Raw genomic sequence first — 56,299 nt, 5'->3', positions numbered from 1 at the left:
TGACGGATCGTGTCCGCGCCGATATCGTGCAGCACGCCGTTCACCTGATCGATCTGATCGAGGCGCACGGCGCTCGACGCGTCCACCACGTGCAGAAGCAGATCGGCCTGCACCGTTTCCTGCAGCGTCGCGCGAAACGCGGCGACGAGCTGGTGAGGCAGTTCGCGGATGAACCCGACCGTATCGGACAGCACGATCTGCCCCACTGCGTCGCCGAGCCAGACGCGCCGCGAAGTCGTGTCGAGCGTCGCGAACAGCTGGTCGGCGGCGTAGGCCTGCGCCTTCGTGAGCGCATTGAAGAGCGTGGACTTGCCCGCGTTCGTATAGCCTACGAGCGACACCGACATCGTGCGGTTGCGCTCGCGCTGACGCCGCTGCGTGCCGTGCTGGCGACGCAGCTTCGCAAGCTTGCCTTGCAGCATCTTGATGCGTTCGCCGATGAGCCGGCGGTCGGTTTCGAGCTGCGTTTCACCCGGACCGCGCAGGCCGATACCGCCCTTCTGGCGCTCGAGGTGAGTCCAGGCGCGCACGAGGCGCGTGGCGAGGTATTGCAGCTGCGCGAGTTCGACCTGCAGCTTGCCTTCGTGGCTGCGGGCGCGCTGGGCGAAGATATCTAGAATGAGGCTCGTGCGATCGACCACGCGGCGATTGAGCGCGCGCTCCAGATTACGTTGCTGGGCGGGCGACAGCGCGTGATTGAAGATGACGATTTCGATGTCGTTCGCCTCACAGGCGAGACGCAGTTCCTCGGCCTTGCCGCTGCCGATGAACATGGCGGCGTCGGGGCTGGAGCGTCGCCCGGTGAGCGTGACAGCGGGAGTGGCGCCCGCGCTTTTGGCGAGCAGGCTGAGTTCTTCGAGACTGGCTTCGAACTCGGTCTTGCCGAAGTCGATGCCGACGAGTGCGGCGTTGATCAAATTAGAGGATGTCAAAATGAAAGCGGCCGGACCAGAGCAGCCTGCGAGGCGCCCCGGGCCGGCCGCGTCATGGGTCAGGACGCTTCCGTATCCGGGTGGAAGTTCACCGGACGGGCCGGAACCACCGTGGAGATGGCGTGCTTGTAAACCATTTGCGTAACCGTATTACGGAGCAACACGACGTACTGGTCGAACGATTCGATGTTCCCTTGAAGCTTGATGCCGTTGACCAGATAGATCGAAACAGGCACGTGCTCCTTGCGCAGCGCGTTCAGAAACGGGTCTTGTAACAATTGCCCTTTGTTGCTCATAGCAAACTCCGTATTTTTTTGCAGGTTTAACTTATATTGGGATGAAGAAAAAGAAATCCACCACCAATCGCTACACTATAGCCGATTCTCGTTCCCCCGCGCGGTTCCTGGCGGTTCGGCCAGGAGGCCTTTGCGGGGTAGCGAACGCTATTCAGCAACAGCCTAGTTTTTCTCTGTATAGGGATTCGTCGAGGAGCGAAACTCTATGCGCAATGGAGTGCCGGTGAGCGAGAAAGTTTCCCGGAAGCGGTTCTCCAGATAGCGCTTGTAGGTCTCCGTCACGGCGTCGAGTGCGTTGCCGTGAATGACGATGATGGGCGGGTTCTGTCCCCCTTGGTGCGCGTAGCGCAGCTTCGGACGCACCGGGCCGCGGCGGCGCGGCTGCTGGAACTCCACAGCTTCGATGAGTGCGCGCGTGAGCTTCGGCGTCGGCAGTTTCGCCATGGCGGCGCCGTACGCGTCGTCTACCGAGCGCATCAGCGGGCCGATGCCGAACTTTTCAGTCGCCGAGATGAAGCGCATTTCCGCGAAGTCGAGGAACTTCAGCTTGCGCTGAAGGTGGTGCTTGGTGCGCTCGCGCGCGTGGTCGTCCATGCCGTCCCACTTGTTCACGCCCACCACGAGCGCGCGGCCCTGTTCCACCACGAAGCCCGCGATATGCGCGTCCTGGTCCGAGATTTCCTGCTGCGCATCGAGCAGCAGAATCACCACGTTGGCATCGGCGATCGACTGCAGCGTCTTCACCACCGAGAACTTTTCGATCGCTTCGAACACCTTGCCGCGGCGGCGTAGACCCGCCGTGTCGATCAGCGTGTACTTCTTGCCGTTGCGCTCGAAGTCCACATAGATCGAATCGCGCGTCGTGCCCGGCATGTCGAACGCGATTACGCGGTCTTCGCCGATCAGCGTGTTGACGAGCGTCGACTTGCCCACGTTCGGGCGGCCGACAATCGCGATTTTGACGCCGTGCTTCGCGGCGTCCTCTTCGCTCTCCTCGGGCTGGTCGGCGTACGCTTTTTCGAGCGCCTCATTGATCATTTCCGTCACGCCGTCGCCGTGCGCCGCGGAAATCGCGCGCGGGTCGCCGAGACCGAGTTCGTAGAAGTCGGCGGCCACAGCGCTGTACTTCATGCCTTCGGCCTTGTTGACGACGAGGAAGATCGGCCGGCCGGTCTTGCGCAGGTAGTCGGCGATGTGCTTGTCCTGCGGCGCGAGGCCATTGCGGCCGTCGCAGATGAACACGACGATATCGGCCTCTTCCACGGCCTGGCGCGTCTGGCGCGCCATCTCGTGCAGGATGCCGTCCTTCGCGACAGGCTCGAAGCCGCCGGTATCGACCACGAGATACGGGCGATCGCCCGTGCGCCCTTCACCGTAGTGACGGTCGCGCGTGAGGCCGGGCAGGTCGGCCACCAGCGCATCGCGCGAGCGCGTGAGCCGGTTGAACAGCGTGGATTTCCCCACATTGGGGCGCCCAACGAGGGCGATTACGGGTTTCATCTGATCTTTTCTACAGTAAGGCGCAGCGCCGGAGAGTCCGGCGCGCTGCGCGGCAAGTCCCGCGCCTGCGGGGCTGCATCAGTTGCAAATTATCACGAAATTCACGAGCTGGGCCGCGGCCCAGCGCCGAAAGCGCGGTGCGGCCGGGGCGGGACGCCGCGCGAACGCCGGGTGGCGCAACGGTGAACGGCGGGGTCGTGGACGCCGCTGTCCCAAAATGCGCATGGCCGGCTTGAGCCGGCCAGCGGGCGAGGCATCGGAACCCGGCGGCTCCAGCGCCTCTTGCGTCTGCTCGGTGCGCCGCTCGTGAGGCGCACCGCCGCAGACGACGCTTAATGCGGACGCAGACCGTACAGGTCGCCGTCCTTCGTCTGGACAACCAGCGTATTGCCAGCGAGCACCGGCGCGGCCATGATCGGGCTGCCGTCGGTCTTCACGCGCGAGACGAAGCTGCCGTCGTCGAGCGAGAGGAAATGCACGTAGCCCTGATAGTCGCCGAGCACGACCGCATGGCCCAGCAATGCGGGCACGCTCACATCGCGGCTCTTGAGCTTTTCGTTCGTCCAGGTCGGCTCGCCCGTCGACACGCTGAAGGCCCTCACGACCGACCAGTCGTCGCCGCCCACCACCGTGCTTTCATCCTGAGCGATGCCGGTCGTGCTCGAGAACGGCTTTTGCCACATCGGACGACCCGAATTGGCGTCGAAGCAACCCAGCTGACCCTGGAACGTGACTGCGCAGGTCGTCGCGCCGACCAGCGTGGGCGGACCGCTCACGTCATTGATGCGCTCGACTTCCGTCACGCCCTTCGGATACGAAACCGGCGTTTCCCAGAAAGCGTCGCCGCTTTGCAGGTTGATCGCCGCGAACGAGCCGCCCGGGAAACCGGCCAGCACGGCCTGTTCGCCCGCGAACGTCATGCCCGCCGAAACGCGCAGGTTCAGCGGCACGGCGCGGTTGCGGTAGATCCACTTCTGCTCGCCCGTCTGGCCGTTGAAGGCGACGATCTGGCCGTCGATCGTGCGCACGACCACGAGGCCGTTGCCGACGAGCGGCGGCGAGATGATTTCGCCCGGCGCCTTGGCTTGCCACGAGAGCTTGCCGTTCGCGTCGAGCACGTAGACGTCGCCCTTCAGGCCGCCGACGGCCGTGAGATTGCCGTCGCTGCCCACGCCCGCCGAGAGGTCGTCCTTGAGCTTGGTGCGCCAGACGTCCTTGCCCGATGCGGCGTCGATTTTCGCGACCGAGCCGTTTTCGCCCGCCGCATAGACGGCGTCGCCCACGGCGACCGGCGCGAACAGATAGCGCCCCGCCTTGCCGACACTCGACTTCCACACCTGCTGGACGTCCAGCGCCGGCTTGAATTCGGTCAGCGGCACCGGCACGCGGCGCACGTCTTTCGTCGATGAGCAGGCTGCGAGAGCCAGGACGGTCATCGCCAGAGCGACGGGCACAACGGTTCGTTTCAGCAGATTCATCGGTGAACGACGCATGAATGAAGTTGGTTTGAATGGTTTCGCAACGCTGCGCGCACGCCCGGCACGCTTCGCAATTTAGCCAGCGACTCAGCCGCCGAGCGCATCCAGCTTGAACTGGATCAGCTGACGCTCGGAAGCGTCGCTCTTCGGCAGGCTGTCGAGGGCCAGCTTGTAGGCCGCGCGCGCGTCGTCACGCTTGCCGGCCGCAGCCAGCAGATCGCCGCGGCCGTCGGCCACGATGCCCTTGAACGGACCCGAATCGGGTTGCGGAATCAGCGCGAGGCCCTGATCGTAGGCCTTTTCGTCGAGCAGGAGCGATGCGAGACGCAGCTTCGCGATCTGGCGGAATTCGTCGTCCTTCGCGTGGTCGGCGGCCCATTGCAGCTGCGCCTTCGCGCCAGCCGTGTCGCCCGCCATATAGAGCGCCTTGGCCACGCCGAGCGCCGTCATCTGCGCGTACGCCGTGCCGCCGAAGCGATCTTCCATGTCCGACGCCACGCGCGTGAGCATGGCCTTGTCGCTGCTGTTCGCGGCCTGCTGCACCTGGTCGTACAGCACGGCGGCCTCGGCCGCCTGGCGGCGCTGCCAGAAGTTCCAGCCGTTCCACGCTGCGAGCGCGAGCAGAACGATCAGCACGACCCACGTAGCGGCGTTACCCCACTGCCCCCACCATGCCTTGAAGCTCTCGATCGATTCCTGTTCGTCGTGGTAACTCATCGCGTAGCGATTCCTCGTTTATTCTGAAGCCTGTTTTCGAATGCGCAGCGACCTGGGCAGCCCCACCGGGGCGGCCCTGTTAATCGTCGCCGTCTTCGGCGGATGCAACCATCGCATTGATCAGATATTCGGTCAAGTCCTCAAGCGCTACCGTTTGTTGCTCGCTGCGGGCCTCCGCGGCCGTGCCGCGCAGCGCCTTCACACCGGCCTCGCCTCTCGCCACTTCGTCCTCGCCGAGTACCACGGCAAAGGCCGCGCCGCTGGCATCCGCGCGCTTCATCTGCGACTTGAAGCTCGCGCTCTGACCGTCGGCGCTGCAATGCAAGATAACGTCGAGGCCCGTATCGCGCAGACGCTCCGCCACGATGAACGCCTTCTCACGCGCGGCTTCGCCCTGGTGAACGACGTAGACATCGCAACCATCTTCTTCCGGCACGAGGTCTTCTTCCTTGAGCAGTTCGAGAATGCGCTCGATGCCCATCGCCCAGCCGCAAGCCGCCGTCGGCTTGCCGCCCAGCTGCTCGATCAGCGGATCGTAACGGCCGCCCGCCGCGACGGTGCCCTGCGCGCCGAGCTTGTCGGTCACCCACTCGAACACGGTCAGATTGTAGTAATCGAGACCACGAACGAGACGCGGGTTGATCTTGAACGGAATGTTGTTCGACTTGAGAATGCGCTGCAGCCCTTCGAAGTGCGCGAGCGAGTCTTCGCCGAGGAAGTCGATCAACTTCGGCGCCTTGTCCGCGATCTCCTGCAGCGCGGGATTCTTCGTGTCGAGCACGCGCAGCGGGTTCGTGTAAAGGCGGCGCTTGCCGTCTTCGTCGAGCAGATCGACGTGCTGCTCGAGATACTTGATGAGCTCGGCGCGATGCGCCGCACGCTCTTCGGCCACGCCGAGCGAGTTGATCTCGAGCTTGATGCCGGTGAGGCCGAGATCGTCCCAGAGGCGTTGGCACATCAGGATGATTTCAGCGTCCGCATCGGGGCCCGCGAAACCGAGCGCCTCGACCCCCACCTGATGGAACTGGCGATAGCGGCCGCGCTGCGGACGCTCGTGACGGAACATCGGGCCGATGTACCACAGGCGCTTCGGACCGTCGTAGAGCATGTTGTGCTCGATCGACGCGCGCACGGCAGCCGCCGTGCCTTCCGGACGCAGCGTGAGGTTCTCGCCGTTGAGCGCGTCGGTGAAGCTGTACATCTCCTTCTCGACGATGTCGGTCACTTCGCCGATGCCGCGCGTGAAGAGTTGCGTATGTTCGACGATCGGCGTGCGGATATTTTGATAGCCGTACGAACGAAGCAGCGACTTCACCGTGGTTTCGAAGAATTCCCACAGGCCTGCCTCCTGCGGCAGGATGTCGTTCATGCCCTTCACGCCCGAGAGCTTTTCGGGCTTGCGTTTTTGTTCAGTCATTGCGTTGCGAATTGGCTTTATGCGGTTGTGCGTATCGAGCGACGAGCGGGCTACATGCGAACTACATGCGAACTACAAGCGGATCGACCGGCTTGCTCAGTTCGTCGCCTCGGCCTTGCCGTACTTGCGCGCGACGTAGTCGCTCACGATCTGCTGGAATTCTTCGGCGATGTGCTCGCCGCGCAGCGTCTTCACCTTCTCGCCGTCGATGAAAACCGGCGCCGCGGGGTTCTCGCCCGAGCCCGGCAGGCTGATGCCGATGTTCGCGTGCTTCGACTCGCCCGGACCGTTCACGATGCAGCCCATCACGGCGACGTTCATCGTCTCGACGCCAGGATACTCGTCGCGCCACAACGGCATCTGCGCACGCAGATAGCCCTGGATCTGCGAAGCCAGCTCCTGGAACAGCGTGCTGGTCGTGCGGCCGCAGCCGGGGCATGCGATGACCATCGGCGTGAACGAGCGCAGGCCCATGGTCTGCAGGATTTCCTGGCCGACCACGACTTCGCCCGTACGCGCACCGCCCGGTTCCGGCGTGAGCGAGATGCGGATGGTGTCGCCGATGCCCTGCTGGAGCAGCACGGAAAGCGCCGCCGTCGAAGCGACGATGCCCTTCGAGCCCATGCCCGCTTCCGTGAGGCCCAGGTGCAGCGCGAAATCGCAACGCTTCGCGAGTTCCTGGTAGACGGCGATCAGGTCCTGCACGCCGCTCACCTTGCACGACAGGATGATCTTGTCGCGACCGAGGCCGAGTTCGACCGCGCGTTCCGCCGAGCCGATGGCCGACTGGATGAGCGCTTCGTACATCACGCTTTGCGCTTCCCACGGCTCCTTGCGCGCGCCGTTCTCGTCCATCATGCGCGCGAGCAGATCCTGGTCGAGGCTGCCCCAGTTCACGCCGATACGCACCGGCTTGTCGTACTTGATGGCCGCTTCGATCATCTGCGCGTACTGCGTGTCGCGCTTCGCGCCCTGGCCCACGTTGCCCGGGTTGATGCGGTACTTCGACAGCGACTCTGCGCAGGCGGGATAGTCGCGCAGCAGCAGATGGCCGTTGTAATGGAAGTCGCCGACGAGCGGCACCATCACGCCCATGCGGTCGAGCTGTTCGCGGATATGCGGGACGGCCGCCGCCGCTTCCGGCGTGTTGACCGTGATACGCACGAGCTCCGAACCCGCCTGCGCGAGTTCCTTGATCTGGATCGCGGTGCCGATGGGATCCGCGGTGTCGGTGTTGGTCATCGACTGCACGCGCACCGGCGCGTCGCCGCCGATCGTCACCAGCTGGCCGCCCCAGCGCACATGCACGGCATGCGACTTGCGGCGCGGCGCGTGGCCGCCGAGAACCGGCTCGTTCGAGCAGATCTGACTGTTGCTGGTCGGGGATTGCGTTTCGCTTTGCATCGAAAAACCCATTTACGCCTCACGCGCACTAGCGCCGGCTAGCCGGCGGCGGCACTGCGTGAATTGAAAAAGCGTCGCGGCCGGCAATGAGACTTGCCAGGCCGCGACGCATGCCATGTCCTGATCAGGGCAGCACGAAGCGCGCGACATTGCCACGCGCCGACGCGTATTTCGACGTGTCGACCGGCTGGCCGTCGATGGTCATCGACTCGATGCCGGCCTTGTTGCCCACGGTGACCTTGAGCGGCTCGGTGCCGCTGATCTCACGCGCGTCGCTGCCGTGGATCATGCCTGAGAACACTTCCTTCCCATCCTTCTGGCGCACGCTGACCCAAGTGTCCTGCGTCACGCGGATCGCGAACGTCGAGGTGTCAGCGCCGTTGTCGACTGCCGCGCTCTGCGCTGCCGCTGCGGCCGGCGCGCTCGCCGCCTGAGCGCGCGCAGCGCTGGCCGCGTTGGCGACGGCCGCCGCCGGCGCAGCGCTTGCAGCCGCGGGCTTCGCGGCCTGCGGTGCCGGTGGCGTCGCTTGCGGCGCGGGTTGCGCAGCTTGAGGCGCCGGTTGCGCAGCTTGCGGTGCGCTCGCCGCAGCGCCTTGATCGGGCGCCGCGTTGGCGTTGTCGCCTGCATCGTTTGCGTCAGCCGTCTGCGGCGCTGCGGACTGATCCGCGCCCTGCGCGTCCGATGCATCCGCGCTGCCGGTTGCAACACCCTGCTGGACCGTCGGCGACGATGCGCCCGTCTGCACGCTCGCGCCGTTGGCCATCGCCTTCAGGCGCGCAAACCACGCCGACGATTCGCCGCTGTTCGTGTGCCACATGGAGATGGCAAGCACCGCGATCACGATGATCGCCACGCCCCACAACCACGAGGCGCGGCGGCGCGGAGCCCGTGCGCCGCTGCCGCCGAGCGAAAGCGAAACGCGGCCGCGCGGCAGATCGGAGCCCGCCGAAGCCGGCATCGACAGATCCGGCTGCGCCATGCCGCGCTCGCGGCGCAGCGCCTGCGTGAACGGCGCGGAATCCGTACCGAGCAGCTTCGCGTAGGCGCGCACCACGCCGAGCGCGAACGTCGTGTCCGGCAGATGGCTGATATCGCCCGCTTCGAGTTCGCGCAGCTTCGACACCGACACCTTCAGGCGCGCCGAGACGTCTTCGATCGCCCAACCCTTGGCCTCGCGCAGTTGCGCAAGACGCGCGCCGGCTGCGGCCAGCGTGTCGGGCACTGCCTGCACCGGCGAAGGTGTGGCGCCCGGCGCCGAACGACCTGCGTTGCTGTCAGTTCCGTCTGTCCCGAAAGGGTGCTGCGGCTCGCTCATCCCAAAGTCCTTGCGTCGATTCTTTTCAATACTGCAACCGGTTGGCGCGTCCCGCCCCGCCTCTACCCGATTCGCAGACCGTTTATAACAAAATGCGCGGCCAGTGTGCCGCTTCCGATCGCTTCTGCAACGTTTCTTTTACTACTGCCTACGGCCGCGCGTTTCCCCCGCACGCCGCCGTCTGCCCTCCTGATGCCGGTTCAGTGCTGAACCGGCCGTACTTCGATGACCTTGCCCGCGGCCCGGCCCGTGCGCTCAGCAAGGCGCGTGCGGTCCTTCACCTCGCCGGCAAGCTGCCCGCAGGCCGCGTCGATGTCGTCGCCGCGCGTCTTGCGCACGGTCGTGACGACGCCCGCATCCATCAGAATCTGCGCGAAGCGCTTGATCTGGTCCGATTTCGAGCGCAGCAAGCCCGACTCGGGGAACGGATTGAACGGGATCAGATTGAACTTGCACGGCACGTCACGCGTCACGGCGAGCAACTGGCGTGCGTGCTCTTCCGTGTCGTTGACGCCGTCGAGCATGCAGTACTCGAACGTGATGAAATCGCGCGGCGCGACCTCCAGATAACGCTGGCAGGCCGCCATCAACTCACGAAGCGGGTACTTGCGGTTGAGCGGCACCAGTTCGTCTCGCAGCGCGTCGTTCGGTGCATGCAAGGAAACGGCGAGCGCCACGGGCAGTTCGGCCCCGAGACGATCCATCATCGGCACGACGCCCGACGTGGAAAGCGTGACGCGCCGGCGCGACAGGCCGTAGGCGTTGTCGTCGAGCATCAGGCGCATGGCGGGCACGACCGCGTCGTAGTTCAGGAGCGGCTCGCCCATACCCATCATCACGACGTTCGTGATGACGCGCTCGCCCTTGCCGTCACCGCCGGTCGCCCGGCCTCCAGCCTCGCCCAGAAGCGAGGCGCGCAGGGCGAATTCCGCCATGCGCAACTGGCCGATGATCTCGGCGGTGGTGAGATTGCGTGAAAAACCTTGCTTGCCGGTGGAGCAAAACCGGCAATTGACCGCGCATCCCGCCTGCGAGGACACGCACAGCGTGCCGCGGTTGTCTTCGGGGATGAACACGGTTTCGACCGCGTTGCCGTTGCCGACGTCCACGAGCCACTTGCGCGTGCCGTCGGAGGAAACGTTGTCGCTGATGATGCCGGGCATGCCGATGATGGCGCGCCCTTTGAGCTTCTCGCGCAGCGATTTGGCCAGATCCGTCATGCCGTCGAAGTCGGCGGCGTTGTACTGATGGATCCAGCGCTGAAGCTGTTTGGCGCGAAACGGCTTCTCGCCCAGGCTCTCGCAATAGGCGACGAGCCCTTGGGCGTCGAGATCGAGAAGGTTGACGGTGGAACTGCTCGTCATGTCGAATCCTGCCATTTCAGTGCGAGAGCGCGCTCACCGCCCGCGCTGCCCGGCTGCCTGCGCATTTGCGCGGCATCGGGAACTGGACGGTGAGCGTCATCGCCGTTCGCGACCCTATGCTACTACTGCAGTCAGCTCGCGCCGTGCTTAGCGCGAGTAGACGTTGACTTGCGGGAAGAAGAACGCGATTTCCACGGCTGCCGTTTCAGCGGCGTCCGAGCCGTGCACGGCGTTCGCGTCGATGCTGTCGGCGAAGTCGGCGCGGATCGTGCCCTTCTCAGCCTTCTTCGGATCGGTTGCGCCCATCAGATCGCGGTGCTTCAGGATAGCGTTCTCGCCTTCCAGAACCTGGATCACGACCGGACCCGAGATCATGAAATCGACGAGGTCCTTGAAGAACGGGCGCGCTGCGTGAACAGCATAGAACTTCTCAGCGTCGGCGCGCGAGAGGTGAACCATGCGGGAGGCAATGATCTTCAGGCCAGCGTTTTCGAAGCGGCTGTAGATCTGGCCGATCACGTTCTTCGCCACTGCGTCCGGCTTGATAATCGACAGGGTGCGTTCGATCGCCATAAAAACTCCAGAAAATTAAGAGGTTACAGATTCAAATGAATCCGCAATTGTAGCATGTTCCCATGTATGATTGCGATTGAACCCTCATACCCCGGCAAACCGGGGCAAATGAGCGCAAGCCGGTCACATTCACTGCGCTGCCGTACCATTCAGAACGGCTTAAGATTGGCGGCATACGCTGTGCAAAGATAACGGAAACTGTGTGGCAACCCGTTGAAACTCTGGGTCGGCGCACTTATCTTATGGGGGAGCGGACCGCGCATCTGCGCGCCCTCACCCACGCGTCTCACGCAAGGAGAAAGCATGAACGAGTATCCCTATAACTTCGGCCGCGGCGGCAGCGTCACCTCGGCGGAGACCCGCAACCGCGTACTGCGCAATACCTACTGGCTGCTCGCGCTGTCGATGGTGCCGACGGTGCTCGGGGCGTGGGTGGGCGTCGCGACCGGCTTCTCGCTTTTTGCGGCTACCAGCCCGGCCATGAGCCTGCTCGCGTTCTTCGCGATCGCCTTCGGCTTCATGTTCGCCATCGAGCGCACCAAGAACAGCTCGGTGGGCGTGTTCGTGCTGCTCGGCTTCACGTTCTTCATGGGCCTGATGCTCTCGCGCCTGCTGTCGTTCGTCCTCGGCTTTTCGAACGGCCCGCAGCTCATCATGCTCGCGTTCGGCGGCACCGGCATCATTTTCACCGCCATGGCCACCATCGCCACGGTGAGCAAGCGCGACTTCTCGGGCCTCGGCAAGTGGCTCTTCATGGGCGTGATCGTGATCCTGCTGGCCGGCGTCGCGAACATGTTCCTGCAGCTGCCCGCGCTGATGCTCACGGTTTCGGTGCTCGCCATCGCGATCTTCTCCGCCTATATGCTGTTCGACGTACAGCGCGTCGTGAACGGCGGCGAGACGAACTACATCTCGGCCACGCTCGCGATCTATCTGGACCTCTACAACGTGTTCACGAACCTGCTCGCCATCCTCGGCATCTTCGGCGGCAACCGTAACTAAAGCGCAACTAGCTCTGACGCGGCCGGATCGAAAGATTCCGGCCGCAGAAAGCAAAAGCCCATGAGTTTCGTCATGGGCTTTTTTTCGTCTATGCGTTTTGGCTGCCTCTCGGGCGCGGGATTCAGAGCGCGATCCAGTCGAAACCCTCGGCTTGCGAAGCGACCCCGATTTGAGTCGCGGCATTTCCCAGAACCGCGGCCATCGCCGCACGCGCAAGCTCCGGTGTGTTGTTTTGCTGGCTCAGGTGCGCAGCGATCAAGTGGCGCAGCTTCGCGCGGTCGAGCCCCGCGAGGATGCCGCCGGCCGCCTCGTTGTTCAGGTGACCATGCGACCCGCCGATACGCGCCTTGAGCGAAGCCGGATAGCGGCTCGTCGCGAGCATTTCGAGGTCGTGGTTGCATTCGAGCACCAGTGCGTCACAACCGCTCAGCACATTGCCGATATGCGAGGTCGACTCGCCGACGTCGGTCAGCACGCCAAGCCGGCTCGCGCCGTCGCTGAACACGAACTGGAGCGGCTCGCGCGCGTCGTGCGGCACCGTGTAGGGCAACACGCCGAGTTCGCCGATCTCGACCGTCTCGTCGCCCCACAACACGTTGAGTTCGATGCCTGCGGCGTCGTCGGCGCCCACGGCCTGCGCCGTGCCCCAACTCATGTAGAGCGGAATCGACCAGCGGCGCGCCAGCGTGAGCGCGCTGCCGATGTGATCGCTGTGTTCGTGGGTGATGAGAATCGCGGTAAGCGAGTCGGCGGCGAGGCCCGCGCGGGCGAGGCGCCGTTCGACTTCTTTCGCTGAGAATCCGCAGTCGAGCAGCACGCGCGTGGGCGTCGTGCCGCTGCCTGCTTCTACGACCAGTGCGTTGCCCTCGCTGCCGCTGCCGAGGCTCGCAAATCGCATCTCAGCGCACGTCAGTTCAGCTGCGCGTGGAGCGCGGAGACGATACGCTGGGCGTCCGACGAGGTGTCGATACGGCCGGTCTGATCGACCACGGCGACCTGGGTCGAATTACCCGACGAGCGTACGGCCACGCGGTATTCCGGCCCCTGATCCTTCGTGGCCTTCTTCGGGTTGTAGAAAAGCTTGCCGAGGAGGCCATCGCCCTTGAGCTCCTGCATCGAATCGGCGTAGCGCACGTAGTAGAGGCCCTTCTCGCGGTCGCGGTTGTCGACTGTAAAGTTCGTGCGGTCGAGCGCGAGGCCCACGCGCAGCCATGCGGTGTCGAACGCTTCGGGCAGATCGAGCGTCGTGCCGTCAGGACCGGCGGCGATCTTGACGCCAGCCGTCGACGGGCGCGCGTCGGTCAGCAGTTGCTTGGACTGCGCGTCGGTCAGGCCGAACTTCTGCATGATCTTGGCGAGGAAAGCGGCTTCGAGCGCCGGGTCGCGCGGACGCTCGACCCATTTCGACCCCGTCTTGTCCTGCCCCGTCAGCACTTCTTCCATGGCGTTATGGGTGACGGAAATGTCCGTTTGACCGTCCGGGCCACGCGAAACCAGCACGCGGAAGCGGTCGCGCGTGCCCGACGAGTACGCGAAGTCGATCACGCGGCCGATCGTACGGCGGAACCAGTCGTCCGGAATGTTGGCGCGGTTCTCGGCCCAGTCGGTCGTCATGATGCCCGTGGACGGCGAATCGGTCGTCAGCGTGAAGCCATTTTCCGTCCAGAATTCCTGCAGCTGCGGCCAGACGTCGTCAGGCGAGCGGCCGTCCACCACGAGCCAGCGGCGGTCGCCGTCGCGCTCCACGTGCATACCGAACGGGTCCTGCGCATCCGGCACGCCGAGCGTGGCGTTGCCGGCCGGCATGACCGTGCGCTGAGCTGAGCCGCCCAGCGTGATCGTGGGCGGCGGCGCGACGTACTTCTGGTCGTTTGGCGCCGACGACAGATCCTGCGGCACATTCAGCGGCGGCGCGGTCGGCGTGTCCTTGTAGTTGACGCGATCGGACGCGAACATGTCGTTCAGCGACTCGCAGCCTGCGAGCGAGCCGAGGGCAAGCGCCAGCACCGCCATGCGGGTTGCGTGGAGGGAAAAAGCGGAACGTTTCATGTGGGCCTTCGTGATACGGGAACGCTAAGCCTTGCTCTGCGAGACGGTGGGCCGAGGTCGGTCCGAAGTCTTTCAGTGATTGGGCGGCTGGGCCGTGGCGGCGTCGGTTGATAAATCGGCGGCTGGCTGATCGGATCAGCCAGCCAGACCGGCTTCGCGCAGCGCGGCACGCACCACGTCGTGGTAGCGCGCGTCGAGCGGCGTGAGCGGCAGTCGGATGCCGCCTTCGATGCGGCCGAGTTCCTGCAGCGCCCACTTCACCGGAATCGGATTCGATTCGATGAACAGGTTCTTGTGAAGCGACAACAACTTCATATGGATCTCACGCGCCGCTTTCGCGTCGCCGGCGAGCGCAGCCTTGCACAGGTCGCTCATCTGGCGCGGCGCGACGTTCGCGGTCACCGAAATATTGCCGTGGCCGCCAAGCAGCATCAGCGAGATCGCCGTGGGATCGTCGCCGCTGAAGATCTTGAAGCCTTTCGGCGCATGCTTGATGAGGTGCGCGGCGCGGTCGATGTTACCCGTCGCTTCCTTCACCGCGATGATGCCCGGCACTTCGGCCAGACGCAGGATGGTTTCGCTCGCCATGTCCGCGACCGTACGGCCCGGCACGTTGTAGAGGATGACCGGCAGGTCCACGTCCTCCGCGATTTTCGCGAAGTGGCGGTACATGCCTTCCTGGGTCGGCTTGTTGTAATAGGGCACGACCTGGAGCGACGCCTGTGCGCCCACTTCCTTCGCGTGCCTCGTGAGTTCGACGGCCTCGGCGGTGGAATTGCCGCCGGCGCCCGCGATGATCGGCATCCGGCCGGCGGCGTGCTCGACCGCCGTCTTGATCATCAGGATGTGTTCTTCGACGTCCAGCGTGGCGGACTCCCCGCTCGTACCGACGACCACGAGGGCATCCGTCCCCTCTTCCACATGCCAGTCGATCAGTTTGCGGAATGCCGGCAGATCGAGACTGCCATCCTCGTGCATGGGGGTGACGATCGCGGGAATGCTGCCTTGCAGCGTAATGCCGTCCTGAGTGCCGTTAGCCATGAAACGCCAGAAAAATGAGTCGGTTAAACCGCGATTGTAGCGGATTAGCCGGTCAGATCGTAACGCGTTACGGGTAGGCCCTGGTTCTCAGGTACATTACCAGCGCTTTCGGGGGACACTGAGGTCGTTTTTTCCCGTACCGCGCAGATGCGTTGAATGTACGCCTCACGCGGCTGCGAAAGAAATCCGTCCTGATAGGCGACTACCCGCAGCGCAGGCGTACAGACGGCCAATAACTCGCCGGGAGCGAGCAGGAAAGCGGGGTTCGATGGCTTTCCCACCGTCTCGTTGCCCTGAGCGAAGGTTTCGTAGATCAGGATGCCGCCCGGCGCCAGTGCCTCGATGAGACGGGGCATGAGCGGGCGATGCAGGTAGTTCGTGACGACCACGGCGGCAAAGCGGGCGTCCGGCGCGAGCGGCCATGGCGCGCCTTCGAGGTCGCACTCTAGCGTCGCGACGCCGGCTACGTCCTGCAACGTGGCAAGCGCGGCGGCGTCGCGATCGAGCGCCGTCACCGGGTGGCCCTGACCAGCCAGCCAGCGCGTGTGCCGCCCGGCGCCGGAGGCGACGTCGAGCACCGTGCCACCGGGCGCGATGAGATGCGCCCAGCGGCGCACCCACCGCGAGGGCTCGGAGAGCCCGTGGGCCGGCGCACCGGCGGCAGGCATCGACGTCATCGGCTCGATCAGCTGTACGAGAGGCCCATGGCCTCACGCACGTCGCGCATCGTCTCGTTGGCAAACTTGCGCGCCTTGTCGCAGCCGTCCGCGACGATTGCACGCAGCAGCGACGGATCGTCCATGTACTTCTGCGCGCGCTCGAGCATGGGCTGCTGCTCGCGCAGGATGCCCTCGATCACGGGCTGCTTGCACTCCAGACAACCGATGCCGGCCGAACGGCAGCCCTTCTGCACCCAGTCGTGCGTCTGCTCGTCCGTGTAGACCTGGTGGAGCTGCCACACCGGGCACTTGTCCGGATCGCCCGGATCGGTGCGGCGCACGCGCGCGGGGTCGGTCGGCATGGTGCGGACCTTCTTCGTGATCGACTCGGCGTCTTCGCGCAGGCCAATGGTGTTGCCGTACGACTTCGACATCTTCTGGCCGTCGAGACCCGGCATGCGCGAGGCTTCCGTGAGCAGCACCTGCGGCTCCGGCAGGATGATCTTGCGCGAGCCTTCGAGGTAGCCAAAGAGACGCTCGCGATCGCTCATCGAGAGGCTTTGCGACTCCGAGAGCATCGCGCGGGCCTGTTCGAGCGCCTCTTCATTGCCTTCCTGCTGATAGGCGTTGCGCAGCTCGTGGTAGAGCTTCGAGCGCTTGCCGCCCAGCTTCTTCGCCGCATCGTTGGCCTTCTCTTCGAAGCCCGGTTCGCGGCCGTACATGTAGTTGAAGCGGCGCGCCATTTCTCGCGCCATCTCGACGTGCGGCACCTGGTCCTCGCCCACCGGCACGAGCGACGCGCGGTACAGCAGGATGTCGGCCGCCATCAGCACCGGGTAGCCGAGGAAGCCATAAGTACCGAGGTCTTTGTCGCGCAGCTTCTCGATCTGTTCCTTGTAGGTCGGCACGCGTTCGAGCCACGACAGCGGCGTGCTCATGCCGAGCAGCAGCGAGAGCTCGGCGTGCTCGGGCACACGGCTCTGGATGAAAAGCGTGGCCTGGTTCGGGTCGATGCCCGAAGCGAGCCAGTCGATCAGCACGTCCCAGACGTTCTTCTCGATGACATCCGGCGTTTCATAGTGCGTGGTGAGCGCATGCCAGTCGACCACGCAGAAGAAGCACGGATACTCGGACTGCAGGCGCACCCAGTTTTTCAGCACGCCGTGATAGTGGCCGAGGTGCAGCGACCCGGTGGGCCGCATGCCGGAGAAGATACGGTCTGGGAACATGATGTTATGAAAAGAGCGACACAAGAGGGGTAAGGATGGCTGTGACCGCGTCGTAACCTAGACTTACGAGCGGGCGCAGCCAGAATCGCGTGAAGATGCCACTCACGAGCAACCCCATCACGATGATGAAACCATAGGGCTCGATACGGGCGAGCGCAATGCTCGCGCGAGTGGGCAGGAGTGCCCCGAGCACGCGGCCGCCGTCGAGCGGCGGCAGCGGAAAGAGGTTCAGCACGCCGAGCACGAGATTCACGCCCACGCCGGCGGCGGCCATGCGCGTGAAGAACGGCTCGTTCACGCCGAGCACCGCGAGTCCCACGCCGAACACGCCCCATACGATGGCCTGCACGAAGTTGCACAGCGGCCCGGCCGCCGCGACCCACAGCGTGCCCCAGCGCGGATTGCGCAGATTGCTGAACGCGATCGGGACCGGCTTCGCGTAACCGAATACGAACGCGCCGTTGGTCAGGAAATAGAGCACGAGCGGCATCGCGATCGTACCGATCGGATCGATGTGGCGCATCGGGTTGAACGAAACGCGGCCGAGCACATACGCGGTGTTGTCGCCGAGCATGCGCGCGACGTAACCGTGCGCGGCCTCGTGCAGCGTGATCGCGAAGATCACGGGCAAGGCGTAGACGACGATCGTCTGAATCAGATTGGCTTCCATGGCGGGCTATTGTATCAATGCGTCAATGCGCTCAGGCCACGGTCATGCCGCGTTCATCCGCGCCTGTCTCATCACGCCTCTTCTTCTTCGATGCCGAACGGCGCCAGCGAACCCCGCCCCGGCCGCACGAGCACAGGCTCCTCGCCAGTGAGATCGATCACGGTGGACGGCTCGCACGGGCACGCCCCGCCGTCGATCACGAGATCGAGCTGTTTCTCGAGACGCTCCCGAATCTCCTCGGGGTCGTTGAGCGGTTCGGTGTCGGGCGGCAGGATCAGCGTGGTGGCAAGCAGCGGCTCGCCCATTTCTTCGAGGATCGCGAGCGGAATCGGATGACCGGGCACGCGCAGGCCGATCGTCTTGCGCGACGGATGCGAAAGGCGCCGGGGCACTTCCTTCGTCGCCACCAGCACGAACACATACGGCCCCGGCGTCACCGACTTGATGAGCCGGTATTGGCGGTTGTCCACCATGGCGAAGTTCGCGAGTTCGGACAGGTCCCGCACCATCAGCGAGAGCAGCGCCTTTTCGTCGAGCCCGCGGATGCGGCGCAGGCGCTCGGCGGCGTGCTTGTCGTCGATGCGGGCGGCGAGCGCGTAGCTCGAATCGGTCGGCAATGCGATCACACCGCCGTCACGGATGATCTCCACCGCCTGCTTGACGAGACGCGGCTGCGGGTTTTCCGGGTGAAGCCGAAAGAACTGGGACATGGCAGTAATCAGCTGACGAATGCAATGAAAACAGCGGGCGATGAAAACAGCGGGACGGTGCGCGAAAACGGCGGACGACTGCACGTAGTACCACAAAGCGACGACAAGGCGGGATTGGCCGGCGCGAAACGCCTTGCAGCAAATGGGCGGAGTCAGTGGGCCGCGCGCAGTGCGCGGCCTACAGCCATCGCTCCCAGACAGGCTTGAGACCGGAAGGCAAAGGCGGCAGCATGCCCGGCTTGATCGCGTCGGGCCCGGGCGCATGGAAGTCCGAGCCGCGCGACGCCTCGAAGCCAAAGCGCCTCGCAACGGCCGCGTACTCGGCGTACTGGTCGGGCGTATGGCTGCCGGTAACGACTTCGATGGCCTTGCCGCCCAGATCGATGAATTCGCCGAAGAGCGTGTCGAATTCGAGTTGCGTGTAAGCGTAGCGGCCCGGATGCGCGATGATCGCCTCGCCGCCCGCCGCCTTGATCCACGCTACGGCGTCGGCGAGCCTGGCCCAGCGGTGCGCGATGTAACCGGGCTTGCCTTCGCCGAGCCAGCGCGAAAACGCGTCCTGGGTGTTCTGCGCACGGCCGCTTTCGACGAGAAAGCGCGCGAAGTGAGTCCGCGAGACCAGGTCGGGATTCGAGACGTACTGGAACGCGCCTTCGTACGCGTCGGGAATGCCGAGTTCGCCGAGCCGCTCGCCAATGGCTTCGGCGCGTGCCGCGCGGCCGTCACGCGTGCGCGCGAGGCCGTCGACGAGCGCAGCGCACTCCGGATCCACATGCAAGCCGACGATGTGCACCGTGCGCGACGCCCAGGTGACCGAAATCTCGACGCCGCTCAAATAGCGCATACCGAGCGCCTCGGCCGCTTCGCGCGCTTCGCGCTGGCCGCCGAGCACGTCGTGATCGGTGAGCGCCCACAAGCCCACGCCACCCGCTTTCGCCAGCTGCGCGACGGCGGCTGGGGCCAGTTGCCCGTCGGAGACAGTGGAGTGACAGTGGAGATCGGCGTTCATTGGATGCGGGAAAAGGATGAACGTCCATTTTACTGCAACGCGGTGAAGTCGACGGGCGGCGCCTCGCGCCTGGCGGGCCGCCCGAATAAGCGCGCGATGCGCTTTACGCTCCCGCGCAGAACGCCTCGATCAGGCGCGCGACCTCTTCCGGCTGGTCGTGATGCACCATGTGCCCCGCCCCGTCGACGATACGCTCGCGCCAGTCGGGAAATGCCTCGAAGCGCTTCTTGAATTCGCCGATGGGCACCGCCCCCGCGAGCCGCACAAGCGTTTCGGAACTGGCCGCTTCGACGTGCAGCACCCTTGCGCTCACCTGCGACCAGATCGCCATCACCTCGTCGAGCTGGTACAGCAGCGGACCGCGCATCTTGTGCGCCGGATCGCCGAGCAGCACATAACCGCCCTCGCCGTCCGGCTTCGACCAGTGTTCCGCGAGAAAGCGCGCACGCGGTGCGATCAGACGCGGATTGGTCTTCACGAGCCGCGCGGCCACCTCGTCGAGCGACCCGTACGTGCGCAGTTGCGGCGGCGTGCGCACTTCGTCGAGCCACTCGCGCATGCGGCCCGGCGCCTGTCTCGGTGACGGCGCCGGCATGCCGAAGCCCTCCAGGTCGACCACGCGGCGCACACGCTCGGGCCGCACGCCCGCATAGAGGCACACGATGTTCGCGCCGAGACTGTGGCCCACGAGATCCACCTGCCCGTCGGGCGCGTAATGGGCGAGCAGCGCGTCGAGATCGGCGAGGTAGTCGGGGAACCAGTAGTGACTGCCCTGTCCTTGCGCAACGGGCCAGTCGGAGAGGCCGAAGCCGCGCAGGTCGGGAGCGATGACCTGCCAGTCACCGCCGCGTTCGTCGAGCGCATCGACGACGAACTGGAACGACGCCGCCACGTCCATCCAGCCGTGCAGCATGAACAGCACGGGCGCGCTCTCGGCGCCCCAGCGGCGCACGTGCAGCCGGATGCCATTGACGTTGACGAATTCGGACCGGGATTGATTCATCTGCGTTGCCGCAAAAAAGAATGGTCGTTCGATTATATAGCCGCCGGGCGTTCGCGGTACGTCATTCGCTCGAGTGACGCCCCGCTGACTGCTTCGAGGCGGACTGTGCCGCGGCGTCCTGGGCCGCCAGCGTGTCCAGTTCGGCGTCGTCGAAACCCGCCGAGCGGCGCGCCTCGAAGTTGAACGGACCGCGCATGCGCGGCGCGTGGTACTGCTGCGCGAGCGCGAGCCATGCCGCGTGCGGGTCGAGCGCGCGTGCCTCGCAAAGGTGGCGGAACCAATGGTTGCCGATGCGCACGTGTCCCACTTCGTCGCGCAGGATGATGTCGAGGATCGCGGCCGATTCGTCGTCGCCAGCCTGCTTCAGGCGCGCGCGGATGGGCGGCGAGGCGTCGAGCCCGCGCGCCTCCAGCACACGCGGCACGAGCGCCATGCGCGCGAGCACGTCGGCGCTGGTGCGCTCGCACATCTCCCACAGGCCGTTGTGCGCGGGGAAGTCGCCGTATGCGTGGCCATAGTCGGCGAGCCGCGCACGCAGCAGCGAGAAGTGATACGCCTCTTCCGCCGCGACCCTGAGCCAGTCGGCGTAGAACGCGTCGGGCATGGCGGGGAAGCGCCAGACGGCGTCGAGCGCGAGATTGATCGCGTTGAATTCGATGTGGGCCAGCGCGTGCAGCAGCACGACGCGGCCCTGTGGCGTGCTCATGCTGCGGCGCTGCAGTTCGCGCGGCTCGACGAGCGGCGGCTCGGCCGGGCGGCCAGGCAAGCCGTCCGGCGTCGGGATGACGCGCTGCGGCTCCCAGCGAGGCGCAGCGGCCTGCGCCTGACTCTGCGCGTGCAGTGCGCGCACCGCATCGGCCTTGGCGACCGGGACGCATTCGCGCAGCGCGGCGAGCGCGGCGAGGCGCCAGCAGTCGGGCTCGGCATCGGTTGGTCTTGAGAGATCAGCACTTGCGCTGACGGCGGAAAAAGCGGAATTCATCGGCAGAAGAAACAGGGACCGAAAAGCGGAAATACAAGACGCGGGCGCGGGCGCCCGAAAAGCGCCCCGAGCGGACCGCGCACGCAACCGTTTACAATACGCGATTCACCTGCCTGGCGTCGTCCGCACCCGTTGCGCGTCGCCCGCAGACCGGCAGCAGCCCTGAAAGACATAGGAGACTCAACACCGTGGCCATCTACAAGCTTGGCGAAGCTGCACCGACCATTCACGAAAGCGTGTTCGTCGCGGACAACGCGACCGTCATCGGCAAGGTCGAACTGGCCGAAGACGCGAGCGTCTGGTTCGGCGCGACGCTGCGCGGCGACAACGAGCCGATCACCGTCGGCGCGCGCAGCAACGTTCAGGAAGGCGCGGTGCTCCACACGGACCCCGGCTACCCGCTCACGCTCGAAGCGAACGTGACCGTGGGCCATCAGGCCATGCTGCACGGCTGCACCGTGAAGGAAGGCGCACTGATCGGCATTCAGGCCGTGGTCTTGAATGGCGCGGTGATCGGCCGCAACTGTCTGGTTGGCGCGGGTGCGGTGGTCACCGAAGGCAAGGTGTTCCCCGACAACTCGCTGATTCTCGGCGCGCCGGCCAAAGTCGTGCGTGAGCTGACCGAGGCCGACATCGCCGGCCTCAAGCGCAACGCGGATGTCTACGCGCAGCGCCGCGAATATTTCAAGGCGCAGCTCGTGCGCATCGGCTGAGAGCGACGCGCTCTTGCCGTGTGCGGCGCGGGCCGCGCCGCCCCGATTGAAACGAAGGAAAAGATTGTGAACGACCAGTTGCAAAAATTCATGTTCAGCGCCGCGCCGGTACGCGGCGAGATCGTCTCGCTGAACAACACGTGGCAGGAAGTGCTCAAGCGCCGCCAGTATCCGACGCCCGTGCGCACCGTGCTCGGCGAGATGATGGCAGCGTGCGCGCTGCTCTCGGCGAATCTCAAGTTCGACGGCACGCTGATCATGCAGATCTTCGGCGACGGCCCCGTGAAGATGCTGGTCGTACAGTGCGGCTCGGATCTGACGATGCGCGCGACCGCGCGCCTCGGCGAAGACTTCACGGGCGAAAATGCCCTGCCGCTCGGCGAAGAACTCACGTTCGCCGACCTCGTGAATCCGGACGGCCAGGGCCGCTGCGTGATCACGCTCGACCCCGCGAAAAAGCAGCCGGGCCAGCAGCCCTACCAGGGCATCGTGCCGCTGAATGGCGAAGACGGCCCGCTCAAGTCGATTGCCGCCGTGCTCGAGCATTACATGCATCACTCGGAACAGCTCGACTCGCGCCTTTGGCTCGCCGCCAACGACGACCGTGCAGTCGGCATGCTGCTCCAGAAGCTGCCGGGCGACGGCGGGATCGTGCCGCACCAGGGCGAGCACGACCTCGATACGTGGGAGCGCGTCTGCACGCTCGGCGGCACGCTCACGCGAGACGAAATGCTCAAGGAAGACGGCGAGACATTGTTCCGCCGCCTCTTCTGGCAGGAGAACGTGCGTCACTTCGAGCCGCTGGCGCCGCGCTTCCAGTGTTCGTGCTCGCGCGAGAAAGTGGGCGCGATGCTCAAGATGCTGGGCCGCGAGGAAGTCGACGGCGTGATCGAGGAACGCGGTCATGTCGAGATTCATTGCGACTACTGCAATCAGCGCTATGAGTTCGACCCTGTGGATGTCGCGCAACTTTTTGCCGTGACTGGGCTCTCAGAAAGCGTGAGCCCCGCTGCGGAGCGTCGCCACTAAGGCAAACGAGTGCAAACTGCGGCGCAACGCGTGTTGCGTCGCCGCCCTGCGTAGCGGCACATGACAGGCGCGGGGAGCGGATCGAAATGCGGACCTGCCCTCATCTCAAGTTACTTAGGCGTCCGACAGATGGAGAGAAGCATGATCAAGAACAAACGCTTCGTACGTCCCATCGTATTTCCGTTACGCGAGCGCATGCCGCGCGTGAGCGCGTTGCTCGTACTCACGACGCTCGGTGCGACCGTTGCGTCGACGAGTGGCTGCATGATGGACCCGCCGGGCCCGTCGCCGATCTACAGCCGGCTGCCCCCGGCGCAGTCGGGCATCCCGGCCGCCGCGCCCGTGCTCACGCCCGACGAGAAAGCGCGCTACGACGCGATCGACCGTCAGGCGCTCGCCGAACAGGACAACGCCATGGCCGCGGAAGCTGCCGCACAAGCCTGGTCGCGGGCGTATGCGCCGCCGGTCACCGTCTACGGCAGCTATTACGGCGGCGGTTGGGGGCACGGCTGGGGTACGGGGATTGGCTACGGCTATCCGGGCTGGGGCTGGTAATCGCGGGCTTCGCGACGTGAACGCTCAGAACGAAAAAAGGCACGGCTCAATGCCGCGCCTTTTGCTTGTCTTATCTGCTCATCGCAAGCGAACCGCTCAACCCGCCTTCTTCGCTTCCTTCCCATGCCCGTGCTTCTTCTCGGGCACACGCGAAACGGGGTTCGGCACCACCCTCACCGGCGCCGCCGACATCTCGCCGCGCGTCGAGGTGTTCGACGAACCGCTCGGCGTAACCGGCGGCGACTGGTTCGGCGAGACGAACTGCACGAACACCTCGCTGTCCTTCACCATGCCCATCTCATAGCGAGCACGCTCCTCGACGGCAGCCGTGCCGTTCTGCAGATCCTGCACTTCGCCCGCAATGCGTTCGTTGCGCAGTTTCTCGTCGTCGTTCTGCTTTTGCTGCTGCGCGAGTTGCTGCTGCAGTTCGTGGACACGCAGCCAACCACCATGGCCCCACCAGAGCGGATACTGGATCAGCACGAGCAGGATGATCAGAACGACAGTGACAAGCCGCATGAAAGGTGCCGGATAAATACACGCCGCCCTGCGCTATACGCAGGGCGGCGGAGAGAGATGACGAAGGGTGACAGCAAGGCTGCTGCCGGCGCTGGGTCCGCTTAGCGGAGGTTATAGAACGCCGACTTGCCCGGGTAGCTGGCGATATCACCGAGATCTTCCTCGATGCGCAGCAGCTGGTTGTACTTCGAGATGCGGTCGCTGCGCGAGAGCGAACCGGTCTTGATCTGACCCGCGTTCAGGCCCACGGCGATGTCGGCGATCGTCGAGTCTTCGGTTTCGCCCGACCGGTGCGAGATCACGGCCGTGTAACCCGCGCGCTTGGCCATTTCGATTGCCGCGAAGGTTTCCGTCAGCGTGCCGATCTGGTTGATCTTGATGAGGATCGAGTTGGCGATGCCCTTCTCGATGCCTTCCTTCAGGATGCGCGTGTTGGTCACGAACAGGTCGTCGCCCACGAGTTGGACCTTCTTGCCGAGCTTGTCGGTCAGGAGCTTCCAGCCGGCCCAGTCGGACTCGTGCATGCCGTCTTCGATCGAGACGATCGGGAACTTGTCGGCGAGCGTCGCGAGGTAGTCGGCGAATTCGGCCGACGACAGTTGCAGGCCTTCGCCCGCGAGCTGGTACTTGCCGTCGTGGTAGAACTCGCTCGCTGCGCAGTCGAGCGCGAGCAGGACGTCTTCACCGGCGCGGTAGCCGGCCTTCTCGATGGCTTGCAGGATGGTCGAAAGGCACTCGTCGTTGCTGCCGAAGTTCGGTGCGAAGCCACCTTCGTCGCCCACTGCCGTGCTCATGCCGCGATCCGAGAGGATCTTCTTGAGCGCGTGGAACACTTCCGCGCCGCAACGCAGCGCTTCGCGGAAGGTCGGCTGGCTCACCGGCACGATCATGAATTCCTGGATGTCGAGGCTGTTGTTCGCGTGCGCGCCGCCGTTGACGATGTTCATCATCGGGACCGGCAGTTGCATTGCGCCCGAGCCGCCGAAGTAGCGGTACAGCGGCAGGCCGGCTTCCTCAGCGGCGGCCTTCGCGACGGCCATCGACACGGCCAGCATGGCGTTCGCGCCGAGGCGCGACTTGTTGTCGGTGCCGTCGAGCTCGAGCAGGGTCTTGTCGAGGAAGGCTTGTTCCGACGCGTCGAGGCCCATGATCGCCTCGGAGATTTCGGTGTTGATGTGCTCGACGGCCTTCAGCACGCCCTTGCCGTTGTAGCGGCCGGCTTCGCCGTCGCGCAGTTCGATCGCTTCGCGCGAGCCCGTGGATGCGCCCGACGGCACTGCCGCGCGGCCCATCGTGCCCGATTCGAGCAGCACGTCGCATTCGACGGTGGGATTGCCGCGCGAATCCAGAATCTCGCGACCGATGATATCTACGATTGCACTCATGGTTTCCTCAGGAAATGACAGTAATTCTTGCGCGAGCTGCGCCGCCTGCTGCATCGCCCCGCGAGGCACAGTTTCTATGCTCGTTCGGGGGCACACCGTCACATGGGACAGGCTGCGCGCTCGCCAGGTTCAACTTGCCGCAGCGCGACGCTCACGTTCCCGTGACCGATGCGCTGCCACGCTGCCTTGTACATCGAGCGCGGTGCGGTGCGCCGCGCTGCTCCTCCATCGCGCCGCTCATGCAATCGAAGCGGCGCGCCGTACTACGTAATTTCCAGCTCAGCTGAAGTCGTTCTCGAGGAACGGCGTGCGCTTGACCGCCTGGTCGAGCGTCACGAGGGTTTCGAGCAGGTCGGCCATGCGGTTCAGCGGCACGGCGTTCGGGCCGTCGGACTTCGCCTGCGCGGGGTTCGGGTGCGTCTCCATGAAGAGACCCGCCACGCCCGTGGCCACGGCCGCGCGAGCGAGCACCGGCACGAATTCGCGCTGCCCACCCGAGCTCGTGCCCTGCCCGCCCGGCAGCTGCACCGAGTGGGTCACGTCCATCACGACCGGCGCACCCGTCTCGCGCATGATAGCGAGCGAGCGCATGTCCGAGACGAGGTTGTTGTAACCGAACGAAACACCGCGTTCGCAGGCGAAGAAGCGGTCTTCGGAAAGACCCGCCTCACGCGCGGCTTCGCGAGCCTTGTCGATCACGTTCTTCATGTCGTGCGGCGCGAGGAACTGGCCTTTCTTGATGTTCACAGGCTTGCCCGAGCGCGCACACGCGTGGATGAAGTCGGTCTGGCGGCACAGGAACGCGGGCGTTTGCAGCACGTCCACGACCGAAGCCACGGGTCCGATCTCTTCTTCGGTGTGCACATCGGTCAGCACCGGCAAGCCGAGCTGACGCTTCACTTCGGAAAGGATGCGCAGGCCCTCGTCCATCCCGAGGCCGCGAAACGACTTGCCGCTCGAACGATTGGCCTTGTCGTAAGACGACTTGTAGATGAACGGAATGCCGAGCTTCGACGTGATTTCCTTCAGGCGCCCAGCCGTGTCGATCGTCATCTGTTCGGACTCGACGACACAGGTGCCTGCGATCAGGAAGAACGGCTTGTCGAGGCCTACCTCGAAACCGCACAGATTCATGCTTTCTCCTCGGCGCGCGCCTCGTGGTGCGCGACTGCCGCTTCGACATACGCCTTGAAGAGCGGATGGCCGTCACGCGGCGTGGACGTGAATTCCGGGTGGAACTGGACGCCGACGAACCACGGGTGCATGTCGCGCGGCAGTTCCATCATTTCCGGCAGGTCTTCAGTCGGCGTACGGGCGCTGATGATAAGGCCGCCGGCTTCGAGCTTGGGCACGTAGCCGTTATTGACTTCATAACGGTGACGGTGACGCTCGTTCACGTCCTTGCCGTAGATTTCTGCCGCGAGCGTGCCGGGCTTGATCGGGCAACGCTGCGAACCGAGGCGCATCGTGCCGCCGAGGTCCGAGTCTTCGGTGCGCTTCTCGACCTTGCCTTCGCGATCGGCCCATTCGGTGATGAGCGCGACGACGCGGTCGGGCGTGTCCGGATCGAATTCCGTGCTGTTCGCGTGCTTCAGGCCCACCACGTCGCGCGCGAATTCGATGACGGCGAGCTGCATGCCGAGGCAGATGCCGAGGTACGGCACCTTCGCTTCGCGGGCGTACTGGATGGCCTTGATCTTGCCTTCGGTGCCGCGACGGCCGAAGCCGCCCGGCACGAGGATCGCGTCGAGATGCTTGAGGCTCTCGACACCTTCTTCGTCGATCTGCTCGGAGTCGATGTACTCGATGTTCACCTTCGCCGAGGTCTTGATCGACGCGTGGCGCAGCGCTTCGATGAGCGACTTGTACGACTCGGTCAGGTCGACGTACTTGCCGACCATGCCGATCGTGACTTCGTGCTTCGGATGTTCGAGCTTCTCGACCATTTCCGCCCAGATCGACAGATCGGCGGGCTTCGCGGAGAGCTTCAGTTCGTCGCAGACGATCGAGTCGAGGCCCTGGTCGTGCAGCATCTGCGGGATCTTGTAGATGCTGTCGGCGTCCCACACCGAGATCACGGCGTCTTCGGGTACGTTCGAGAACATCGAGATCTTCGAGCGCTCGTCGTCCGGAATGCGGCGGTCGGCGCGGCACAGCAGCACGTTCGGATAGATACCGATTTCGCGCAGCTTCTGCACGCTGTGCTGCGTGGGCTTGGTCTTGAGCTCACCCGCCGTGGCGATGAACGGCACCAGCGTGAGGTGCACGAAGCACGCGCTGTTGCGGCCAAGGCGCAGGCTCATCTGACGCGCGGCCTCGAGGAACGGCAGCGACTCGATGTCGCCCACCGTGCCGCCCACTTCGACGATCGCGACATCCGGCTCGCCGCACGTCGCCGATGCGGCGCCGCGTTCGATGAATGCCTGGATTTCGTTCGTGATGTGCGGAATGACCTGCACGGTCTTGCCCAGATAGTCGCCGCGGCGTTCCTTGCGGATCACCGATTCGTAGATCTGGCCCGTGGTGAAGTTGTTGGCCTTGCGCATCTTCGTGGTGATGAAGCGCTCATAGTGGCCAAGGTCGAGGTCGGTTTCCGCTCCGTCTTCCGTCACGAACACTTCGCCGTGCTGAAACGGGCTCATCGTGCCGGGGTCGACGTTGATGTAGGGATCGAGCTTGAGGAGGGTGACTTTCAGACCGCGCGATTCGAGGATCGCGGCGAGGGAGGCGGCGGCAATACCCTTGCCAAGGGAGGAAACTACGCCGCCGGTGACGAAAACATATTTGGTCATCGCTGGATGCTCGCGGGAAAAACGGATTATACCTGAAAGCAAGGGCTAACCCTGAATTTTGAGCGAGCGGAAACGATGCGCGACACGTAGCCCCACGCCCTACCGTGCCCCGCAAGCAACCGCGCCGAAAACCGGCCGCTCAGGCTCCGTTTTCCATGGCGTAAAGCATGCGCTGTACCGCGCGCGCGGTCTCGATCGGACGCTCCATCGGATACAGATGACTGCCCTCGATCCACTCGAAGCGCTCGCCGGCGATGCGCCGTGTTGCCGCAAGCCCGACCTGGCGCACTTCACGCGACTGCGTGCCCGCGACGAAGCTCACCGGCACGGGCGAGCCGTGCACGAGCCTCGGGCCTAAGGTGTGCGGCAGCGTGCGGTAAATCATGTACTCGGTCTGGCGGTCGAAGGCGAGCGTGCGACCGCCGTCGACCGAGGTCTGAGGAATGCCGAAGTCGACATAGTCGGAAAGCACGCGCTCGTCCCAGCGCGCGAATGCCGCCTTCGAATGGAAATGCCGCCAGGCCTCGTCGCGGCTCGCCCAGTTCGTGCGGCGCGTGCGCGTGGCGACGGCAGGCGACAGGCGCTCGTCGAGCCCGGTCCACTGCGAGACCCGCAACATGCTGCTGCGCCAGCCCGCGATCACCGGCGAATCGAGCATCACGACGCCCTTGACCCATTGCGGCTTTTTCAGCGCGGCCATCAGCGAGAGATAGCCGCCGAGCGAATGGCCGACGAGCCACACGGGCTCCTCGTAGGTGCGGCCGATGTCGTCGAGCAGTTGTTCGACGAGATGCGGCCAGTCGCGGGTGACGGGAAAGCGCGCGTCGTGCCCGATGCGCTCGATGTAGCGCAACTCATAGTTGTCGCCCAGTTCGGCGAAGAACGTGCGATACGTCGAGGCCGGAAAGCCGTTCGCGTGCGAGAAATGGATGACGTTTTTCAAAGGCGGCGTGTCTCTCTATTTTGTTGATCTCTTTCGTCATTCGCGCTTTCGTTCACCCTGCTATCGGCGCGTCAGTCCTGCGTCGGCGGGTCCATCCAGTAGCGCCGCTGCGTGTCGCGAAAGCGCTCGACGGCAAGTGCGCCGGGCCGCGCCTCGACGCGCGCGGCGCCGTCCGCGTCGCTGCGCGCGAGCACGATGTGGCGGCCCGCGTAGCGCGCGTAGACGCCCGGATGCGGGTGATGAAAGCGGTTCAGATAGCCTACCTGAAATATCGCGACGAGCGGCCAGACAGAATCGAGGAACGGTTCAGTCGACGAGGAGCGGCTGCCGTGATGCGGCACGACCAGCACCTGCGCGCGCAACCGCTCGGGGTCGCGCGCGACCAGCGTGCGCTCGACGCCCGCTTCGATGTCGGCGGCGATCAGCGCGGAGACCCGACCGTCTTGTGCCTCGGGCGCAACGCTTGCCGCCGTCGTCACCCGCAGGACGCAGCAATGCGCATTGGGTTTGCCCGCGAGCGGCCCGGGGTCGGGCCAGAGCACCTCGAAGTCGACGCCGTCCCACCGCCAGCGCTGGCCGGCGGCGCACCGCACGGTCTGCGCGCCCCTTGTGCGTGCGCTCGCCCACAGCGGATGCGCGGGCAGGATGCCCGCCACAAATGCCTCGACGTCGACACCGTCGAACACGGCTTGCGCGCCGCCCGAATGATCGGAGTCGTCGTGGCTGATCATCAGCGCATCGAGGCGCCCTATGCCATGCGCCTGCAGATACGGCACGACAATGCGCTCGCCCGCCTGCGTCGACTCGGGGCCCGGGCCCGCGTCGAACAGCAGGCGATGCCGGGCCGTCTCGACCAGCACCGAGGTGCCTTGGCCGATGTCGAGCGCCGTGAGCCGGAAAGCGCCCGGCGGCGGCCCCGTGGGCGCAGGCACCAGTAACGGTAGCCATGTGAACGGTGCGATCCAGCGCATTGGCCAACCGCGTGGCGCAAGCCACCAGACGACGCCCACTGCAGCGCACGCGAGCGGCCACGCTCCGGGTTGCGGCAGCCGTAAAACCGCCCACGGCAGGCCCTCCAGCGCGCTCAGCGCCACAACCAGCCAGTCGAGGCAGGTATGCGCCGCGCGCAGCGCGAGTGCGTCGACCGGCGCGGGCATCGCGGCGCTCGCGATCACGAGCGGCGCGACGAGCATGCTCACCCAGGGAATCGCAAAGGCATTGGCCAGTGGGCCGATGAGCGGTATTTGCGCGAACCAGTACGCAGTGAGGGGCGCGAGCGCCAGGGTCACGGCCCACTGCACGCGGGCGCTATCGCCAAGGCGTGACGCAAGACGTCGCATCGCCCCACGCCAGTCATCAGGCGGAAGCGCCATGGCGGCAAGACGTCGAACCGCGCCTTCGGGCGCAGCAGGCCCTGCGAATGGATCGGTTCGCTCACGCATCGGATCGGCGGCGTCCGCGCTAGCATCCTGCGGCGCGTCCCTGTGCAAGCGTGGCACGCCGCTCGCCGCAAAGAGGATCGCCGCGACCGCGCAAAACGAAAGCCAGAAGCCTGCGGCCGTCACCGCCCACGGATCGCGCAGCAGCACGAGCCCGAGCGCCCACGCCAGCACGTGCGAGCGCGCGACCTCGCGCCCGGCGAACAGCGCGAGCGCAACGACCGCCAGCATCCAGAGCGCGCGCTGCACCGGCACATTGAAGCCGGCGAGCGCGGCGTAGACTCCTGCCGCGAGCAGCGCTCCCGCCACCGCAACCTTTTGCGCCGGCACGATGAGTGGCGCATCGACGCCGCGCCAGCGCGCGCGCCGCCACAGTGCGCCCGCGACCCACCCGGCGAGCCCCGCGACGAACGCGAGATGCAGCCCGGAGATCGCCACCAGGTGGCTCGTGCCCGTATTGCGCATGAGACGCCTGTCCGCGTCGCTGATCGCGTCCTGTGCGCCGGTGGCGAGCGCGATGACGATGCCGCGATGCGGTGCGTCGCCGAGCACTGCGTCGATGCGCGCACGCAGCGCGGCGCGCGCACGCTCGATGCGCACGCCTACGCCGGTGGCGTCGACGGGCAGACGCACCGCATGCCCGGGATCGCTCACGTACCCGGTGGCGCGCACGCCGCGCGCGAGCAGCGCGGCCTGCGTGTCGCGCAGGCGGAAGTTGCCGTTGCCGTGCGGGCGTTTGAGCCGCACGGCAAGGCGCCAGCGTGCGCCGGGCACGAGCGGCGGCAGCGGCGCCTCGCGCGCCACCCACGATAGTTGAATCAAATGCGGCAGCGCCGTGGCTGCCTTGTGCGTTTCCCAGGATTCGACACGAAAGAGGAAGCTTGCGCCGTTCGCTCCGTAGGAAGGCAAGCTGGAGATATAGCCGCTGATGGCGATGTTGCGCGCCTGCCAGGCAGCGGGAAGCGCCTCGGCAAGCCGTGTTTCTGCCCGCCACGCCGCATAGCCAAAGCCCGCGCATGCGGCCGCAAACCACACCGCCGCCCAGCCGCTGGCCATGCGCCAGCGTCGCCCGCAAGACAGGCCGACATGAGATTCGTCCGCCGGTGCCACGCCGCCCAACGCCCATGCCGCCCACGTGGCCCCGAGCACGGTTGCCAGAACCAGCGCGACCCACGCCCCCCACCCCGGCAACGCCGCCTGTCGCTGCAAGGCAATCACGCCCAGCGCAAACCCGCACCAAATCGCCCGCATCCTGCCTCCTCGCAACGAGGGGGCTGAATGCACGGACCGCGTCAACCGCGCCGCGTTATATGCACGTTGTGCACGCCACCCTGGAAACGATTATGCAGACGAAAGCGCGAGCCGCGGCAGCGCAGCCGCCGCGTTAGCCGTCGTGCCAAGTGCGAGCTCCTCGGGGCTCAAGCCCCTCAAGCCCGCGAGCACGGCGCCGATGCGCGGCACCTGGTCGGGCGTGTTGCGCGCGCGATAAAGCCAGGCGGGCGAGATATCCGGCGCATCGGTTTCCATGACGATGGCCTCGAGCGGCAACTGCTGCGCGAGCCTGCGGATCTGCAGCGCGCGCTCGAACGTCACATTGCCGCCGAAGCCCAGATGCATCCCTTGATCGATGAACGCACGCGCCTGCTGGAAGCTGCCGTTGAACGCATGCGCGATGCCGCTTTTCACGCCGTTGCGGCGCAGCCCCTTGAGCACCTGATCCTGCGACTTGCGCACATGGCAGATCGCCGGCAAGCCGAACTCGCGCGCAAGGCGCAACTGGGCATCGTAGAAGTGCTGTTGCCGCGCCTCGTCGAGGCCCGGCACGAAGTAATCGAGTCCGATCTCGCCGATGCCGACGAAGCGCGGATCACCGAGACTCGCCTCGATCTCGCGGCGCAGCACTTCAAGGTCTTCGTCACGCGCCTGCGGCGTATAGAGCGGATGAATGCCGAGCGCGTAGACGGCGCCCTCGGTGCGGTGCGCGAGCGCGCGCACCACGTCGAAGTTCTCGCGCGCCACCGCCGGGATCACGATGCGCGACACACCCGCCGCGCGCGCCGCCGACGCGACCGCGTCGCGGTCCGCGTCGAACTCGGCGGCATCGAGATGGCAGTGCGTGTCGATCCACATGGCGCTCGCTCGCGGGAAGGCTCAGACCGGTACGACCGGTTCCTCGTGCAACATGCCGTCGCGCAGGCGCACGATGCGGTCGCAGCGCGCCGCGAGGTCGGGATCATGCGTGACGATCACGAAACTCGTATCGAACTGGTCGGAGAGTTCGAGCATCAGATTGAAGACGTTATCCGCTGTCGCGCCGTCGAGGTTGCCCGTGGGCTCGTCGGCGAGCACGCATGCGGGCTTCGTCACGAGCGCACGCGCAATGGCCACGCGCTGGCGCTCGCCGCCCGACAGTTCGCCCGGCCGGTTGCGCGCGCGATGCGAGAGGCCCACGCGATCGAGGATCTGCATCGCCTCGGCACGCGCGTCTTCCTGCGTCATGCGGCGAATACGCAACGGCATCGCCACGTTGTCGAGCGCCGAAAACTCCGGCAGCAGATGGTGGAACTGATAGACGAAGCCCAGTGCCCGATTGCGCAGTTCGTTGCGCTCGCGCTCTGACAGCTCGGTGAACGGCTTGCCGAGCACCGAGACCTTGCCCGCGCCCGGCTCGTCGAGTCCGCCGAGCACGTGCAGCAGCGTGCTCTTGCCCGAGCCCGACGCGCCCACCACAGCGAGCTTCTCGCCGCGCTTCACTTTCAGATCGGTGTCGTGCAGCACCTGCACAGCAAGCTGGCCCTGGCCAAACACCTTCGAGACACCGTGCGCTTCGAGCACGTACGGATAATCGCCTGCCGCGGCGATCAGCGATTGACGGTCATTCATAGCGCAGCGCCTCCGCGGGACGAACCTTGGCTGCGCGCCAGCTCGGATAGAGCGTGGCGAGCGCGGACAGCACGAAGGCGATCACGCCGATGCGGATCACGTCGGAAGCCACGAGTTCGGAAGGCAGTTCGCTGATGAAATAAACCGAAGGCGGCAGGAACTGAATGCCGAGCAGATGCTCGATCGCCGGCACGCTCCATGGAATGCTCCACGCGATCAGGCAGCCGAGCGCAATGCCGATGGCCGTGCCCACGAAGCCGATCGTCACGCCCTGCACGACGAAGATCTTCATGATCGAGCCCGGCTGCGCGCCGAGCGTGCGCAGGATCGCGATATCGGCCTGCTTGTTGGTGACGGTCATGACGAGAGACGAAACGAGGTTGAACGCCGCGACCGCGATGATGAGCGTGAGAATGATGAACATCATGCGTTTTTCGATCTGCACGGCCGAGAACCAGGTCTTGTTCTGCTGCGTCCAGTCGCGGATATAGAGGTCGCCCGAGAGCGTATGCACGAGCTGGCGCGCCACCGCCGGCGCGCGCTGCATGTCCTTCAAGCGCAGACGCACGCCGCTTGGCGCGCCTAAGCGATAAAGCACTTCGGCGTCGCGGATGTTGGTGAGTGCGAGCGTGCTGTCGTACTCGTAATGGCCCGACTCGAATACGCCCATCACCGTGAACTGCTTCAAGCGCGGCAGCATGCCGGCCGGCGTGATCGAACCCTCGGGCGCGACCAGCGTGACCTTGTCGCCCACCGTCACGCCCAGGTTCACAGCGAGATCGGCGCCGAGCACGATGCCGAAGCTGCCGGGCGTAAGGTCGTTCAGGCTGCCCGCCTTCATTTCCCGGCCGATGTCCGAAACCTGCGGCTCCTCGGAAGGTTCGATGCCGCGCAGCGCAACGCCGTTCACGCTGTCGCCGCGCGTGAGCAGCGCCTGGGCGTCCACGTAAGGCGCCGCGCCAATGACTTCAGGATTGGTCTTCGCTTCTTTCGCGGTGAGCTGCCAGTCGGGCATCGTGCCCGTCGGCGAAAAAATCTCGATGTGCGCAAGCACGGAAAGCATGCGGTCGCGCACGTCGCGCTGGAAGCCGTTCATCACCGAAAGCACGACGATCAGCGCCGCGACGCCGAGCGCGATGCCCGACATCGATATGAGCGCGATGAACGAGATGAACCCGTTGCCGGTCGTGCGTTTGCCGGCGCGGGTGTAGCGCCAGCCTATCTGCCATTCGTAGGGAAGTTTCAAGCGAATCCTTTTGCGTCTTCGTTGCGCTCCGGCGCCGTATCGACCCTGGGGCCAGTGCGCCGGACGGCCGGAGAATATCGTGCCGGGTCGGGCGGCGATCAACCGCGAAGTTTGCCACACTGGCGGCGGGTCACGGATATTCGACGGAGTTCCCCGTGAACTTTCCCGCGTGAGAACCGTAGCCCCCGGGAGGCGTTTGCCTGCCCTCTGCTTCGAGCCGCAATTCGCCCACAAGTGCCGCAGCACCAGCATAACGGGTCGAGGCGATGCCGTTGCGGCACGCCCGAGGGCCGCCCGGCGCACGTAGCGCCGAAGTACAATGCGCACCATCATGCCCGCCGACCGACTCCATCTTCTCGTCCCCTTTGCCTTGCCGTCCGCCGCGGCCGCCTCCACCGCGCTCGCGGGCCTCGAATACCCGGCGCTCGCGAAACTGGTTGCGCGCGCGACACTCGGCGAGCAGGTGATCGGCGAGGACTTCCAGCGTACGCTGCCGCACGAGCGCTGGGTCGCGCGCCAGTTCGGCGCGCTCGGTCCGGCGAGCGCGAACCGCGCAAACTCCGCGCCGGCCGCCGACGACGAAGCGCCGCTTGCGCCTTACATGCTGCTCGCCGATGGCGGCACGCCCGGCGACGCCACCTGGGCGTGCGTGCAGCCCGTGCACGTGCGCATCGCGCACGATCATCTGGTGCTGATCGACCCCGCCTCGCTCGAACTCGCCGACGCCGACGCCGCCACGCTCTACACTGTCGCCCGTCCGCTGATCGAAGAACTGGGCGTGCGCATCGAGGCGCCGACGCCGCAGCGCTGGTATCTCTCGTCGGAAGCGTTCGGCACGCTCGCGGGCGCGTCGCCCTTGCGCGCGAGCGGCCGCAACATCGAGATCTGGCTGCCGCACGAGGCCCATTCGGGCCAGCGTTCGCGCGCCTGGATGAAGGTGCAGAACGAAGTGCAGATGGCATGGTTCGAGCATCCCGTGAACGAGGCACGCGAAGCGCGCGGTCTGCCCGCTGTCAATTCGATCTGGTTCCACGCTCAGGGCGCGCTGCGCACCGTCACGAGCCCCTATGCGCGTGTGCGCTCCGATGCGGCCGCCACGCGCGGCCTGGCGCTCGCTGCGAAGGCGCAAGTCGATGCCGCGCCCGCGACCTTTGCCGCGCTCGCAGCCGCGCTCAACAACGGTTCGGGCACGGGAGCGACGCTCGTCGAGCTCGATCCGTTCTCGGCGGCCTTCATCCAGCAGGACTGGGGCCGCTGGAACGCCGCGTTCGCTCAACTTGAGCGCGACTGGTTCGCGCCGGCGCTCACGGCGCTGCAAACGGGCGCGCTCGCCGCGCTCGACCTGACGCTATGCGGCGACACGGGCTCGGTCACGCTGTCCATCACGCGCGGCGATTTGCGCAAGTTCTGGCGACGCCGCCTGTTCGCGTCGCTTTTTATCGAATGATTCCCGAATGACTTCTTTTTTCCGCGCTCACGCATGACCCGAATCGTCACCCGCGCCTGCTCGCCCGCCGACACCGAAGCGCTCGTGCGCCACGGCCTGCATCCGGTGCTCGCGCGCCTCTACGCCTCGCGCGGCGTTTGCCAGCCCGACGAGATCGAAACCGGCCTCGCGCGCCTCATTCCGCCCACCGGCATGAAGGGCCTCGACGAGGCCGCCGAACTGCTCGCCGACGCGCTCGAAGCCGAGTGCCGCATGCTCGTGGTCGCCGACTACGATTGCGACGGCGCGACGGCGTGCGCCGTGGCCGTGCGCGGCCTGCGCATGTTCGGCGCGCAGATCGACTATCTGGTGCCGAACCGCTTCGAGTATGGCTACGGCCTCACGCCCGAGATCGTCGCACTCGCCGCGCAACGCAAGGGCGGTCCACCCGACGTCCTGATCACGGTGGACAACGGCATCGCCAGCGTGGAAGGCGTCGAAGCCGCCAACGCGCTCGGCATCGAGGTGCTCGTGACTGACCACCACTTGCCCGGCGACACGCTCCCCGACGCGCGCGCCATCGTCAACCCGAACCAGCCGGGCTGCGAGTTTCCGAGCAAGTGCATCGCGGGCGTGGGCGTGATGTTCTACACGCTGCTCGCGCTGCGTGCGGAGCTGCGCAGGCGCGGCGCGTTCAGCGACGGCAAGCCCGAGCCACGTCTCGACGGCCTGCTCGATCTCGTCGCGCTCGGCACCGTCGCCGACGTCGTGAAGCTCGACTGCAACAACCGCGTGCTCGTCGCGCAAGGCTTGCAGCGCGTGCGCAACGGCCGCATGCAGCCGGGCATCGCCGCGCTCTTTCGCGCGGCGGGCCGCGACGCGAAAACCGCGTCGGGCTTCGACTTCGGCTTCGCGCTCGGCCCCCGCCTAAATGCGGCCGGCCGGCTCTCGGACATGTCGCTCGGCATCGAGTGCCTGACCACCGACGACGTGGGCCGCGCCTGGGAGCTTGCGCAGCAGCTCGACGGCATGAACCGCGAACGCCGCGAGATCGAAGCCGGCATGCAGCAGCAGGCGCTCGCCGATCTCGCCGACGTCGATCCGCAAGGCAAGGCCACGCTCACGCTGTTCAACGAAAGCTGGCACCAGGGTGTGATCGGCATCGTCGCGGGACGGCTCAAGGAGCGCTTTCACCGCCCCTCGTTCACCTTCGCGCCTGCCGACGACGACGGCGAGCTCGTGAAGGGCTCGGGCCGTTCGATCCCCGGTTTCCATCTGCGCGACGCGGTCGATCTGATCAGCAAGCGCGAGCCCGGTCTGATCCAGAAGTTCGGCGGCCACGCGATGGCCGCGGGCATGACGATCGCCGCTGCCGACGTGCCGCGCTTTGCCGCCGCCTTCGAGCGCGTGGGCCGCGAGTGGCTCACCGAAGAGGCGCTCGCGCGCACCGTCGAAACCGACGGCGATCTCGAAGACGCCTACTTCACGCCCGATTTCGTCGAGATGCTCGATGCCGCCGTGTGGGGCCAGGGCTTCCCGGCGCCCGTGTTTTCGGGGGAATTCGAGGTGGCCTCGCAGGCGCTCGTGAAGGACAAGCACCTCAAACTGCAACTGCTGCGCGGGCGCCAGCGCTTCAACGCGATCTGGTTCAACCACACCGAATCGCTGCCGCAGCACACCACGGTCGCCTACCGGCTCGTGCGCGACACCTGGAATGGCGTGTCGCGCGTGCAGCTCGTGGTGGAGCACGCTGCGCTCTAAGCGCGCCTTGAACTGCACGTTGCACTGAAAAGCGCGGGCCGCCGGAAGCGCCCGCGCCGCCCTTGATCCGGGTCCAATCGGCTATAATTCAATGTTTTACACGCCGGATCACGATACAAATGGAAGCGGAACGTCTCAACGCGATCGAAGCCCTTTTGGCGGACCTGCGCACGCGCGCGGGCGAGCTACGGGGGTATCTTTGACTACGACGTAAAAGCCCGACGGCTCGTCGAAGTCAACAGCGAACTCGAAGACCCCAACGTCTGGAACGACTCCAAACACGCCCAGGGTCTCGGCAAGGAAAAGAAACTGCTCGAGGGCGTGGTGCACGTGCTCGACGGCATCGAGAACGACACGCGCGACACCCAGGATCTCTTCGAAATGGCGCGCGAAGAAGGCGATGAGGACACGCTCGTCTCCATCGAGTCCGACGCTCACGCGATCGAAGCGCGCGTAGCCGACGTCGAGTTCCGCCGCATGTTCGCGAATCCGGCCGATCCGAACAACGCGTTCATCGACATCCAGGCCGGCGCCGGCGGCACCGAGGCCTGCGACTGGGCGTCCATGCTGCTGCGCCAGTACGTGCGCTACTGCGAACGCAAGGGCTTCAAGACCGAAGTGCTCGAAGAGTCCGAAGGCGACGTGGCCGGCATCAAGAGCGCGACGATCAAGGTCGAAGGCGAATACGCCTACGGCTTCCTGCGCACCGAAACCGGCATTCACCGCCTCGTGCGCAAGTCGCCGTTCGACTCGTCGGGCGGGCGTCATACGTCGTTCTCGTCGGTGTTCGTGTATCCGGAGATCGACGACTCGTTCGAAATCGAAGTCAATCCGGCCGATCTGCGCATCGACACGTACCGCGCTTCGGGCGCGGGCGGTCAACACATCAACAAGACCGACTCCGCCGTGCGTATCACGCATGTCCCGTCGGGCATCGTCGTGCAGTGCCAGAACGACCGCTCGCAGCACCGCAACCGCGCCGAAGCCATGGCCATGCTGAAATCGCGCCTGTACGAAGCCGAAATGCGCAAGCGCCAGTCCGAACAGGACAAGCTCGAAGCGGGCAAATCGGACGTGGGCTGGGGCCACCAGATCCGCTCCTACGTGCTCGACAACAGCCGCATCAAGGATCTGCGCACCAACGTCGAAATCAGCAACACCAAGGCCGTGCTCGACGGCGATCTCGACGCCTTCATCAGCGCGAGCCTGAAACAGGGCGTGTAAGCTTGCCGCACGCTACGGGCGCAGCAGTTCACCGCATGCCGCCCTCTCCTGCTGCGCCGCCCGCTTCGAGCGAGGCGCGCGACGCGCAGCAGGAACCGAAGTCCACTTATCTGCGCGCGATGCGCGCGGTGTCCCGCGAAGGACCATGCCGGGGCCGCAGCCCCGAAAACTCGCCGAAACACCTGCGAATCAAAGAACTCCGAGCCATCATGACCGAACCGACCCAGCAGAACGCGCCCAGCGCCGCGCCCGAACTCGACGACAACCAGATCATCGCCGAGCGCCGCGAGAAACTGCGCGCGCTGCGCGAGGCAGGCGTCGCCTATCCGAACGACTTCCGCCCCACCCACCACGCCGCCGACCTGGCGCGCGATTACGCCGACACCGACAAGGACGCGCTCGAGGCCAATCCGCTCGAAGTGGCGATCGCCGGCCGCATGATGCTCAAGCGCGTGATGGGCAAGGCGAGCTTTGCCACGGTACGCGACGGCTCGGGCCAGATCCAGTTCTTCATCACGCCCGCCGACGTGGGCGAGGCCACCTACGACGCGTTCAAGAAGTGGGACCTCGGTGACATCGTCGCGGCCAAGGGCGTGCTGTTCCGCACCAACAAGGGCGAGCTTTCGGTGCGCTGCACGGAATTGCGTCTGCTCTCGAAGGCGCTGCGCCCGCTGCCCGACAAGTTCCACGGCCTCGCCGACCAGGAAATGCGCTATCGCCAGCGCTATGTCGACCTGATCGTCACGCCGGAAGCGCGTCAGACCTTCCAGGCGCGCACCAAGGCGATTTCCTCGGTGCGCCGCTTCATGGCCGACTCGGGCTTCATGGAAGTCGAAACGCCGATGCTGCACCCGATCCCGGGCGGCGCGGCGGCCAAGCCGTTCGTCACGCACCACAACGCGCTCGACATGCAGATGTTCATGCGCATCGCGCCCGAGCTGTATCTGAAGCGCTTGATCGTGGGCGGCTTCGAACGCGTGTTCGAGATCAACCGGAACTTCCGTAACGAAGGCGTTTCGCCGCGTCACAATCCGGAATTCACGATGATGGAGTTCTACGCCGCGTACACCGACTACGCATGGCTCATGGACTTCACCGAGCAGCTGATCCGCCAGGCCGCCATCGACGCGAGCGGCACCGCCGTGCTGACGTATCAGGGCCGTGAACTCGACCTCTCGAAGCCGTTCCATCGCTTGACGATCGTGCAGGCGATCCAGAAGTACGCGCCGCAATACACGAACGAGCAACTTGCCGACGCCGTCTTCCTGCGCACGGAACTCAAGAAGTTCGGCGTGGACGCGAACCAGCCGGCCTTCCTGAACGCAGGCGTGGGCTCGCTGCAACTGGCGCTCTTCGAAGAGACGGCCGAGTCGCAGCTGTGGGAACCGACCTACATCATCGACTACCCCGTCGAAGTCTCGCCGCTCGCGCGCGCCTCGGACACGCTGCCGGGCATCACCGAGCGCTTCGAACTGTTCATCACGGGCCGCGAGATCGCCAACGGCTTCTCGGAGCTGAACGATCCGGAAGACCAGGCCGCGCGCTTCAAGAAGCAGGTCGAGCAAAAGGACGCCGGCGACGAAGAAGCGATGTTCTATGACGCCGATTACATCCGCGCGCTCGAATACGGCATGCCTCCGACGGGCGGCTGCGGCATCGGCATCGACCGTCTGATCATGCTGCTCACGGACAGCGCAAGCATCCGCGACGTGATCCTGTTCCCGCATCTGCGCCGCGAAGACTAAGCAGACCCCTGCCTGACATGACGGGGCGCATGCGGTTGACACCGTATGCGCCCCGTTTCTTTCGGGCCTTTCAGCGCATGCGTTTGTAACCATCGGTAAAATCTGCCGGCGAGCGCAGCTGCCGGGATGGGTACGTCGATTGCGCCCCCGTGGAAAACCGCGCTGCGCAACGCTGCCCGACGCCCACGCCCTCGGCGTCGGCCCGCACCCATCGCGAGGGTTACAAAATGAAACGCTCACAGACCTGGATTGGCTCAAACTGGTTCTTACAAGAGAGCCAACTCTGCCAAAGACGGAGCCTGTCATGAACACAACCGATCCGACCACACCGAAACGCCGCCTCCATCCGCTGATAGCAACCGCGGCGGCAGCCGTCATCGTCGCGAGCCTTGCGGCCACAGCGGCCATCACCGGCGTTTTCCCGAAAGCTTCCAGCACCGCCGAACAGAGCGCCCAGGTTCAGACGGGTCAGACGGCCATGACGGCTTCACAGCCGCAGGTGGTCGACTCGACGAAGCCGGTGCAGGCCTCGCAGTATGCGCAGAACGGGCAGAATGCGCCCGCCGAGCCGCAAGAGGCGCCGGCACAGCCTGAACAGCAGGCGGCCGTGCCCGTCGCCCCGGCGCAGCAGCAGTATGGTCAGCAGCCTGTCCAGCCGGCGCAACCTGCGCAGCAGCAATACGCCCAGGAAGCGCCGCCGGCCCACCCCGCTTGTTCGACTTGTGGCACGGTCGTCGCGATTTCCGAGGTCAAGCATGAAGGCCACGGCACCGGTATCGGCGCAGTCGGCGGCGCGGTAGCCGGTGGCGTGGTCGGCAACCAGTTCGGCTCGGGTAACGGCCGTACGGCCATGACGCTGCTCGGCGCACTGGGTGGCGGCTTCGCCGGCAACTCGGTCGAAAAACACCTGCGCAGCACGACCAGTTATTCGGTGCGCGTGCGCATGGAGAACGGCAAGATGCGCTACTTCACGTATCACGAAGCGCCGCCGTTCCAGCAAGGCGAGCGCGTGCGTGTGGAGAACGGCACGCTGGTCGCGGGATGATTGCACTCACGCTGGCCGCGCAATAAAAAAGGCGATTTGCCGCACTGGCAAATCGCCTTTTTCTCGTCTGCCTGCCGGGCGTACCGGGAATCAGTAGTCCGCGTCTTCGATCCACGCGGCCTGGATCGCTTCGAGAATCTTCTCGTTCGAGCGCTCGGGGTCGTCGTCGAAACCGTCGAGCTGGGTGATCCAGCGGTGCAGATCGGTGAAGCGCACGTACTGCGGATCCACTTCGGGATGGGTGTCCGTCAAGGCCATCGCGATGTCCTGCGTATCGGTCCATTTCATGGCTGCGCGCTCCTCCTGGTGTTCAGTGGCTCAGTGGTTTTCTTTCGCGTGGTTGATCGAGTAACGCGGAATCTCGACCACCAGGTCGTCGTTCTCCGGCACGATGGCCTGACACGACAGCCGCGACGTCGGCTCGAGGCCCCACGCCTTGTCGAGGAGATCGTCTTCGTCTTCCTCTGAAGGCACGAGCGCATCGAAACCTTCGCGCACGATCACGTGGCAGGTCGTGCAGGCGCACGACTTTTCGCATGCGTGCTCGATTTCGATACCGTGTTCGAGCAGCGCGTCGCACACGCTCTCACCCGGTTTGGCGTCGATGACCGCGCCTTCAGGGCACAGTTCGACATGGGGCAGCACCACGATTTGAGGCATTGTGATTTCCGTATCCAATAACTTTCATATCGGGCGCATGCCCCGCCTCCGACGGCGGCATGTGCCCATTCTACTGTCGGTGCGCGCTCAGCCACATCGGGAAAGCACGCACGCGTGCGCCGTTTGCTAACGACGCATTCGCCTTTAAGCTGTTGAGGCTGTAGGCCCGTTCCTGGCCGAGCTTTTAGCCGATCTCGTCGAGCTTCTTGCCCGCCAGCGCGCGCTTGATGCCCTTGTCCATCCGGCGCGCGGCAAACTCGTCGGTGCCTTCGGACAATGCCTTGGTGGCGGCTTCGATCGCACCCGCGTCCTCGCCCTGTGCGACTTGCGCGAGCGCGGCGATCAAAGCGTCCACTTGCGCGCGCTCGGCTTCGTCGAGCAATTCGCCATCGGCGCCCAAAGCGGCGTTCGTCGCTTCGATGATGCGTTGCGCCTCGACCTGTGCCTCGCGCAGCGCGCGGGCGCGCATGTCGACTTCGGCGGTCTTGAAGCTGTCTTCGAGCATGCGGGCCACGTCGTCGTCGGCAAGGCCGTACGACGGCTTCACCACCACCGAGGCTTCCACGCCAGAGATCTGCTCGCGCGCGAACACGGACAAGAGACCGTCCGCATCCACCTGGTAAGTCACGCGAATGCGCGCCGCGCCCGCCGCCATCGGCGGAATGCCGCGCAGCTCGAAACGGGCGAGCGAGCGGCAGTCGGCGACGAGCTCGCGCTCGCCCTGCACGACGTGAATCGCCATGGCCGTCTGGCCGTCCTTGAAGGTCGTGAAGTCCTGCGCACGCGCGACCGGAATGGTCGAATTGCGCGGGATGATCTTCTCGACGAGGCCACCCATCGTCTCCACGCCGAGCGACAGCGGAATGACGTCGAGCAGCAGCCAGTCGTCTTCGCCGCCGCGGTTGCCCGCCAGCAGGTCGGCCTGGATCGCCGCGCCCAGCGCGACGACCTGATCGGGGTCCAGATTCGTGAGCGGCGCCTGGCCGAAGTGCTGCTCCACGGCGCGGCGAATCACGGGCATGCGCGTCGCGCCGCCGACCAGCACCACGCCCTTCACGTCCTTCGCGGCCACCTTCGCGTCGCGCAGCGCCTTCTTCGTCGGCGTGAGCGTGCGCTGCACGAGCGCTTGCGTGAGCGCTTCGAAGCGCGGCTCGTCGATCGTCAGCGCGATCTGCCGGCCGCTCGACAGCGTCGCCTCGATGCGCGCGTCGGGCGCCGACGAGAGCGCTTCCTTCGCATCGCGCACGCGGTCGAGCAACAGACGCACGTCTTCGGGCGCGAGCGCCGCGCGCTCGATGCCGGACTGCTCCAGCGCCCAGGCAAAGAGCGCATGGTCGAAATCGTCGCCGCCGAGCGCCGAATCGCCGCCGGCCGCCAGCACTTCGAACACGCCCTTCGTGAGCTTGAGGATCGACAGGTCGAAGGTGCCGCCGCCGAGGTCGTAGACCGCGTAGAGGCCTTCGGCGCCGTTGTCGAGCCCGTACGCGATCGCCGCCGCGGTCGGCTCGTTGAGCAGACGCAGCACGTTCAGGCCGGCGAGACGCGCGGCGTCCTTGGTCGCCTGGCGCTGCGCTTCGTCGAAATACGCCGGCACCGTGATGACGGCGCCGACGAGTTCGTCGCCGAGCGTGTCTTCGGCGCGCTGGCGCAGCGTCGCGAGAATTTCCGCCGAGACTTCGACGGGGCTCTTCACGCCGTCGATCGTCTGGATTTGCACCATGCCCGGCGCGTCGACGAAGTCGTACGGCGCGTTGGCCGCGCCTTCGACCTCGGACTTGCCGCGGCCCATGAAGCGCTTGACCGACACGATCGTGTTACGCGGGTCGGTCGCGGCTTGCGCCTTCGCCGTGCGGCCGATGCGGCGGCCGCCGTTCGCGAGATAGCGCACGACGGAGGGCAACAGCACGTGCCCGTCTTCGTCGGGCAGCACGTCGGGCACGCCGCTGCGCACCGCGGCGACCAGCGAGTTCGTCGTGCCGAGGTCGATGCCGACGGCGAGTCGCCGCTGATGCGGCGCCGGCGCCATGCCGGGTTCGGAGATTTGCAGTAAGGCCATCTGTGTGATCTGCTTTTTAACCTGATGGGCGCCAGGCGCCCGATATGCGTTTGCGCGCCCGGTTTCAGCCTTCGAGCCGCGCGATCTGCAAGTCGATTTCGCCCGCCACGCGCTCGATGAACATGAGCTGGCGCACGGCCTCGGCTGCGGGCTGATTCGAGCCGCTGTCGAGCAGCGCCGCGAGCTTCGTGAAGCGCACGCGTTCGTCGTCGCGCAGCTCGCCCGCGAGTGCATCGAGCGCATCGATGTTCTTCGCGCCGACCGCGTCTTCGATCGCCTCGCGCCACTCCATCTGCTGCATGAGGAACGCAGGCTCCATCGCTGTGTTGTTCTCCGCGCCAACGTCGATGCCGCGCAGATGCAGCAGATACTTCGCGCGCTTGAGCGGATCGCGCAGCGTCTGATACGCCTCGTTCGTACGCGTGGCCCATTGCATGGCGATGCGCTTTTGCGCTTCTCCGGCCGCGGCGAAGCGGTCGGGATGCACCTGCGCCTGCACCGTGCGGTAGGCATGGTCGAGCGCGTTCGCATCGATCGCGAACTGCTCGGGCAGGCCGAACAGCACGAAGTGGCTGTCGGAGAGCGACCGGGAAGGCGTGGAAGGCGTGTTCATCGGCTGGAACGTTCTTGTGGAGCTGTGAAGGGCTGAGAGGGCCAACCAGCGGGCCGTCAAAATCAAAAAGGCGGCACAGGCCGCCTTTTCACCGCTCGACGCGGGCTCAAACGCGGAAGGACTCGCCGCAGCCGCACTCGTCCTTCACGTTCGGGTTGTTGAACCGGAAGCCCTCGTTCAGGCCTTCACGCACGAAGTCGAGCTGCGTGCCGTCGATATAGGCGAGACTCTTCGGGTCGACGATGACCTTCACGCCGTGGCTCTCGAAGACGTTGTCCTCGGGCGCGAGTTCGTCGACGTACTCGAGCTTGTACGCGAGGCCCGAGCAGCCCGTGGTGCGCACGCCAAGACGCAGGCCCACGCCCTTGCCGCGACGGGTCAGGTACTTTTGCACGTGCTGTGCCGCTTTTTCAGTCAACGTAATTGCCATAGCATCTTCGCCGCGCCTCGCGCCGCCAGTTGGGCTTTTGCCTTCCCTCGCGTCGCGACGCAACCCTGCTGCATCCAGAATCGTTAGTCCAGAGCACCGAACTTTCCGGTCCGGCGCCGTCCTGCATCTACTACGCCGCAGCGCTGCGCTTTACGCCGCGTCGGCCTTCGCTTCGGTCGTGTGACGCTGGCGATAGTCGGCAACCGCTGCCTTGATCGCGTCTTCCGCGAGAATCGAGCAGTGGATCTTCACCGGCGGCAGCGCCAGTTCTTCGGCGATCTGCGTGTTCTTGATGTCGAGCGCCTGGTCGAGCGTCTTGCCCTTCACCCACTCGGTCACGAGCGAACTCGACGCGATCGCCGAGCCGCAGCCGTAGGTCTTGAACTTCGCGTCTTCGATCACGCCGTCCGCGCCCACGCGGATCTGCAGCTTCATCACGTCGCCGCACGCCGGCGCGCCGACCATACCGGTGCCCACTGCGTCGTCGTCCTTGGCGAACGAGCCGACGTTACGCGGGTTTTCGTAGTGGTCCAGAACCTTGTCGCTATATGCCATGATCACACTCCTTCAATTCGTGTTTGCCGCGCTGCACGCAGTTGACTGATAGTTGACTGCTCTTGCGCTGCGGCCGGGTCGTTGTTCGCTGCTGACTTCGCCGCCTGGCTCAGTGCGCTGCCCACTGGATGGTCGACAGATCGATGCCGTCCTGATGCATTTCCCACAGCGGCGAAAGCTCGCGCAGCTTGGCGATCTTCGTCTTCAGCAGGTTGATCACGTAATCCACGTCCTGCTCCGTCGTGAAGCGGCCCACCGTGAAGCGGATCGAGCTGTGCGCCAGTTCGTCGTTGCGGCCGAGCGCGCGCAGCACGTACGACGGCTCGAGCGATGCGGACGTGCACGCCGAACCCGACGACACCGCCACGTCCTTCACCGCCATGATCAGCGACTCGCCTTCGACGAAGTTGAAGCTGATGTTCAGGTTGTGCGGGACACGCTGTTCCATGTCGCCGTTCACGTAGGTTTCTTCGATTTCCTTCAGGCCGCGCAGGAGCTTGTCGCGCAGCATGCGCACGCGCTCGTTTTCCGTGGCCATCTCTTCACGCGCGATGCGGAAGGCTTCGCCCATGCCGACGATCTGGTGCGTGGCCAGCGTGCCCGAGCGCATGCCGCGCTCGTGGCCGCCGCCGTGCATCTGCGCTTCGATGCGCACGCGCGGCTTGCGGCGCACGTACAGCGCGCCGATGCCCTTCGGGCCGTAGGTCTTGTGCGCCGAGAACGACATCAGGTCGACCTTGAGCTTTTGCAGGTCGATGGGCGCCTTGCCCGTCGATTGCGCAGCGTCGACGTGGAAAATGATGCCTTTCTCCCGGCAGATTTCGCCGATCGTCGCGATGTCCTGGATCACGCCGATCTCGTTGTTCACGTGCATGACGGAAACGAGGATCGTGTCGGGGCGCAGTGCGGCCTTGAACGCTTCGAGGTCGATCAGGCCGTCGTCCTTGACGTCCAGATACGTGACTTCGTAGCCTTCGCGCTCGAGCTCGCGGCAGGTGTCGAGCACGGCCTTGTGCTCGGTCTTCACCGTGATGATGTGCTTGCCCTTGCTCTTGTAGAAGTGCGCGGCACCCTTGATCGCGAGGTTGTCCGATTCGGTCGCGCCGGAGGTCCAGATGATTTCGCGCGGGTCGGCGTTGACGAGCGCGGCGACCTGCTCGCGCGCCTCTTCGACGGCGCGCTCGGCATCCCAGCCATAGGCGTGGCTGCGCGACGCCGGATTGCCGAACTGCTCGCGCAGATACGGAATCATCTTGTCCACCACGCGCGGGTCGACGGGGGTCGTCGCGCTGTAGTCCATGTAAATGGGCAGGTGGGGAATGTCGTTATTCATCTATCGCTCCGGGGAATCTTGTGTGCTGCGCTGTACTGTGTATTGCCAACTGCGGCTTTCTGGCGGCGCTCGAAGGACTTACGAGCCCGCCATGTTGAAGATCGAGTTCGGACCCAGCGGCATCGCCCTGACCGGCTCCACCGCCGGCGCCTCGGTGCGGCGATCGCGCAGGACGGCGGGCGCGGCGCCTTCGCGGGCGCGCTGCTTGTCCACCAGATCCTTGAGCGACACCGAATCGAGGTACTCGACCATTTTCTGGTTCAGCGTCGACCAGAGTTCGTGCGTCATGCAGTGGCCGTCGTGCTGCTTGGTGCCCTCGCAGGCGCCCTTGCCGCCGCACTGGGTGGCGTCGAGCGGCTCGTCCACGGCGATGATGATGTCCGCGACCGTGACGTCCTCCGCGCGGCGCGCGAGGTTGTACCCGCCGCCCGGCCCACGGACCGATTCGACGATTTCATGACGGCGCAGCTTGCCGAACAGCTGTTCGAGGTACGACAGCGAGATGTGCTGCCGCTGGCTGATACCCGCAAGCGTCACCGGGCCCTGCTCCTGGCGCAGTGCCAGGTCAATCATCGCCGTGACGGCGAAACGGCCTTTGGTGGTGAGTCTCATGATGTATGGGAACCGCAATTCTCGACAATTTTCGTCAAGTATAAATACATGACTAGTTTAGTCAAGTATCAACGTCGCGATCTGGGTTATTAGGTGCGCAGCGAATCGCAAAAAATGGCGCGATTTCCACGTTCGGCGGATTCGCGCCGCTCATCTCAATCCGCCAGTTGCGGACGCAAGGCGGCGAGCAGGCCCGCGCAGGCGGCCTCGCATTGATCGAGCACCATTTCGAAGCCCGCGTCGCCGCCGAAATAGGGATCGACCACCACGCGCGTTTCCGCCTGCGGCGCGAATTCCATCAGCAGGCGGATCTTGTCGCGCTCGCTCGCCGGGCAGACGCCCTGAAGCGCGGTGACGTTGGCGTCGTCCATCGCCACGATCAGGTCGAAACGGCGAAAATCGTCGGCGGCGATCTGCCTGGCGCGCAACGCCGCGAGCGCGTAGCCGCGCAGACCGCCCGCGCGCTGGGCGCGCTCGTCCGGCGCCTCGCCGATATGCCAGTCACCCGTGCCTGCCGAATCGATCTCGACGCGCCCGGCCAGCCCCGCCTCGTCGACGAGACGCAGCATCACGGCCTCGGCCGTGGGCGAGCGGCAGATATTGCCAAGACAAACGAAGCAGACGGAAACCTTTTTCATTCGTGGGGGCTGGGCAGCGAGAGGCGTTCAGCGCGCGACGGCGAATCTCAAATTATACAAAGCGCACGAGGTACGCGCTGCGCGGCGCGTTGGCGCCAGCGCGATCCTCAGATCGCGTTCGAGCGCGGCAGCGTTGCGATGCCGTTCATCGCCTTCACCGGCGTCTTGCCTTCGCTGCCCACGAGACCATAAGACACGGCGCGCGCGAGTTCTGCCGTAACCTGATCGGCGGCGAGCGGCATTTGCTGCTCGGCGGTCTTCCATGCATGGATCCATGCGATCACCGCGAGCGGCACGATCAGCGCCAGCGGCCAGTACACCGTTATTTTCTTTCTCATGATGCGACTCTCTATCGACTGTGAAGCGACAGGTGCGGACGCACTATCGCCAGTCGAGATGATATAGAGAGTCGCAATCAGGAAAAACCCGGTCCGGACGAACACACTGTTGCGCCAGCTTAAATAGTCGGCAACCTGGACTTGACCGATCTGGGAGTGTCAGGCCTGTTCGGGGCGCCTTGTCGTGTCCAGATGCGTGTGCCGTGCCGCGTACAACTCGCGAAACGTGCGCCCGACCGGTGCGGGCATGTCGCGCCCGTTGGTCCAGCCGCGCGCGAATGGCAGCTTTCGAATGAGCCTTGTCTGCCCGCCCATGCGCTCGAGTATCCGCACCTCGAGTTTGGTGAGCAGCGCGTACGCGGTTGGGTGTAGCGCGAGCCAGCCCCAGGCTGCCAGCGCCGCACGCTCGCGCCACGGACGCAGATGCCGCTCCGTCTGCTTCTCGCGCAGTTTGCGCAGCAGGTCCGAAAGCGGGATGCCCACCGGGCAGACGCTATTGCATTCGCCACACAGCGTAGCGGCCTGCGGCAGATCGAGTGTCTTTTCGATGCCGACGTAGCCTGGCGTGAGCACAGAGCCCATCGGACCGGGGTAGACCCAGCCATACGCGTGGCCGCCCACCTTCTGATAGACCGGGCAGTGGTTCATACACGCCCCGCAACGGATGCAGCGCAGCATCTCCTGAAATTCGCCGCCGATCAGGCCGGTGCGGCCGCCGTCCACGAGCACGACGTACATGTGCTCGGGGCCGTCCTGGTCCTCGGGTCCACGCGGGCCCGTGAGAACCGAGAAGTAGTTCGACGTGGCCTGCCCCGTTGCCGAACGCGGCAACAGACGCATCGCGGTGGCGAGGTCTTCGAGCGTAGGCAGCACCTTCTCGATGCCCGTCACCGCCACATGCACGCGCGGCATCACGGTGCACATGCCCTCGTTGCCCTCGTTGGTGACCAGCACGACCGAGCCGGTTTCCGCGACGAGGAAGTTGCCGCCCGTCACGCCCATGTCCGCCGAAAGAAAATGCGGGCGCAGGACTTCGCGCGCCTCGCGGGTCATGTCGGGAATTTCGGTCAGGCGCGGCTTGTCGTGCGTCTTCGCGAAGAGATCGGCGATCTCGTCCTTGTCCTTGTGGACGACGGGCGCAATGATGTGGCTCGGCGGCTCGTTGTCGTTGATCTGCAGGATGTACTCGCCCAGATCGGTCTCGATGGACTGCACACCCATCTCCGCGAGCACCGTATTGAGCCGCATCTCCTCCGAGACCATCGACTTGGTCTTGATGACCTTGCGCACGTCGTGGCGCCGCGCGATGTCCGCGACCAGCTTAGCCGCATCTTGCGCCGTTTCCGCGTACAGGACGGTCACGCCGCGCCGCGTCGCCTCGGTCTCGAACTGCTCGAGCCAAACGTCGAGATTTTCGAGTGCACGGTTGCGCCGCGCCTTGAGTGCCGCGCGCGTGGCGGGGAAATCGATCGCGGTGATCGCCTCGGCGCGCGCCGAGACGAACTTGGTCGAGAGCTTCTTGAGGTTGTGCTGCAGACGCTGATCGGCCAGCTTCTGACCGGCGCGCGCCTTGAACTGCATCGATTGGACTTGCATGGCGTGAGGGCGAGGTTGAGCGATGTTCGGCGAGGTCTGGGGCTAAGTATTGCGTCTAGATGCACATGCCGTGCGAAACGAGCGGCGGCAGCCGGCGGTGCATCACACGTCGCCGGCCAGTACTTGCGCAATGTGCAGCACGCACGTGGCGGTGTCGCCGGTGCGGCGCAAACGCCCTTCGATATTCAACATGCAGCCGAGATCGCCGAGCACCACCGCGCCCGTGCCGCTCGCCTGAACATTCGCGCATTTCTCGTCTGCAATGGCCGTCGAGATGTCGCCATACTTCACCGCAAAGGTGCCGCCGAAGCCGCAGCAGTGCTCGCAGTCCTTCATCTCGCGCACTTCGATGCCGCGCTGGGCGAGCAGCGCGCGCGGCTGCGCCTTGACCCCAAGTTCACGCAGCCCCGAACACGAGTCGTGATACGTCACCGGCCCGCTGAACTCCCCTTGCGGCAGCGTGATCTTTGCGACGTTCACGAGGAAATCCGTGAGTTCGTAGACGCGCTCGCGCAACTTGCCATAGCGCGCCATCAATTCCGGGTCGTCGCGAAACAGATCGCCGTAGTGCACGCGGATCATCCCGCCGCACGAACCCGAAGGGACGACGAGATAGTCGAACTGCTCGAATTCGCGCAGCGTCTTTTCCGCGAGATCGCGCGCAATGGCGCGCTCGCCGGAGTTGTAGGCCGGCTGGCCGCAGCAGGTTTGCGCGGACGGCACGACCACTTCATAGCCCGCCTCTTCGAGCAATTTGAGCGTCGAAAAACCAATTTCCGGACGCATCGTGTCGATGAGGCAGGTGACGAACAAACCGACTCGCATGGGGACTCCTCGTGAAAACCGTCCCCGATTATCCGCTGTTTCGCCGCCGGGACCAACGCCGGTCGGCATCGCCCACGCCGGCCGCCCGCGATGCCGCAGTGCAGCGCGAGCCTTGGTCCTGGCGCTTACTTTTTTCACGATACGAGATACAATGCATTTTCCGCCTCACGCGTCAAACGAATCTGAACTCATGAGCGACACCCATCCAGATCCGAAGACCTCGATTCAGGTGATCGAGCGCATGATGCGCCTGCTGGACGCGCTGGCCGCGCACAGCGACCCTGTCAGCCTGAAGGAGCTTGCGCAGCGCACCGAACTGCATCCTTCGACTGCGCACCGCATCCTGAACGATATGGTGAGTTGCCGTCTCGTCGACCGCTCCGATCCCGGCACTTACCGGCTCGGCATGCGGTTGCTCGAACTCGGCAACCTCGTGAAAGCGCGGCTTTCGGTACGTGACGCGGCGCTTACGCCGATGCGCGAACTGCACCGTCTCACGGGTCAGACCGTCAACCTCTCCGTGCGTCAGGGCGACGAGATCGTCTATATCGAACGCGCCTATTCGGAGCGTTCAGGCATGCAGGTGGTACGCGCCATTGGCGGCCGGGCTCCGCTGCACCTCACTTCGGTCGGCAAGCTCTTTCTTGCCGCCGACGAAGCGAACCGCGTGCGCGCGTACGCCACACGCACCGGCCTGTCGGGCCACACGCGCAACAGCATTACCGACCTCGGACGCCTCGAGCGCGAACTCGCTCACGTACGCCAGCAATTCTGCGCACGTGATAACGAAGAGCTCGAACTGGGCGTGCGCTGCATCGCTGCCGGCATCTACGACGACACCGGCAAGCTGGTGGCAGGTCTTTCGCTCTCGGCGCCCGCGGATCGCCTGCAGGATTCGTGGCTCGGCCAGTTGAGCAAGACGGCGCTGACGATTTCAGAGTCGCTCGGCTATCACCCGGAGCCTGCTGAAGGCAACGCGCAGCCCGCCTGAAGGCAGGGCGCAGCAGAATCGGGAAGAGCGCAGGCGTGCCCTCCGCTTTTTTTTGGCTTGCTGCCTGACTTACGGATCGAAATCGGACGAACGGCACGCACCAGAAAGCAAAACGCCCCGCAGTTGCGGGGCGTTTGTCGGGTAAGTCCGAAAAGGCGGAGATCAGGTCCCAGCGCCGCCTGCGTCGGCGCTCGTAATGCGCGGCTGCTGGTCGGCGCCGCCATTGTCGAGCCACGTGCGCACGCGCGTTGCATCCGCGAAGCGCGAGTACTTGCCGCTCGAATCGAGCAGGACCATGATCACCGGACGGTTGTGAATCGTCGTCTGCATGACGAGGCACTCACCCGCTTCGTTGATGAAGCCCGTCTTCTGCAGGCCGATGTCCCACGATGCATTGCGCACCAGCGCATTCGTGCTGTTGTAGGCAAGATTGCGCTTGCCCGTGAACACGTCGTAGCTGCGATCGGTCGAGAACTGGCGAATCATCGGGTACTGGTACGCCGCGTTCACCATCTTCACGAGGTCACGCGCGGTCGAGACGTTGCGGCTCGTAAGCCCCGTCGAATTCTCGAAGTGCGTATCGGTCATGCCGAGTTGCTTCGCCTTCGCGTTCATTGCCGCGATGAATGCCGGACGACCGCCCGGGTAATAGCGCGAGAGAGCCGCTGCCGCGCGGTTTTCCGACGCCATCAGCGCGATATGCAGCATGTCCTCGCGCGAGAGCACCGAGCCCACCGAAAGACGCGAGCCCGTGTTCTTCTCGTAGTCGCGGTCTTCGTCCGTGACTTCGATCGGTTCCGAGAGCGACGCCTTCGAGTCGAGCACGACCATCGCGGTCATGAGCTTCGAGATCGAGGCGATCGGCACGACGGCGTGCGAGTTCTTGTCGAACAGCGGCTCGAGGGTGTTCTGGTCGACCACGTACCCCACGCCCGAGCGCAGCATCAGCGAGTCGGGCGAATCGTGCAAACCGAACGCCTGACCGACGCTCGGCTGGCGCGGTTCGAACGCGACACGGCGCACCGCCGAGTGGTGGCGACCGTTCATCGTATAAGTGACGCGGCGTTTCCTGGCCACCGGACGCGCATCGTCTTCCTTGGCGGCGACGGTACGGGTTGCGCCCGCCTTCTTGCTGGCCCTGGCCGTTTCCGGCTCGGCCTTCGCAACCTTCTTGCTGGCTTTATTCACCTTGGCCGTTTTGGCCGGTGCAGCGTCTTGCGACGCAGCAAAGGCGCCCTCAGGCGCCACGAGCGTCGCACCGATCGCGACGGATACAGCAACCGACAATGCGGTGCTGATAACCGACGACGGCATCAGTGAGAACGACAGGAGCTTGTCGGATTTCATTGGTGTTCTTGATGGAGCGGCGGGATCGTTCGCCAAGTGTAGTAAAACCACGAAAAATTCGCAAATTGAAGCACTTATAGGCGCTCATTAAACCGAAGTATGACCTTCGATTGAGCAGGCCAATGCACTTCCCGCATTCGATGGAGTCAGACAATTGCCAAGCCACTCCTCTCGCCGCGACGCCGCTTGCTGAAAACGTTTGCGGCAGACGCAAAATGCGCTTGCTGCGTTAACGGCGTTCGTCGTAGGAACTTGAACTGAGGAAAAAAACAGGTGAGATTTGTCTGACTACCAGTGCCGCCGTGCCGCGCGACGCGCGTTCGACCGCAATGGATCATTAACGTTCCATCCAGGAATTCGGTGGACGCACCCAGGTGAAATCCTATAGGCGCTGTCACGCGATCCATGCCGCATCTTGCCAGAACCCGCCTTTGCGCGCTTGCCCCACCCTTCGCGCAGCCTCCTCCAACTCGCGGCGAACCCCGCGCAACGGGGCATTGGCGCGTTGTCGCGGTTGCGCCATGCGTGGGGCATAAGTGATTGTTTAATAATAAATTATCGACATTGTGCGACGCACCAAAAAGCCTTGACTTTCTTCTGGGGCATCCTAAAATCGAATCAATGTTGCGACGCACAAAGCGAGTGACAGAGCACCAGCGCCGTGCCACTTACTTCAGGCGACCCACGAAGGCCGCCGACATACAGGAGCGTAAACATGAGTCTGCTGACCCCTGAGCAATTCGCCGCTGCCCAGAAAGCCAACCTCGAAACGCTGTTCGGCCTCACCGGCAAGGCATTCGAAGGCGTGGAAAAGCTCGTCGAATTGAATCTTCAGGCCGTCCGCTCGAATCTGGCGGAATCGCAGGAACAGGCCCAGCGCGCACTGTCGGTGAAGGACGCGCAGGAATTCCTGGCCCTGCAAACGAGCTATGCCCAGCCGCTGACCGAAAAGCTGCTGTCGTACGGCCGTCATGTGTATGAAATCGCCTCGGCCACCCAGGCTGAGTTCGCGAAGGTCGCCGAAGCCCACTACGAAGAGCAGAACCGCAAGGTTCAATCGCTCGTCGACAACGTCGCGAAGAATGCGCCGGCCGGCTCGGAAACCGCAGTCGCCGTGATCAAGTCGGCCATCAACGCCGCCAACACGACCTACGAAACGGTCCACAAGGCGACGAAGCAAGCCGTGGAAATGGCGGAAAGCAACTTCAACGCCGCCACCGCTGCTGCGAGCAAGGCTGCGGCCCAGGCGTCGCGCTCGGCTGCCGCTTCGGCCTCGGCCAAGAAGACGGTCTGAAGGTTGTAGCTTGATCCGGTGCGTGCGCTGAAGCAGCGGCGCACCGGCGCCGGGCCTGAACGCTCCGGCATGCCGCCCGGCATGTCACTTACCCGGTCGCCGACCGGGAATCTTTTTTACGCTCCGGCGCCTCTCGTAGCACATACCGCAGGACCCAAAAGCAAACGGCGCACCCCTCACGGAGTGCGCCGTTTCTTCATGCGCGCCGCAACGAGCGGCGCGGCACGAACTTACTTCTTCTTCTGCGGCGGCAGGTCGGTACAAACGCCTTCGTACAGCTCGGCGGCCATGCCGATCGACTCGCCCAGCGTCGGGTGCGGGTGAATCGTCTTGCCGATGTCGGTCGCATCCGCGCCCATTTCCACCGCGAGGCAGACTTCGCTGATGAGGTCGCCCGCGTTCAGGCCGACGATGCCGCCGCCGATCACGCGATGCGTCTCTTCGTCGAAGATCAGCTTCGTGAAGCCTTCGTCGCGGCCGTTGGCGATCGCGCGGCCCGAAGCGGCCCACGGGAACACCGCCTTGCCGTACTTGATGCCTTCGGCCTTGCACTGGTCTTCGGTCTTGCCGGCCCACGCCACTTCCGGATCGGTGTAAGCTACCGAAGGAATCTGCAGCGCGTCGAAGTACGCCTTCTCGCCGTGCGCCGCTTCCGCCGCCACGTGGCCTTCATGCACGGCCTTGTGCGCGAGCATCGGCTGGCCGACCACGTCGCCGATCGCGAAGATGTGCGGCACGTTGGTGCGCATCTGCTTGTCGACTTCGATGAAGCCGCGATCCGTCACCGCTACGCCCGCCTTGTCCGCGCCGATCTTCTTGCCGTTGGGCGAGCGGCCCACGGCGACCAGCACGAGGTCGTAGCGTTGCGGCTCGGCCGGCGCCTTTTCGCCCTCGAACGACACATAGATGCCGTCGTCCTTCGCCTCGGCGTTCGTGGTTTTGGTCTTGAGCATGAC

At 65.2% G+C, this 56,299-nt stretch carries 54 protein-coding genes (1 of these 54 cut by a window edge); 11 read left to right on the top strand and 43 right to left on the bottom strand.

Annotation, left to right across the window (positions count from 1 at the left end):
- From hflX to ndk, 10 genes are all read right to left on the bottom strand, one after another.
- A protein-coding gene (gene hflX, locus BFD71_RS17365; RefSeq protein ID WP_083245311.1) for a GTPase HflX crosses the window boundary here: on the bottom strand, positions 1-932 show its 5' portion. It extends 253 nt beyond the left edge of the window; the window shows 932 of its 1,185 coding nt (coding positions 1-932); the start codon lies at positions 930-932; its stop codon lies beyond the left edge, outside the window.
- 59 nt (positions 933-991) lie between these two features.
- Positions 992-1,228, bottom strand: coding sequence for an RNA chaperone Hfq (gene hfq / locus BFD71_RS17360; RefSeq protein WP_027793540.1), 237 nt, complete (start codon positions 1,226-1,228; stop codon positions 992-994).
- 162 nt (positions 1,229-1,390) lie between these two features.
- Positions 1,391-2,728, bottom strand: a complete 1,338-nt coding sequence (der, locus tag BFD71_RS17355; protein WP_069265555.1) for a ribosome biogenesis GTPase Der — start codon at positions 2,726-2,728, stop codon at positions 1,391-1,393.
- 332 nt (positions 2,729-3,060) lie between these two features.
- The gene (gene bamB, locus BFD71_RS17350) at positions 3,061-4,206 is read right to left on the bottom strand and encodes an outer membrane protein assembly factor BamB (protein ID WP_069265554.1); all 1,146 of its coding nucleotides are present in this window, start codon (positions 4,204-4,206) and stop codon (positions 3,061-3,063) included.
- Between the two features lie 87 nt (positions 4,207-4,293).
- Positions 4,294-4,923: a YfgM family protein gene (locus tag BFD71_RS17345; protein WP_028204134.1), complete on the bottom strand. Its 630-nt coding sequence runs from the start codon at positions 4,921-4,923 to the stop codon at positions 4,294-4,296.
- A gap of 79 nt (positions 4,924-5,002) precedes the next feature.
- Positions 5,003-6,340, bottom strand: coding sequence for a histidine--tRNA ligase (gene hisS, locus BFD71_RS17340; protein WP_069265553.1), 1,338 nt, complete (start codon positions 6,338-6,340; stop codon positions 5,003-5,005).
- Positions 6,341-6,436: 96 nt separating this feature from the next.
- Positions 6,437-7,744 carry a flavodoxin-dependent (E)-4-hydroxy-3-methylbut-2-enyl-diphosphate synthase gene (gene ispG, locus BFD71_RS17335; RefSeq protein WP_176732906.1) on the bottom strand — a complete coding sequence of 436 codons (1,308 nt, stop codon included), beginning with the start codon at positions 7,742-7,744 and terminating at the stop codon, positions 6,437-6,439.
- A 124-nt stretch (positions 7,745-7,868) separates the two neighbouring features.
- Complete coding sequence (locus tag BFD71_RS17330; protein WP_069265551.1) at positions 7,869-9,059, bottom strand: helix-turn-helix domain-containing protein; 1,191 nt, start codon at positions 9,057-9,059, stop codon at positions 7,869-7,871.
- Positions 9,060-9,259: 200 nt separating this feature from the next.
- On the bottom strand, positions 9,260-10,423 hold the full coding sequence (gene rlmN, locus BFD71_RS17325) for a 23S rRNA (adenine(2503)-C(2))-methyltransferase RlmN (RefSeq protein WP_069265734.1): 1,164 nt from the start codon (positions 10,421-10,423) through the stop codon (positions 9,260-9,262).
- A gap of 147 nt (positions 10,424-10,570) precedes the next feature.
- Positions 10,571-10,996, bottom strand: coding sequence for a nucleoside-diphosphate kinase (gene ndk / locus BFD71_RS17320; protein WP_069265550.1), 426 nt, complete (start codon positions 10,994-10,996; stop codon positions 10,571-10,573).
- 303 nt (positions 10,997-11,299) lie between these two features.
- On the opposite strand from ndk, the gene BFD71_RS17315 reads away from it, so the two are divergent.
- Positions 11,300-11,998, top strand: coding sequence for a Bax inhibitor-1/YccA family protein (locus BFD71_RS17315; RefSeq protein ID WP_042264929.1), 699 nt, complete (start codon positions 11,300-11,302; stop codon positions 11,996-11,998).
- 121 nt (positions 11,999-12,119) lie between these two features.
- Here the strand turns inward: BFD71_RS17315 and BFD71_RS17310 are convergent, their stop codons facing one another.
- The 10 genes from BFD71_RS17310 to BFD71_RS17265 all read right to left on the bottom strand — a co-directional run bounded on the left by BFD71_RS17310 (position 12,120) and on the right by BFD71_RS17265 (position 21,350).
- Positions 12,120-12,896 (bottom strand): MBL fold metallo-hydrolase, encoded by a 777-nt coding sequence (locus BFD71_RS17310; RefSeq protein ID WP_069265549.1) that lies wholly within the window; start codon positions 12,894-12,896, stop codon positions 12,120-12,122.
- A gap of 11 nt (positions 12,897-12,907) precedes the next feature.
- Positions 12,908-14,047 carry an outer membrane protein assembly factor BamC gene (gene bamC / locus BFD71_RS17305; RefSeq protein WP_069265548.1) on the bottom strand — a complete coding sequence of 380 codons (1,140 nt, stop codon included), beginning with the start codon at positions 14,045-14,047 and terminating at the stop codon, positions 12,908-12,910.
- Between the two features lie 135 nt (positions 14,048-14,182).
- Positions 14,183-15,088, bottom strand: coding sequence for a 4-hydroxy-tetrahydrodipicolinate synthase (dapA, locus tag BFD71_RS17300; RefSeq protein ID WP_069265547.1), 906 nt, complete (start codon positions 15,086-15,088; stop codon positions 14,183-14,185).
- 44 nt (positions 15,089-15,132) lie between these two features.
- On the bottom strand, positions 15,133-15,756 hold the full coding sequence (locus tag BFD71_RS17295) for a class I SAM-dependent methyltransferase (protein ID WP_069265733.1): 624 nt from the start codon (positions 15,754-15,756) through the stop codon (positions 15,133-15,135).
- Between the two features lie 17 nt (positions 15,757-15,773).
- Positions 15,774-16,976, bottom strand: coding sequence for a tryptophan--tRNA ligase (locus BFD71_RS17290; RefSeq protein WP_069265546.1), 1,203 nt, complete (start codon positions 16,974-16,976; stop codon positions 15,774-15,776).
- A 4-nt stretch (positions 16,977-16,980) separates the two neighbouring features.
- On the bottom strand, positions 16,981-17,646 hold the full coding sequence (locus tag BFD71_RS17285) for a site-2 protease family protein (RefSeq protein ID WP_069265545.1): 666 nt from the start codon (positions 17,644-17,646) through the stop codon (positions 16,981-16,983).
- A gap of 71 nt (positions 17,647-17,717) precedes the next feature.
- Positions 17,718-18,356 (bottom strand): L-threonylcarbamoyladenylate synthase, encoded by a 639-nt coding sequence (locus BFD71_RS17280; protein WP_069265732.1) that lies wholly within the window; start codon positions 18,354-18,356, stop codon positions 17,718-17,720.
- Between the two features lie 178 nt (positions 18,357-18,534).
- Positions 18,535-19,365 carry a 3',5'-nucleoside bisphosphate phosphatase gene (locus BFD71_RS17275; RefSeq protein WP_069265544.1) on the bottom strand — a complete coding sequence of 277 codons (831 nt, stop codon included), beginning with the start codon at positions 19,363-19,365 and terminating at the stop codon, positions 18,535-18,537.
- 103 nt (positions 19,366-19,468) lie between these two features.
- On the bottom strand, positions 19,469-20,368 hold the full coding sequence (locus BFD71_RS17270) for an alpha/beta fold hydrolase (protein WP_069265543.1): 900 nt from the start codon (positions 20,366-20,368) through the stop codon (positions 19,469-19,471).
- A gap of 61 nt (positions 20,369-20,429) precedes the next feature.
- The gene (locus tag BFD71_RS17265) at positions 20,430-21,350 is read right to left on the bottom strand and encodes a ferritin-like domain-containing protein (protein WP_069265542.1); all 921 of its coding nucleotides are present in this window, start codon (positions 21,348-21,350) and stop codon (positions 20,430-20,432) included.
- 188 nt (positions 21,351-21,538) lie between these two features.
- On the opposite strand from BFD71_RS17265, the gene BFD71_RS17260 reads away from it, so the two are divergent.
- The 3 genes from BFD71_RS17260 (at position 21,539) to BFD71_RS17250 (ending at position 23,647) form a co-directional block, all read left to right on the top strand.
- Complete coding sequence (locus BFD71_RS17260; RefSeq protein ID WP_069265541.1) at positions 21,539-22,063, top strand: gamma carbonic anhydrase family protein; 525 nt, start codon at positions 21,539-21,541, stop codon at positions 22,061-22,063.
- 66 nt (positions 22,064-22,129) lie between these two features.
- On the top strand, positions 22,130-23,092 hold the full coding sequence (hslO, locus tag BFD71_RS17255) for an Hsp33 family molecular chaperone HslO (RefSeq protein ID WP_069265731.1): 963 nt from the start codon (positions 22,130-22,132) through the stop codon (positions 23,090-23,092).
- 195 nt (positions 23,093-23,287) lie between these two features.
- Positions 23,288-23,647 carry a hypothetical protein gene (locus tag BFD71_RS17250; RefSeq protein ID WP_069265730.1) on the top strand — a complete coding sequence of 120 codons (360 nt, stop codon included), beginning with the start codon at positions 23,288-23,290 and terminating at the stop codon, positions 23,645-23,647.
- 96 nt (positions 23,648-23,743) lie between these two features.
- Here BFD71_RS17250 and ftsB read toward each other — a convergent pair whose 3' ends face one another.
- The 9 genes from ftsB to BFD71_RS17205 all read right to left on the bottom strand — a co-directional run bounded on the left by ftsB (position 23,744) and on the right by BFD71_RS17205 (position 34,854).
- Positions 23,744-24,166: a cell division protein FtsB gene (ftsB, locus tag BFD71_RS17245; RefSeq protein WP_069265540.1), complete on the bottom strand. Its 423-nt coding sequence runs from the start codon at positions 24,164-24,166 to the stop codon at positions 23,744-23,746.
- 101 nt (positions 24,167-24,267) lie between these two features.
- Positions 24,268-25,551: a phosphopyruvate hydratase gene (gene eno / locus BFD71_RS17240; protein WP_028216897.1), complete on the bottom strand. Its 1,284-nt coding sequence runs from the start codon at positions 25,549-25,551 to the stop codon at positions 24,268-24,270.
- A 279-nt stretch (positions 25,552-25,830) separates the two neighbouring features.
- A complete protein-coding gene (gene kdsA, locus BFD71_RS17235) occupies positions 25,831-26,685 on the bottom strand; it encodes a 3-deoxy-8-phosphooctulonate synthase (RefSeq protein ID WP_069265539.1) in 855 nt (284 codons plus the stop codon).
- A complete protein-coding gene (locus BFD71_RS17230) occupies positions 26,682-28,343 on the bottom strand; it encodes a CTP synthase (RefSeq protein ID WP_069265538.1) in 1,662 nt (553 codons plus the stop codon). The genes kdsA and BFD71_RS17230 overlap by 4 nt, the downstream gene beginning before the upstream one ends.
- Positions 28,344-28,482: 139 nt before the next feature.
- On the bottom strand, positions 28,483-29,286 hold the full coding sequence (locus tag BFD71_RS17225; protein ID WP_069265537.1) for an alpha/beta fold hydrolase: 804 nt from the start codon (positions 29,284-29,286) through the stop codon (positions 28,483-28,485).
- A gap of 71 nt (positions 29,287-29,357) precedes the next feature.
- Positions 29,358-31,976, bottom strand: a complete 2,619-nt coding sequence (locus tag BFD71_RS17220; RefSeq protein WP_069265536.1) for a ComEC/Rec2 family competence protein — start codon at positions 31,974-31,976, stop codon at positions 29,358-29,360.
- 90 nt (positions 31,977-32,066) lie between these two features.
- A complete protein-coding gene (locus BFD71_RS17215) occupies positions 32,067-32,855 on the bottom strand; it encodes a TatD family hydrolase (protein WP_069265535.1) in 789 nt (262 codons plus the stop codon).
- A gap of 21 nt (positions 32,856-32,876) precedes the next feature.
- Positions 32,877-33,608: a lipoprotein-releasing ABC transporter ATP-binding protein LolD gene (gene lolD / locus BFD71_RS17210; protein WP_069265534.1), complete on the bottom strand. Its 732-nt coding sequence runs from the start codon at positions 33,606-33,608 to the stop codon at positions 32,877-32,879.
- Complete coding sequence (locus tag BFD71_RS17205) at positions 33,601-34,854, bottom strand: lipoprotein-releasing ABC transporter permease subunit (RefSeq protein WP_069265533.1); 1,254 nt, start codon at positions 34,852-34,854, stop codon at positions 33,601-33,603. The genes lolD and BFD71_RS17205 overlap by 8 nt, the downstream gene beginning before the upstream one ends.
- A gap of 319 nt (positions 34,855-35,173) precedes the next feature.
- Between BFD71_RS17205 and BFD71_RS17200 the strand changes: the two genes are divergently transcribed.
- The 5 genes from BFD71_RS17200 to BFD71_RS17175 all read left to right on the top strand — a co-directional run bounded on the left by BFD71_RS17200 (position 35,174) and on the right by BFD71_RS17175 (position 42,055).
- The gene (locus tag BFD71_RS17200) at positions 35,174-36,301 is read left to right on the top strand and encodes a regulator (RefSeq protein ID WP_069265532.1); all 1,128 of its coding nucleotides are present in this window, start codon (positions 35,174-35,176) and stop codon (positions 36,299-36,301) included.
- Positions 36,302-36,334: 33 nt separating this feature from the next.
- Positions 36,335-38,041, top strand: a complete 1,707-nt coding sequence (recJ, locus tag BFD71_RS17195; protein WP_069265531.1) for a single-stranded-DNA-specific exonuclease RecJ — start codon at positions 36,335-36,337, stop codon at positions 38,039-38,041.
- A gap of 119 nt (positions 38,042-38,160) precedes the next feature.
- A protein-coding gene (prfB, locus tag BFD71_RS17185; protein WP_133181445.1) for a peptide chain release factor 2 occupies positions 38,161-39,265 on the top strand; the annotation gives its coding sequence in 2 pieces (ribosomal slippage) (positions 38,161-38,241 and positions 38,243-39,265; 1,104 coding nt in all).
- 209 nt (positions 39,266-39,474) lie between these two features.
- Entirely contained in the window at positions 39,475-41,010 is a 1,536-nt protein-coding gene (gene lysS, locus BFD71_RS17180; RefSeq protein ID WP_069265728.1) for a lysine--tRNA ligase, read from the top strand.
- A gap of 304 nt (positions 41,011-41,314) precedes the next feature.
- Positions 41,315-42,055 carry a glycine zipper 2TM domain-containing protein gene (locus BFD71_RS17175; protein WP_069265530.1) on the top strand — a complete coding sequence of 247 codons (741 nt, stop codon included), beginning with the start codon at positions 41,315-41,317 and terminating at the stop codon, positions 42,053-42,055.
- A gap of 90 nt (positions 42,056-42,145) precedes the next feature.
- Here BFD71_RS17175 and iscX read toward each other — a convergent pair whose 3' ends face one another.
- The 12 genes from iscX to BFD71_RS17115 all read right to left on the bottom strand — a co-directional run bounded on the left by iscX (position 42,146) and on the right by BFD71_RS17115 (position 51,711).
- Positions 42,146-42,343: a Fe-S cluster assembly protein IscX gene (gene iscX, locus BFD71_RS17170; protein WP_028204168.1), complete on the bottom strand. Its 198-nt coding sequence runs from the start codon at positions 42,341-42,343 to the stop codon at positions 42,146-42,148.
- A gap of 30 nt (positions 42,344-42,373) precedes the next feature.
- Positions 42,374-42,715, bottom strand: a complete 342-nt coding sequence (gene fdx / locus BFD71_RS17165) for an ISC system 2Fe-2S type ferredoxin (protein ID WP_069265529.1) — start codon at positions 42,713-42,715, stop codon at positions 42,374-42,376.
- A gap of 184 nt (positions 42,716-42,899) precedes the next feature.
- Positions 42,900-44,771, bottom strand: a complete 1,872-nt coding sequence (hscA, locus tag BFD71_RS17160; protein ID WP_069265528.1) for a Fe-S protein assembly chaperone HscA — start codon at positions 44,769-44,771, stop codon at positions 42,900-42,902.
- 64 nt (positions 44,772-44,835) lie between these two features.
- The gene (hscB, locus tag BFD71_RS17155) at positions 44,836-45,384 is read right to left on the bottom strand and encodes a Fe-S protein assembly co-chaperone HscB (RefSeq protein WP_069265527.1); all 549 of its coding nucleotides are present in this window, start codon (positions 45,382-45,384) and stop codon (positions 44,836-44,838) included.
- 106 nt (positions 45,385-45,490) lie between these two features.
- Positions 45,491-45,814 (bottom strand): iron-sulfur cluster assembly protein IscA, encoded by a 324-nt coding sequence (gene iscA, locus BFD71_RS17150; RefSeq protein ID WP_028210067.1) that lies wholly within the window; start codon positions 45,812-45,814, stop codon positions 45,491-45,493.
- 150 nt (positions 45,815-45,964) lie between these two features.
- Positions 45,965-46,369: a Fe-S cluster assembly scaffold IscU gene (gene iscU, locus BFD71_RS17145; RefSeq protein ID WP_028216879.1), complete on the bottom strand. Its 405-nt coding sequence runs from the start codon at positions 46,367-46,369 to the stop codon at positions 45,965-45,967.
- 109 nt (positions 46,370-46,478) lie between these two features.
- Positions 46,479-47,702, bottom strand: a complete 1,224-nt coding sequence (locus BFD71_RS17140; RefSeq protein ID WP_069265526.1) for an IscS subfamily cysteine desulfurase — start codon at positions 47,700-47,702, stop codon at positions 46,479-46,481.
- A gap of 78 nt (positions 47,703-47,780) precedes the next feature.
- Positions 47,781-48,314, bottom strand: a complete 534-nt coding sequence (gene iscR / locus BFD71_RS17135) for a Fe-S cluster assembly transcriptional regulator IscR (RefSeq protein ID WP_069265525.1) — start codon at positions 48,312-48,314, stop codon at positions 47,781-47,783.
- Positions 48,315-48,469: 155 nt separating this feature from the next.
- A complete protein-coding gene (locus BFD71_RS17130; protein WP_069265524.1) occupies positions 48,470-48,952 on the bottom strand; it encodes a low molecular weight protein-tyrosine-phosphatase in 483 nt (160 codons plus the stop codon).
- 107 nt (positions 48,953-49,059) lie between these two features.
- Positions 49,060-49,290, bottom strand: coding sequence for a hypothetical protein (locus BFD71_RS17125; RefSeq protein ID WP_069265523.1), 231 nt, complete (start codon positions 49,288-49,290; stop codon positions 49,060-49,062).
- A 159-nt stretch (positions 49,291-49,449) separates the two neighbouring features.
- Positions 49,450-50,886 (bottom strand): lactate utilization protein B, encoded by a 1,437-nt coding sequence (locus BFD71_RS17120; protein WP_069265522.1) that lies wholly within the window; start codon positions 50,884-50,886, stop codon positions 49,450-49,452.
- Between the two features lie 102 nt (positions 50,887-50,988).
- The gene (locus BFD71_RS17115) at positions 50,989-51,711 is read right to left on the bottom strand and encodes a (Fe-S)-binding protein (protein ID WP_069265521.1); all 723 of its coding nucleotides are present in this window, start codon (positions 51,709-51,711) and stop codon (positions 50,989-50,991) included.
- Positions 51,712-51,901: 190 nt separating this feature from the next.
- On the opposite strand from BFD71_RS17115, the gene BFD71_RS17110 reads away from it, so the two are divergent.
- The gene (locus tag BFD71_RS17110; protein ID WP_028210073.1) at positions 51,902-52,702 is read left to right on the top strand and encodes an IclR family transcriptional regulator; all 801 of its coding nucleotides are present in this window, start codon (positions 51,902-51,904) and stop codon (positions 52,700-52,702) included.
- A 162-nt stretch (positions 52,703-52,864) separates the two neighbouring features.
- Here the strand turns inward: BFD71_RS17110 and pbpG are convergent, their stop codons facing one another.
- Positions 52,865-54,049, bottom strand: coding sequence for a D-alanyl-D-alanine endopeptidase (gene pbpG / locus BFD71_RS17105; protein WP_069265520.1), 1,185 nt, complete (start codon positions 54,047-54,049; stop codon positions 52,865-52,867).
- Between the two features lie 715 nt (positions 54,050-54,764).
- Here pbpG and BFD71_RS17100 point away from each other — a divergent pair.
- Positions 54,765-55,343 (top strand): phasin family protein, encoded by a 579-nt coding sequence (locus BFD71_RS17100; protein WP_069265519.1) that lies wholly within the window; start codon positions 54,765-54,767, stop codon positions 55,341-55,343.
- 230 nt (positions 55,344-55,573) lie between these two features.
- Here the strand turns inward: BFD71_RS17100 and BFD71_RS17095 are convergent.
- Positions 55,574-56,299, bottom strand: a 726-nt coding sequence (locus tag BFD71_RS17095) for a dihydrolipoyl dehydrogenase family protein (protein ID WP_141710706.1), incomplete at its 5' end; no start/stop codon positions are given.

The organism is Paraburkholderia nodosa, from assembly GCF_001718195.1.
In the GTDB taxonomy this organism is placed as follows: domain Bacteria; phylum Pseudomonadota; class Gammaproteobacteria; order Burkholderiales; family Burkholderiaceae; genus Paraburkholderia; species Paraburkholderia nodosa_A.
Note: the sequence above shows the minus strand (reverse complement) of the source record. Positions and strands in the feature narration are given on the sequence as shown.

Excerpts from the sequence above, each read along its gene's own strand:
- hfq (WP_027793540.1), bottom strand. The coding sequence starts at position 1,228 with ATGAGCAACAAAGGGCAATTGTTACAAGACCCGTTTCTGAACGCGCTG.
- der (WP_069265555.1), bottom strand. The coding sequence starts at position 2,728 with ATGAAACCCGTAATCGCCCTCGTTGGGCGCCCCAATGTGGGGAAATCC.
- bamB (WP_069265554.1), bottom strand. The coding sequence starts at position 4,206 with ATGAATCTGCTGAAACGAACCGTTGTGCCCGTCGCTCTGGCGATGACC.
- BFD71_RS17345 (WP_028204134.1), bottom strand. The coding sequence starts at position 4,923 with ATGAGTTACCACGACGAACAGGAATCGATCGAGAGCTTCAAGGCATGG.
- hisS (WP_069265553.1), bottom strand. The coding sequence starts at position 6,340 with ATGACTGAACAAAAACGCAAGCCCGAAAAGCTCTCGGGCGTGAAGGGC.
- ispG (WP_176732906.1), bottom strand. The coding sequence starts at position 7,744 with ATGCAAAGCGAAACGCAATCCCCGACCAGCAACAGTCAGATCTGCTCG.
- BFD71_RS17330 (WP_069265551.1), bottom strand. The coding sequence starts at position 9,059 with ATGAGCGAGCCGCAGCACCCTTTCGGGACAGACGGAACTGACAGCAAC.
- rlmN (WP_069265734.1), bottom strand. The coding sequence starts at position 10,423 with ATGACGAGCAGTTCCACCGTCAACCTTCTCGATCTCGACGCCCAAGGG.
- ndk (WP_069265550.1), bottom strand. The coding sequence starts at position 10,996 with ATGGCGATCGAACGCACCCTGTCGATTATCAAGCCGGACGCAGTGGCG.
- BFD71_RS17315 (WP_042264929.1), top strand. The coding sequence starts at position 11,300 with ATGAACGAGTATCCCTATAACTTCGGCCGCGGCGGCAGCGTCACCTCG.
- BFD71_RS17310 (WP_069265549.1), bottom strand. The coding sequence starts at position 12,896 with ATGCGATTTGCGAGCCTCGGCAGCGGCAGCGAGGGCAACGCACTGGTC.
- bamC (WP_069265548.1), bottom strand. The coding sequence starts at position 14,047 with ATGAAACGTTCCGCTTTTTCCCTCCACGCAACCCGCATGGCGGTGCTG.
- dapA (WP_069265547.1), bottom strand. The coding sequence starts at position 15,088 with ATGGCTAACGGCACTCAGGACGGCATTACGCTGCAAGGCAGCATTCCC.
- BFD71_RS17295 (WP_069265733.1), bottom strand. The coding sequence starts at position 15,756 with ATGCCTGCCGCCGGTGCGCCGGCCCACGGGCTCTCCGAGCCCTCGCGG.
- BFD71_RS17290 (WP_069265546.1), bottom strand. The coding sequence starts at position 16,976 with ATGTTCCCAGACCGTATCTTCTCCGGCATGCGGCCCACCGGGTCGCTG.
- BFD71_RS17285 (WP_069265545.1), bottom strand. The coding sequence starts at position 17,646 with ATGGAAGCCAATCTGATTCAGACGATCGTCGTCTACGCCTTGCCCGTG.
- BFD71_RS17280 (WP_069265732.1), bottom strand. The coding sequence starts at position 18,356 with ATGTCCCAGTTCTTTCGGCTTCACCCGGAAAACCCGCAGCCGCGTCTC.
- BFD71_RS17275 (WP_069265544.1), bottom strand. The coding sequence starts at position 19,365 with ATGAACGCCGATCTCCACTGTCACTCCACTGTCTCCGACGGGCAACTG.
- BFD71_RS17270 (WP_069265543.1), bottom strand. The coding sequence starts at position 20,368 with ATGAATCAATCCCGGTCCGAATTCGTCAACGTCAATGGCATCCGGCTG.
- BFD71_RS17265 (WP_069265542.1), bottom strand. The coding sequence starts at position 21,350 with ATGAATTCCGCTTTTTCCGCCGTCAGCGCAAGTGCTGATCTCTCAAGA.
- BFD71_RS17250 (WP_069265730.1), top strand. The coding sequence starts at position 23,288 with ATGCCGCGCGTGAGCGCGTTGCTCGTACTCACGACGCTCGGTGCGACC.
- ftsB (WP_069265540.1), bottom strand. The coding sequence starts at position 24,166 with ATGCGGCTTGTCACTGTCGTTCTGATCATCCTGCTCGTGCTGATCCAG.
- eno (WP_028216897.1), bottom strand. The coding sequence starts at position 25,551 with ATGAGTGCAATCGTAGATATCATCGGTCGCGAGATTCTGGATTCGCGC.
- kdsA (WP_069265539.1), bottom strand. The coding sequence starts at position 26,685 with ATGAATCTGTGCGGTTTCGAGGTAGGCCTCGACAAGCCGTTCTTCCTG.
- BFD71_RS17230 (WP_069265538.1), bottom strand. The coding sequence starts at position 28,343 with ATGACCAAATATGTTTTCGTCACCGGCGGCGTAGTTTCCTCCCTTGGC.
- BFD71_RS17220 (WP_069265536.1), bottom strand. The coding sequence starts at position 31,976 with ATGCGGGCGATTTGGTGCGGGTTTGCGCTGGGCGTGATTGCCTTGCAG.
- BFD71_RS17215 (WP_069265535.1), bottom strand. The coding sequence starts at position 32,855 with ATGTGGATCGACACGCACTGCCATCTCGATGCCGCCGAGTTCGACGCG.
- lolD (WP_069265534.1), bottom strand. The coding sequence starts at position 33,608 with ATGAATGACCGTCAATCGCTGATCGCCGCGGCAGGCGATTATCCGTAC.
- BFD71_RS17200 (WP_069265532.1), top strand. The coding sequence starts at position 35,174 with ATGCGCACCATCATGCCCGCCGACCGACTCCATCTTCTCGTCCCCTTT.
- recJ (WP_069265531.1), top strand. The coding sequence starts at position 36,335 with ATGACCCGAATCGTCACCCGCGCCTGCTCGCCCGCCGACACCGAAGCG.
- lysS (WP_069265728.1), top strand. The coding sequence starts at position 39,475 with ATGACCGAACCGACCCAGCAGAACGCGCCCAGCGCCGCGCCCGAACTC.
- BFD71_RS17175 (WP_069265530.1), top strand. The coding sequence starts at position 41,315 with ATGAACACAACCGATCCGACCACACCGAAACGCCGCCTCCATCCGCTG.
- iscX (WP_028204168.1), bottom strand. The coding sequence starts at position 42,343 with ATGAAATGGACCGATACGCAGGACATCGCGATGGCCTTGACGGACACC.
- fdx (WP_069265529.1), bottom strand. The coding sequence starts at position 42,715 with ATGCCTCAAATCGTGGTGCTGCCCCATGTCGAACTGTGCCCTGAAGGC.
- hscA (WP_069265528.1), bottom strand. The coding sequence starts at position 44,771 with ATGGCCTTACTGCAAATCTCCGAACCCGGCATGGCGCCGGCGCCGCAT.
- hscB (WP_069265527.1), bottom strand. The coding sequence starts at position 45,384 with ATGAACACGCCTTCCACGCCTTCCCGGTCGCTCTCCGACAGCCACTTC.
- iscA (WP_028210067.1), bottom strand. The coding sequence starts at position 45,814 with ATGGCAATTACGTTGACTGAAAAAGCGGCACAGCACGTGCAAAAGTAC.
- iscU (WP_028216879.1), bottom strand. The coding sequence starts at position 46,369 with ATGGCATATAGCGACAAGGTTCTGGACCACTACGAAAACCCGCGTAAC.
- BFD71_RS17140 (WP_069265526.1), bottom strand. The coding sequence starts at position 47,702 with ATGAATAACGACATTCCCCACCTGCCCATTTACATGGACTACAGCGCG.
- iscR (WP_069265525.1), bottom strand. The coding sequence starts at position 48,314 with ATGAGACTCACCACCAAAGGCCGTTTCGCCGTCACGGCGATGATTGAC.
- BFD71_RS17130 (WP_069265524.1), bottom strand. The coding sequence starts at position 48,952 with ATGAAAAAGGTTTCCGTCTGCTTCGTTTGTCTTGGCAATATCTGCCGC.
- BFD71_RS17125 (WP_069265523.1), bottom strand. The coding sequence starts at position 49,290 with ATGAGAAAGAAAATAACGGTGTACTGGCCGCTGGCGCTGATCGTGCCG.
- BFD71_RS17120 (WP_069265522.1), bottom strand. The coding sequence starts at position 50,886 with ATGCAAGTCCAATCGATGCAGTTCAAGGCGCGCGCCGGTCAGAAGCTG.
- BFD71_RS17115 (WP_069265521.1), bottom strand. The coding sequence starts at position 51,711 with ATGCGAGTCGGTTTGTTCGTCACCTGCCTCATCGACACGATGCGTCCG.
- BFD71_RS17110 (WP_028210073.1), top strand. The coding sequence starts at position 51,902 with ATGAGCGACACCCATCCAGATCCGAAGACCTCGATTCAGGTGATCGAG.
- pbpG (WP_069265520.1), bottom strand. The coding sequence starts at position 54,049 with ATGAAATCCGACAAGCTCCTGTCGTTCTCACTGATGCCGTCGTCGGTT.
- BFD71_RS17100 (WP_069265519.1), top strand. The coding sequence starts at position 54,765 with ATGAGTCTGCTGACCCCTGAGCAATTCGCCGCTGCCCAGAAAGCCAAC.